Origin of the sequence: Nocardioides albidus, from assembly GCF_006335005.1 — a bacterium.
Classification (GTDB): Bacteria; Actinomycetota; Actinomycetes; order Propionibacteriales; family Nocardioidaceae; genus Nocardioides; species Nocardioides albidus.
The window spans coordinates 297,737-347,369 of the sequence record NZ_VDMP01000025.1; the positions used below are offsets into that span (position 1 = coordinate 297,737).

45 protein-coding genes are annotated in these 49,633 nt (G+C 70.7%); 31 read left to right on the top strand and 14 right to left on the bottom strand.

From position 1 onward, the window contains the following. The 11 genes from FHP29_RS14595 to FHP29_RS14645 form a co-directional block, all read left to right on the top strand. Positions 1-772 (top strand): CoA transferase subunit A (locus tag FHP29_RS14595; RefSeq protein WP_158296580.1); only part of this gene is annotated, 772 nt, incomplete at its 5' end. Between the two features lie 62 nt (positions 773-834). Next, positions 835-1,629: a hypothetical protein gene (locus FHP29_RS14600; RefSeq protein ID WP_139623585.1), complete on the top strand. Its 795-nt coding sequence runs from the start codon at positions 835-837 to the stop codon at positions 1,627-1,629. Further along, positions 1,626-2,420, top strand: a complete 795-nt coding sequence (locus FHP29_RS14605; protein ID WP_139623586.1) for an SDR family oxidoreductase — start codon at positions 1,626-1,628, stop codon at positions 2,418-2,420. Before FHP29_RS14600 ends, FHP29_RS14605 begins: the two co-directional genes overlap by 4 nt. Then, a complete protein-coding gene (locus tag FHP29_RS14610) occupies positions 2,417-3,472 on the top strand; it encodes a phosphotransferase family protein (protein WP_139623587.1) in 1,056 nt (351 codons plus the stop codon). Before FHP29_RS14605 ends, FHP29_RS14610 begins: the two co-directional genes overlap by 4 nt. Before the next feature lie 4 nt (positions 3,473-3,476). Beyond that, entirely contained in the window at positions 3,477-4,706 is a 1,230-nt protein-coding gene (locus tag FHP29_RS14615; RefSeq protein WP_139623588.1) for an acyl-CoA dehydrogenase family protein, read from the top strand. Positions 4,707-4,775: 69 nt separating this feature from the next. After that, positions 4,776-5,789 (top strand): sugar ABC transporter substrate-binding protein, encoded by a 1,014-nt coding sequence (locus FHP29_RS14620; RefSeq protein WP_139623589.1) that lies wholly within the window; start codon positions 4,776-4,778, stop codon positions 5,787-5,789. A gap of 4 nt (positions 5,790-5,793) precedes the next feature. Beyond that, on the top strand, positions 5,794-7,326 hold the full coding sequence (locus FHP29_RS14625) for a sugar ABC transporter ATP-binding protein (protein ID WP_158296581.1): 1,533 nt from the start codon (positions 5,794-5,796) through the stop codon (positions 7,324-7,326). A 1-nt stretch (position 7,327) separates the two neighbouring features. Then, the gene (locus FHP29_RS14630; protein WP_139623591.1) at positions 7,328-8,269 is read left to right on the top strand and encodes an ABC transporter permease; all 942 of its coding nucleotides are present in this window, start codon (positions 7,328-7,330) and stop codon (positions 8,267-8,269) included. A gap of 10 nt (positions 8,270-8,279) precedes the next feature. Then, positions 8,280-8,507, top strand: a complete 228-nt coding sequence (locus tag FHP29_RS14635; protein WP_139623592.1) for a hypothetical protein — start codon at positions 8,280-8,282, stop codon at positions 8,505-8,507. A 143-nt stretch (positions 8,508-8,650) separates the two neighbouring features. Next, positions 8,651-10,582, top strand: a complete 1,932-nt coding sequence (locus tag FHP29_RS14640; RefSeq protein ID WP_158296582.1) for a PHA/PHB synthase family protein — start codon at positions 8,651-8,653, stop codon at positions 10,580-10,582. A gap of 76 nt (positions 10,583-10,658) precedes the next feature. After that, a complete protein-coding gene (locus FHP29_RS14645) occupies positions 10,659-11,465 on the top strand; it encodes an alpha/beta fold hydrolase (RefSeq protein ID WP_205014133.1) in 807 nt (268 codons plus the stop codon). Between the two features lie 80 nt (positions 11,466-11,545). Here FHP29_RS14645 and FHP29_RS14650 read toward each other — a convergent pair whose 3' ends face one another. Then, positions 11,546-11,854 (bottom strand): hypothetical protein, encoded by a 309-nt coding sequence (locus FHP29_RS14650; RefSeq protein WP_139623595.1) that lies wholly within the window; start codon positions 11,852-11,854, stop codon positions 11,546-11,548. A gap of 641 nt (positions 11,855-12,495) precedes the next feature. Between FHP29_RS14650 and FHP29_RS14655 the strand changes: the two genes are divergently transcribed. Next, a complete protein-coding gene (locus FHP29_RS14655; RefSeq protein WP_139623596.1) occupies positions 12,496-13,065 on the top strand; it encodes an NADPH-dependent FMN reductase in 570 nt (189 codons plus the stop codon). Here the strand turns inward: FHP29_RS14655 and FHP29_RS14660 are convergent. Genes FHP29_RS14660 through FHP29_RS14670 form a run of 3 tightly spaced genes read right to left on the bottom strand, consistent with a single transcriptional unit; the run spans position 13,062 to position 17,025 of the window. Then, positions 13,062-14,432: a flavin monoamine oxidase family protein gene (locus FHP29_RS14660; RefSeq protein WP_139623597.1), complete on the bottom strand. Its 1,371-nt coding sequence runs from the start codon at positions 14,430-14,432 to the stop codon at positions 13,062-13,064. The two genes, FHP29_RS14655 and FHP29_RS14660, sit on opposite strands and share 4 nt — an antisense overlap. Before the next feature lie 5 nt (positions 14,433-14,437). Continuing rightward, on the bottom strand, positions 14,438-15,505 hold the full coding sequence (locus FHP29_RS14665) for an alpha/beta hydrolase (protein ID WP_139623598.1): 1,068 nt from the start codon (positions 15,503-15,505) through the stop codon (positions 14,438-14,440). Then, on the bottom strand, positions 15,502-17,025 hold the full coding sequence (locus tag FHP29_RS14670) for a flavin-containing monooxygenase (protein ID WP_139623599.1): 1,524 nt from the start codon (positions 17,023-17,025) through the stop codon (positions 15,502-15,504). Before FHP29_RS14670 ends, FHP29_RS14665 begins: the two co-directional genes overlap by 4 nt. Before the next feature lie 139 nt (positions 17,026-17,164). Between FHP29_RS14670 and FHP29_RS14675 the strand changes: the two genes are divergently transcribed. The 7 genes from FHP29_RS14675 to FHP29_RS14705 are packed head-to-tail and all read left to right on the top strand — an operon-like array spanning position 17,165 to position 25,036. Next, positions 17,165-17,917, top strand: coding sequence for a hypothetical protein (locus FHP29_RS14675; RefSeq protein WP_205014135.1), 753 nt, complete (start codon positions 17,165-17,167; stop codon positions 17,915-17,917). Further along, complete coding sequence (locus FHP29_RS14680; protein WP_139623600.1) at positions 17,910-19,289, top strand: glutamine synthetase family protein; 1,380 nt, start codon at positions 17,910-17,912, stop codon at positions 19,287-19,289. The genes FHP29_RS14675 and FHP29_RS14680 overlap by 8 nt, the downstream gene beginning before the upstream one ends. Further along, the gene (locus FHP29_RS14685) at positions 19,286-20,074 is read left to right on the top strand and encodes a gamma-glutamyl-gamma-aminobutyrate hydrolase family protein (protein ID WP_139623601.1); all 789 of its coding nucleotides are present in this window, start codon (positions 19,286-19,288) and stop codon (positions 20,072-20,074) included. Before FHP29_RS14680 ends, FHP29_RS14685 begins: the two co-directional genes overlap by 4 nt. Further along, positions 20,071-21,684, top strand: a complete 1,614-nt coding sequence (locus tag FHP29_RS14690; RefSeq protein WP_205014137.1) for a class I adenylate-forming enzyme family protein — start codon at positions 20,071-20,073, stop codon at positions 21,682-21,684. The genes FHP29_RS14685 and FHP29_RS14690 overlap by 4 nt, the downstream gene beginning before the upstream one ends. A 2-nt stretch (positions 21,685-21,686) precedes the next feature. Then, positions 21,687-22,460 carry an enoyl-CoA hydratase/isomerase family protein gene (locus FHP29_RS14695; protein ID WP_139623602.1) on the top strand — a complete coding sequence of 258 codons (774 nt, stop codon included), beginning with the start codon at positions 21,687-21,689 and terminating at the stop codon, positions 22,458-22,460. Next, a complete protein-coding gene (locus tag FHP29_RS14700) occupies positions 22,457-23,554 on the top strand; it encodes a Zn-dependent alcohol dehydrogenase (RefSeq protein WP_139623603.1) in 1,098 nt (365 codons plus the stop codon). The genes FHP29_RS14695 and FHP29_RS14700 overlap by 4 nt, the downstream gene beginning before the upstream one ends. A gap of 24 nt (positions 23,555-23,578) precedes the next feature. Further along, positions 23,579-25,036 carry an aldehyde dehydrogenase family protein gene (locus FHP29_RS14705; RefSeq protein WP_139623604.1) on the top strand — a complete coding sequence of 486 codons (1,458 nt, stop codon included), beginning with the start codon at positions 23,579-23,581 and terminating at the stop codon, positions 25,034-25,036. Between the two features lie 18 nt (positions 25,037-25,054). Here the strand turns inward: FHP29_RS14705 and FHP29_RS14710 are convergent, their stop codons facing one another. Further along, on the bottom strand, positions 25,055-25,690 hold the full coding sequence (locus FHP29_RS14710; RefSeq protein WP_139623605.1) for a TetR/AcrR family transcriptional regulator: 636 nt from the start codon (positions 25,688-25,690) through the stop codon (positions 25,055-25,057). 202 nt (positions 25,691-25,892) lie between these two features. Between FHP29_RS14710 and FHP29_RS14715 the strand changes: the two genes are divergently transcribed. From FHP29_RS14715 to FHP29_RS14725, 3 genes are read left to right on the top strand one after another with little or no spacing between them, the layout of a single operon-like run. Next, a complete protein-coding gene (locus FHP29_RS14715) occupies positions 25,893-27,359 on the top strand; it encodes an MFS transporter (RefSeq protein WP_139623606.1) in 1,467 nt (488 codons plus the stop codon). A gap of 29 nt (positions 27,360-27,388) precedes the next feature. Next, entirely contained in the window at positions 27,389-28,081 is a 693-nt protein-coding gene (locus FHP29_RS14720) for a transporter (protein WP_139623607.1), read from the top strand. Next, positions 28,078-29,412: an NAD(P)/FAD-dependent oxidoreductase gene (locus tag FHP29_RS14725; protein ID WP_139623608.1), complete on the top strand. Its 1,335-nt coding sequence runs from the start codon at positions 28,078-28,080 to the stop codon at positions 29,410-29,412. Before FHP29_RS14720 ends, FHP29_RS14725 begins: the two co-directional genes overlap by 4 nt. 2 nt (positions 29,413-29,414) lie before the next feature. Here the strand turns inward: FHP29_RS14725 and FHP29_RS14730 are convergent, their stop codons facing one another. Next, a complete protein-coding gene (locus tag FHP29_RS14730; protein WP_139623609.1) occupies positions 29,415-30,191 on the bottom strand; it encodes an IclR family transcriptional regulator in 777 nt (258 codons plus the stop codon). Positions 30,192-30,339: 148 nt separating this feature from the next. On the opposite strand from FHP29_RS14730, the gene aceB reads away from it, so the two are divergent. The 7 genes from aceB (at position 30,340) to FHP29_RS14765 (ending at position 37,246) form a co-directional block, all read left to right on the top strand. Next, positions 30,340-31,938, top strand: coding sequence for a malate synthase A (aceB, locus tag FHP29_RS14735; protein ID WP_240044539.1), 1,599 nt, complete (start codon positions 30,340-30,342; stop codon positions 31,936-31,938). Next, on the top strand, positions 31,935-33,188 hold the full coding sequence (locus FHP29_RS14740) for a DUF6986 family protein (protein WP_139623611.1): 1,254 nt from the start codon (positions 31,935-31,937) through the stop codon (positions 33,186-33,188). Before aceB ends, FHP29_RS14740 begins: the two co-directional genes overlap by 4 nt. Positions 33,189-33,223: 35 nt before the next feature. Further along, a complete protein-coding gene (locus tag FHP29_RS14745) occupies positions 33,224-33,688 on the top strand; it encodes a helix-turn-helix domain-containing protein (protein WP_139623612.1) in 465 nt (154 codons plus the stop codon). 337 nt (positions 33,689-34,025) lie between these two features. Continuing rightward, positions 34,026-34,544, top strand: coding sequence for a 2-oxo-4-hydroxy-4-carboxy-5-ureidoimidazoline decarboxylase (gene uraD, locus FHP29_RS14750; RefSeq protein ID WP_139623613.1), 519 nt, complete (start codon positions 34,026-34,028; stop codon positions 34,542-34,544). Then, complete coding sequence (uraH, locus tag FHP29_RS14755; RefSeq protein ID WP_139623614.1) at positions 34,541-34,921, top strand: hydroxyisourate hydrolase; 381 nt, start codon at positions 34,541-34,543, stop codon at positions 34,919-34,921. The genes uraD and uraH overlap by 4 nt, the downstream gene beginning before the upstream one ends. Position 34,922: 1 nt before the next feature. After that, a complete protein-coding gene (gene pucL / locus FHP29_RS14760) occupies positions 34,923-35,828 on the top strand; it encodes a factor-independent urate hydroxylase (protein ID WP_139623615.1) in 906 nt (301 codons plus the stop codon). Between the two features lie 8 nt (positions 35,829-35,836). Next, complete coding sequence (locus FHP29_RS14765; protein WP_139623616.1) at positions 35,837-37,246, top strand: nucleobase:cation symporter-2 family protein; 1,410 nt, start codon at positions 35,837-35,839, stop codon at positions 37,244-37,246. A gap of 162 nt (positions 37,247-37,408) precedes the next feature. On the opposite strand, the gene FHP29_RS14770 is transcribed toward FHP29_RS14765, so the two are convergent. From FHP29_RS14770 to FHP29_RS14805, 8 genes are read right to left on the bottom strand one after another with little or no spacing between them, the layout of a single operon-like run. Continuing rightward, entirely contained in the window at positions 37,409-38,143 is a 735-nt protein-coding gene (locus FHP29_RS14770) for an SDR family oxidoreductase (RefSeq protein ID WP_139623617.1), read from the bottom strand. 14 nt (positions 38,144-38,157) lie between these two features. Beyond that, positions 38,158-39,033, bottom strand: a complete 876-nt coding sequence (locus FHP29_RS14775; RefSeq protein ID WP_139623618.1) for a bifunctional allantoicase/(S)-ureidoglycine aminohydrolase — start codon at positions 39,031-39,033, stop codon at positions 38,158-38,160. A gap of 2 nt (positions 39,034-39,035) precedes the next feature. After that, positions 39,036-40,391 carry an allantoinase AllB gene (gene allB / locus FHP29_RS14780; RefSeq protein ID WP_139623619.1) on the bottom strand — a complete coding sequence of 452 codons (1,356 nt, stop codon included), beginning with the start codon at positions 40,389-40,391 and terminating at the stop codon, positions 39,036-39,038. Between the two features lie 32 nt (positions 40,392-40,423). Further along, on the bottom strand, positions 40,424-41,302 hold the full coding sequence (locus FHP29_RS14785; RefSeq protein WP_139623620.1) for a fumarylacetoacetate hydrolase family protein: 879 nt from the start codon (positions 41,300-41,302) through the stop codon (positions 40,424-40,426). Beyond that, the gene (locus tag FHP29_RS14790) at positions 41,299-42,447 is read right to left on the bottom strand and encodes a glycerate kinase (protein WP_205014139.1); all 1,149 of its coding nucleotides are present in this window, start codon (positions 42,445-42,447) and stop codon (positions 41,299-41,301) included. The genes FHP29_RS14785 and FHP29_RS14790 overlap by 4 nt, the downstream gene beginning before the upstream one ends. Before the next feature lie 16 nt (positions 42,448-42,463). After that, positions 42,464-44,269: a glyoxylate carboligase gene (gcl, locus tag FHP29_RS14795; protein WP_139623621.1), complete on the bottom strand. Its 1,806-nt coding sequence runs from the start codon at positions 44,267-44,269 to the stop codon at positions 42,464-42,466. A 1-nt stretch (position 44,270) separates the two neighbouring features. Further along, positions 44,271-45,182, bottom strand: a complete 912-nt coding sequence (locus tag FHP29_RS14800) for a 2-hydroxy-3-oxopropionate reductase (RefSeq protein ID WP_139623622.1) — start codon at positions 45,180-45,182, stop codon at positions 44,271-44,273. Between the two features lie 16 nt (positions 45,183-45,198). Next, a complete protein-coding gene (locus tag FHP29_RS14805; protein ID WP_139623623.1) occupies positions 45,199-46,020 on the bottom strand; it encodes a hydroxypyruvate isomerase family protein in 822 nt (273 codons plus the stop codon). A gap of 137 nt (positions 46,021-46,157) precedes the next feature. Here FHP29_RS14805 and FHP29_RS14810 point away from each other — a divergent pair, with 137 nt between their 5' ends. Together FHP29_RS14810 and FHP29_RS14815 are read left to right on the top strand one after the other, a co-directional pair. Then, the gene (locus tag FHP29_RS14810; protein WP_158296583.1) at positions 46,158-47,690 is read left to right on the top strand and encodes a PucR family transcriptional regulator; all 1,533 of its coding nucleotides are present in this window, start codon (positions 46,158-46,160) and stop codon (positions 47,688-47,690) included. 183 nt (positions 47,691-47,873) lie between these two features. Next, a partial coding sequence (locus FHP29_RS14815) for a solute carrier family 23 protein (protein WP_240044540.1) occupies positions 47,874-49,633 on the top strand: 1,760 nt, incomplete at its 3' end.

A 49,633-nucleotide genomic window follows, 5' to 3' on the forward strand; every position in this document is an offset into this window, starting at 1 on the left:
GCTGGTCCGACAGGGCATCGGCGACCTCACGGTGATCGGGCACGTCAACGGTCTCGAGGTCGACCTGCTCGCTGCCGCAGGCCTGCTGCGATCCGTCGAGACGTCGTACGTCGGCCTGGAACGGTTCGGCAGGGCTCCCAACTTCAGTGCTGCATGGGAATCGGGAGCCGTCGACTTCGTCACCTTCTCCGAGCAGGTCGGCTTTGACCGGTTCCGTGCCAGCCAGGCGGGACTCAGTTTCTGGCCGGTCATCGGCATCGCGGGGAGCGACCTGGTCGACGGAAATCCGCAGATCGTGGCGGCACAATGCCCGATCACCGGGCGGCCCTACTACGCGGTCACACCGGCAGCACCCGATGTTGTGGTCATCCATGCGGGGCGTGGTGACTGTCACGGCAACATCGCCCTGCCTGCCGAGCGACAGCTCTCGCATAGCCTGGACGTCATCCTGGCCCAGGCGTGCGACACCGTCATCGTCACCGTCGAGGAGATCGTCAGTCCGGAAGTCCTGCGTGCCCGGCCCGATCTGGTCGAGATCCCGGCCTTCCAGGTCACCGCGGTCGTGGAGGCTCCTCAAGGTGCCCATCCGACCTCTGTGCTGGGCTATTACCCGGCGGACGACCCCGGCATCCAGGAGTACCTGGACGCCACCAGCAGTGGCGCGACGGCGCGGGAGGTCTGTGGCTCGACCGAGGACGACTACCGCAAGCAGCGGCACTCCGCGTCGTGGCGGAGCCAGGCCGCAACCGGACGAACGCAGGGGGACGCATGATCACGCCATCCACGTCGCCGTCGGTGCTGGGACCACCCGCGACGCTCGAGGAGCAGTTGGCCGTGCTGATCGCGTCGGAGATGCGTGACGACGACGTCGTTTTCACAGGGCTGGTGACGGGCGACCGCACGGCGCTCTTCGCTGCTGGCATCCCGCTGGCCGCAGCGGTCCTCGCGCAGAAGACCCACGCTCCCAACCTGACGGTCCTGCTGGCCGGTTGGATCGTCAACCCCGACTTGCGAGAGATGCGTCGGCCACCGGTCAGCGAGTTCGACCCTGAGCTCCTGACGCTGCCCTGCGACGCCCGCGGTCAACGGTTCCCCGGCGTCATGAACGCCCAGCGAGGAGACGTGACCCTGGGCTTCTCCAGTGCCGCCCAGATCGACCGGACCGGCGCCCTCAACACCCATCGCATCAACCTCCCCGGTGGCGGCTTCCGCGCACTGGTGGGCCCGATCCTCATCCCCGAGCACATGACGCTGTTCGGGCGCGAGATCGTCATGATGCCCCGGCACGACAAGCGCAACTTCGTCGGTCAGGTCGACTACCGCTGCGGACCGCCCCTTCCACGACAGCGTGCCGGAGCCGCCGAGTACGGGTACGGCGGGGCGGGGCCCTCCTTGGTCGTCACGCCCCGGTGTGTTCTCGACTTCGACCAAGAAGGACTGATGAAACTGCGTTCCGTCCACGCAACCTCCTCGATCGATGACGTTCTCGCGCACACCGGATTCGACCTCCGAGTCGACTCGTCGGTACCGACCACGCCCAGGCCCGACCAGGAGTACCTCGATGTGCTGCGCACCGAAGTCGACCCGTTCGGTGTCATGCTCGGCACGCAGGATCGGGGAAGCCGATGAGCAGCAGCATCACGTCTCGGCTGCCCGTCGTGACCGCGGAGAGGTTCGTCGGCAAGACCGCCATCGTCACCGGTGGTAGCCGCGGAATCGGGCTGGCTGTGGCCGAGCGGCTGGTCGCCGAGGGCGCCAATGTCGTCATCACCGGTCGTCGACCGGAGTCCCTCGACGCGGCCCTTGCCTCGATCGACCACGGGGGGCGCCTGCACGGCGTCGCGGGCCACGCCGCCGACGCCGACCACCAGGCACAGACAGTCGCCGTGGCGATGACGCGGTTCGGAGCCGTCGACCTTCTCGTCAACAATGCGGCCGTCAACCCCGTGTACGGCGACCTCGTCGGGCTGGATGCCGCCGCAGCCCAGAAGACGTTCGACGTCAACTGCATGACGGTGTTGTCCTGGACGCAGCAGGCGTATCGGGCCCACATGGGGGAGTACGGCGGCGCGATCGTCAATGTCTCGGCTGTCGCCGCCTTCCGAGCGGCACGCGGTATCGCGTTCTACGGAGCAACGAAGGCGCTCATCAACTCGCTCACCGCGAGCCTCGCGGTCGAGCTCGGCCCGACAGTGCGGGTGAACGCCGTCGCGCCGGCGGTGGTCAAGACCGACTTCGCCCGCCTCCTCTACGAGGGCCAGGAGGAGCGGATCGCGGCGGCCTACCCGTTGCAACGGCTCGGTACGTCAGCGGACGTGGCCGGACCGGTCAGCTACTTGTTGTCCGAGGACGCGTCCTGGATCACGGGACAGACGCTGGTCGTCGACGGAGGGCTCACGCTCGAGGCAGCGGGACAATGAGCGACAGGCCTGGTCCCGAGCCTGAGTGCCGTGACGTACAGGGGGTCGACCATGCACGGCTCCACGCATGGTTGGTCGAGAACGGCCTGACCGACGGGCGGACCGACGCGTCCGGGCTGACCTCGAGACTCCTGGCCGGGGGTCGTTCGAATCTCACCTATGAGATCAGCGACGGGTCCCACACCTGGGTGCTACGTCGCCCACCTCTCGGCCATGTCCTGGAGACCGCACACGACATGGGTAGGGAGTACCGCGTCCTCGAAGCGCTCCGTGGCTCGGCTGTCCCGGTGCCGCAGGCGATCAGGCTGTGCAGCACCGCCGAAGTGCTGGGAGCCCCGTTCTACTTGATGAGCTTGGTCGACGGTGTGGCGCTGCGCACGGCCGCCGAGATGGAGGAGCGCGGACCAGAGCGGACGCGCGCCATCTCGCTGGGCGTCGTCGACACGCTGGTCGCGTTGCACGCTGTGGTGCCTTCGGAGGTCGGGCTGGGGGACTTCGGCCGGCCCGAAGGCTACCTGGAACGTCAGGTCCGTCGCTGGCAGAAGCAACTGGACTCCTCGCTCAGCCGCCCCCTTCCGGCGGCCGCCGTCCTCCATCAACGGCTGCTCCGCAGAGTCCCGGTCCAGTCCGCTCCCGGCATCGTGCACGGGGACTACCGCCTGGACAACGTGCTGGTCGATGACCAGGACCGCATCGCTGCCGTCCTGGATTGGGAGATGGCCACTCTCGGTGACCCGTTGATGGACCTGGCGGTGATGGCCGTGTACGGCCGGCTGGGGCAGGAGTACACCAGTCCGGTCATCTCGGATGTCGTCAACGCGCGGGGCCATGTCAGTGAGGCGGAGGCCCTCGAGCGCTATGCCGCCGGCAGTGGTCGCGACCTGACCAACCTGTCGTTCCATCTCGGGCTGGCGGCGTTCAAGCTCGCCGTGATCCTCGAGGGGATCCACTTCCGCTACGTGCACGGACAGACCGTCGGCGACGGCTTCGAGCACATCGGCGCGGCCGTCGAACCTCTGCTCCAACTCGGACTAGACGCTATGGAGGAATGAAGAAGTGGAATTCGGATTCGACGCACGCACCGAGGAACTGCGCCATGTGCTGCTCGACTTTATGGACACCCACGTGTACCCGGCCGAACCTGTGTTCGCCGAGCAGCACGCCGCCCTCGATGATCCGTGGGCCTGGGACTCGGTGCCCGTCATCGAGGAACTGCGGGCGGAGGCGAGGAAGCGGGGCCTGTGGAACCTCTTCCTGCCGGGTGAGCACGGTGGTGGGCTGACCAACCTGCAATACGCGCCCCTCGCTGAGATCTCCGGGCGCAGCCTCGCCCTGGCGCCGCCGGCGATGAACTGTGCGGCGCCGGACACCGGCAACATGGAGGTTCTCACCCTGTTCGGCAATGAGGAGCAGAAGAAGCGCTGGCTCACTCCTCTGCTCGACGGGAAGATCCGGTCCGCCTTCGCGATGACCGAGCCGGATGTCGCCTCCTCTGACGCGACCAACATTCAGCTGAGCATCGTTCGGGACGGTGACGAATACGTCATCAACGGACGCAAGTGGTGGATCTCCGGTGCGATGAACCCACGAGCCGAGATCCTCATCGTGATGGGGAAGACCGACCCGCAGGGCGAGCGTCACCGCCAGCAGTCGATGGTCCTCGTCCCGCGGGACACCCCGGGCCTGGAGGTGGTCCGTGGCATGCACGTGCTCGGCTACGGTGACTACGAGCACGGCGGGCACGCTGAACTGCGATTCACTGACGTGCGGGTCCCGGTCGGCAACCTGATCGCGAATGAGGGCGACGGCTTCGCCATCGCGCAGGCCCGACTCGGCCCGGGCCGGATCCACCACTGCATGCGCGCGATCGGCGCCGCCGAGCGGGCCGTCGAGCTGATGTGCGCCCGCGCCGACCAGCGCGTCGCCTTCGGCAAGCCGCTGTCAGAGCAGGGAGTGATCCGAGACTGGATCGCCGAGTCGCGAGTCCGCATCGAGCAGTTGCGACTGTTGGTCCTCAAGACTGCCTGGTTGATGGACACGGTCGGCAACAAGGGTGCACATTCCGAGATCCAGGCCATCAAGATCGCGACGCCGTCGACAGTCGAGTGGATTCTCGACAAGGCCGTCCAGGTCCACGGTGCCGCCGGCCTCTCGCAGGACACGGTCCTCGCGGCCGCCTTCGCCATGAACCGCACCTTGCGCTTCGCGGATGGTCCCGACGAGGTCCACAAGAACAGTCTGGCGCGTGCTGAGCTGCGTCGTCAGGCGGAGCGAAGCGGTCGCTGACCCGAGTTGTCGGCTCCGACGTGATCTCGGAACCCACTTAATCCTGACCAGGAAGAGAGAAGGACCCCAATGAAGAGGTTGACGACCGCGGTGCTCGGGATCGCACTCCTCGCCACGGCCACCACGGCGTGCAGTGAAGGCGCAGGCGGCAGCGGCGGTGGCGATGGCAAGAAGGTCATCGGTGTCATGAGCCTGATCTCCGCCGACCAGGCCGTCTCCCGGCTCGAGGCGGCCATCAAGCGAGAAGCCAAGGAGAAGGGCTTCGAGGTCAAGATCATCGACGCCAACTACGACCCGCAGAAGGAGTACGCGGCGATCCAGACATTCGTCAGCCAGAAGGTCGACGGGATCATCAACATCGCTGGCGACAACAGCGCGCTGGCCGGTGCGTTCCGGGCAGCGAAGGCCGCGGACATCCCGGTCGTCAGCATCAACGCGGGCGACAGCGTCGAAGGCGTGTCTGTCAATCGCGCCTATCCCGACACCGACCTGGGCAAGCAGATGGCCGAGGACTTCTTCACCGGTGTCAAGGCACTGGGTGTCGCCAACCCCGTCGTCGTCGAGCAGGTGCTGCCGGAAGCGTCGCCCTGCCGGCGGCGCGAAGCCGGTTTCGACGAGGCTGCCAAGGGCCACTCGGACGTGAAGATCGTGAAGTACCACATCAACGGCACCAACGCCGCTGCTGATGCGGACACCTGGACCAAGCAATACCTGGCCGGACATGACAACGTCGTCGGCATCCTCAGCTGCTGGGATGTTCCCGCAGTTGCTGCCGCCAAGGCTGCCCAGGGTGCGGGCCGAACCCCGAAGGACTTCATCGTCGCGGGGTTCAACGGCACGACTCCCGCGATCGAGCTGCTGAACGACGCGGAATCGGTGCTGACGATGACGGCAGGCTTCGCCGGCGCCGCGCCGGGCAAGGGGGCCGTCGATGACATCGCCGACATCCTCGACGGTGGCTCGCCCGACAAGGAGCCGGACATCGAGGTCGGGGTCTTCACCAAGTCCGAGCACCCCGAGGGCGACGCCATCGAGCTCGACGTTTGGCTGCCCGAGGGCTGGCCGACGAAGTACTGGGAGTGACTCGATGAGCGGTCACGCTGCCGAGGCATCCGCGCGCGGAGCCATCGCGGTCAATGTCACGGGCCTGCGCAAGGCCTTCGGCGGCGTGACCGCTGTCGAGGTGGACGCCTGGGACCTGCTGCCGGGCGAGATCCACGCGCTCGCCGGAGAGAACGGTGCGGGGAAGAGCACTCTGTGCAAGATCCTCGCCGGGGACATAGCTCCCGACGAGGGGACCATCGAGTTCGACGGGCACTCCTACGAGGCCATCACTCCATCCGTCGCCCGGTCCCAGGGCGTCGCCCTCGTGCACCAGGAGCTGGCACTGGCGCCGTTGGTGACGGTGGCCGAGGTGGTCGCGCTCACCGGGGGCTATCCGCGTCGCTTGGGGCTGGTGGACTGGCGAAGGCTGTATCGCGAGGTCCAGACACTTCTCGACGACTGGAACCTCGGCATCTCCGCCAAGGCTCAGATCCGCTCGCTGAGCACGGCTCAACAGGTGGTTGTCAACACCCTTGCCGCGACCGTACGACAACCGCGGTTGATCATCCTCGACGAGCCGACGGCATCACTGTCCGCCGCGGAAGTCGAGCACATGCACCAGCTCGTCCGACGTCTCCGTGACGCGGGGACGACGATCGTCTACATCACCCACCGCCTGGACGAGATCTTCGAGATCTGCGATCGCGTGACCGTGATGCGCAACAGCCGTTGGATCTCGACCACGCCGACCTCGGAGCTGACCAAGCCGCAGTTGATCGAGGCGATCGCAGGCCGCCCCATCGTCAAGCGACTCTCCGACGGCGTGGCCGCGAGTGGCGGCCAGACAGCGGTGCTCGCCACCCACGACCTCTGCGTCGGGCAGCTCGGCCCGCTCAGCCTGGAGGTCCGGGCGGGTGAGGTCGTCGCGTTGGCCGGCCTTGTCGGCTCTGGTCGCACCGAGTTCATCGAGGCCATCTACGGTCTGCGACATCCCACGTCGGGGTCGGTGGAGATCCGTGGGGACAAGACTGCGATCCGTACACCGCGGCAGGCGGTCCGAGCCGGTCTCGGGCTGGTTCCCGAAGAACGTCGGGCTGCCGGTCTGGCGATGGACATGGCTGTTCGGGAGAACATGCTGCTGGGATCCATGCAGCGCTATTCCCACAAGATCACCCGCATCGTGAGCCGACGACGCCAGAAGGACGCGGTGGCCGGCATGTCGGACCAGGTGAGGCTGAAGAGCGCCAGCCTCGAGCTGCCCGTGCGCTCCCTGAGTGGCGGCAACCAGCAGAAGGTCATCTTCGGGCGCTGGATGCTCCGCTCGCCCGACGTCCTGCTGCTCGACGAACCGACGCGTGGCGTCGACGTCGGTGCCCGCGAAGACATCTTCAACCTCATTCGCTCCCTGGCGTCCCAGGGCAAGGGAATCGTGCTCGTCTCCTCGGACCTCGAGGATCTCGAAGGTCTGGCATCCAGGGCAATCGTCCTCCAGGAAGGGAAGGTCGTCGGTGAACTCCACGGAAGCGACATCACGCAAGACCGAATCCTCGAGCTCTGCTTCGCAAAGTCGGCCTGACATGGTCAACCAGATCCGCACCGCGTTGAGCCGCTTCGGAACCGTCATCGCGCTCGTTCTGCTCGTCGCCTATTTCCAGGTCAATGCCTCGAGCTTCCTCACCTCCGGCAACATCGCTGCTGTCCTCAGTCAGGCAGCAGTCCTGGTGCTGCTCGCGGGCGGCTTGACGCTGGTCCTGGTGCTGGGACAGTTCGATCTCTCGGTGGGCTGGGTCGCGACGCTTGCCGGAATGGTCTGCACCGGGCTGATGTCCGAGCACGGCGTCTCCCTTGCTCTGGCGATAGCGGCGGCACTCGGCTCCGGAGCGCTCGTGGGACTCGTCAACGGGCTGCTCGTCACGCGCCTGCAGGTCAATGCACTGCTCGCGACCCTGGCAACCAGCTCGATCATCCAGGGTCTCCTGGTCTGGTACTCGATCACCCCGTTCTCGACCGGCCTCTCGCCGAAGTTCCTCGACTTCGGATTCAAGGCTTGGGGACCACTGCCCGCTCCCGCCTTGGCTGCGGGTGTGGTGACGTTCGTCGTGTGGGTCATCCTGCAGCACACTGCTGCCGGTCGGCACATGTACGCGGTCGGGGGCAGCCCCGAGGCTGCCCGGGTCGCCGGCATCGATGTCAAGCGCATCACGGTGGGAGCCTTCGTCGCCTGCTCGACGATGGCGGCGGCCGGAGGCGTCGTCCTGGCCGGTCAGCTCGGCAGCGGCCAACCACAGGGCGCCGTCGGACTGCTCCTCGGCACCTTCGCGGCGGCCTTCCTGGGTTCCGCCACCTGGCGTGAAGGGGAGTTCCACATCGCCGGCACGGTGATCGGGGTACTCATTCTCGGGGTCGTGTTCTCGGGCCTGGGCATCATGAACACCCCGGCCTACCTGAACAACATCGTGACCGGCGGCATCCTCATTGCGGCGGTCGGTATGGCCTCGCTCCTTCGGCCCCGTTCTTGAGGTCACCCGGGTGACCGTCGAAGTCAAAGAGTCAGACAAGCCTGCGTGCGCGATCGACACGATGTCGCTGCTGACGGAAGGAAGGAGACGGCCGATGCCCGTCGTTGAGGAGACATCGCTGCCCACATCGACCTTTCCAGGGTTCGCCCACGCCGGCACGATTCCGCACAGCCCAGCGAGTTCAGAAGCGGGATTCGGCGTGGCAGCGGAGGGATTCGACAGCGGTGGCGGGCGATGAGCGCCCCATCCGGCGACGTCCCTTGGGGCGGCTCCGAGTTCGGAGCAGTTCTTCACTCACGGGCCGGAGCCGACGGGACCGGACTGTTCGCGCCAGCCGACCTCCAGCGCTGGATCGACGCGCTTTCTACCGTGCCCGGTGTCGTGTCCGAGCGCATGCGAGACCTCGCGGCGCACCTGGCTGCTGTGGCGATGGACGACGCCGAGCCACTGCCACTGGACCGTAGGTTCGCGGACCCCGCATGGACGAACAACGCCTACTTCCGCCAATTGGCGCAGAGCTATCTGGCGACCTGCCGGGCCATCCAGGGACTCCTCGACTGCGTCGACCTGGACCACCGGACGCGTGCGCGGCTGCAGTTGGCTGTCGACAACCAGCTCGCGGCGTGGGCGCCGACCAACAACCCGTTCACGAACCCAGCGGCGTGGAAGGAAGCCATCGACACGGGTGGTCGCAGTCTGCTGCAGGGCTTCGCCAACTGGGTCGGCGACCTGGCCTCGCCGACCGGGCTTCCAACGACCGTCGACCACGAAGCGTTCGAGATCGGCGTCAATATCGCCGCCACCACTGGCAAGGTCGTATGGAGCAATCGGATCTGCGAACTCATCCAGTACGCACCTCGTGCCACAGATGTGTCTGTCACGCCGTCGCTGATCGTGCCGTCGACGATCAACAAGTTCTACTCGATCGACCTCAGCCCCGAGCAGTCCGTGGTCGCCGCCCAGCTCGAACGGGGCCACCAGGTCTTCGCTCTGTCGTGGGTGAACCCCGACGAGTCGCACGCGGACTGTGGGTTCGACACCTATGTGTCCGCGATCGCCGAGGCCGTCGAGGTCACCCGGGAGATCACGGACGCACCGCAGCTGCACCTGGTCGGGATGTGCGGAGGTGGGGTGCTCGCCGCGTTGGCAGCGGCATACCTCGCAGCCGTGGATCGACAGAGCGAGCTGGCCACCCTCACCATCGCGATCGCCGTCATCGACGACGACTTCGCCGCTGCCGGCACCTCCTTCCCCGACGATGAAGCGGCCGAGGCCGCCAAAGACCGTGCTCGTGAGCTGGGCTACTTCGACGGCAACGACTCAGCGCGTTCGTTCTCCTTCATGCGCCCGATCGAAGCGATCTGGATGCCGGTCGTGAACAGTTACGTCCTGGGGCGCCGTCCGCCCGCCATCCCGTTGCTGTACTGGGCCGCGGACCAGACGAATCTCGCGACCCGTTTCGGCGTCGACATGATCGAAGCCACGGCGACCAACGCCTTGGTGCGACCTGGTGCTACGACGGTGCTCGGCGTACCCCTCGACCTTCGCGACATCACCGTCGACACCTACGTTCTCGGCGCATCCACCGACCACGTCTCGCCCTGGCAGGGCTGCTTCCGCACGACCTGTCTCCTCGGCGGCGACGTCACCTTCGTCCGGGCCACGGGAGGACACGTCACCACCGTCTCGCGACCTCCCGGAACTCCGCGGGCCCGGTATCGAACGGGTCCCGTCTCCGGCTCGGACCCGGAGTCCTGGCTCGCCGGATCCACCGAGCACGATGGAACGTGGTGGGATCACTGGAACGAGTGGACCAGCGAACGAACCCCCGCGTATCGCCCCGCGCCCCAGACGTGCGGCAGCCAGAAGCATCCGCCCCTCGCGGACGCCCCCGGCGCCTATGTGCGCCGCCGGCTCTCCGCGACGCCGCGCAGGCAACCTGCCAAGACCGACAACGCATCCGAACCCACCCGAGAGGAACAAGTCATGGCCACCTATGAGGAGCTCACCCAGCAGATCGGCGACGCGTGGATCGCCGCCTTCAAGCAGACCGAGGAGCAGATGGCCGCATGGGCCGCGCAACCGCCCGTGTCACCCGTCGCGGCGACCTCCGCCGTGTTCGAATGGCCGTATCACGAGAAGCCGGAGGCCTGGCTCGACGCGCCGCCGAGCGTCCGCGAGGCGATCGAGGCGAACTTCGCCTTGAGCAGCCGCCTGCTGGCCGCCCAACACGAGCTCACTCTGAAGTGGCTGGACCTAGCGGAGCAAGCCAGCCGCGCCGCCGGCCCGTCTGACGAGTCGGCCCCGGCCTGAGTTGCCAGTGCGACACGCTCGGGCCGGAGACCTCGATCTCGCCTACGAATCGTTCGGGGACGACTCGGATCCGCCGTTGCTGCTGATCATGGGGTTGGGGACCCAGATGGTGGCCTGGGACGACGAGTTCTGCCGGCTCCTGGCCGCCGAGCACCTGCGAGTGATCAGGTTCGACAATCGCGACATCGGCCTCTCCAGCCACCTCACCGCCTTGGGTGTGCCTGACCTCGAGGCGGCCGCAGAGGGGAAGTCCTTCGAACCGCCCTACCGACTGGCGGACATGGCGGGCGATGTCGTCGGCCTGCTCGACGCGCTCGGTCTGCAGGCGGCACATGTTGTAGGGGCCTCGATGGGCGGAATGATCGCGCAGGAGCTGGTGATTGCCCACCCCTCACGAGTGCTCAGCCTCACCTCGATCATGTCCACCCCGGCACCAGAGATCGGCGTGCCGACCGAAGCGGCGATGGCGGCACTGTTCACACCACCCGGGACAGACCTGCCCTCAGCCGTCGCTCGAGCGATCAAGGTCCAGCGCGTGATCGGGTCACCGGGATACCCGCTCGACGAGGAGGCGCTCGCCGCGAGGGTAAAGGTGGCGTGGGAACGCAGCGAGGGCGATGCCGAGGGTGTCGTCCGGCAGATGGTGTGCATCATGGGCTCGCCCGATCGCCGGCCCGGCCTGTCGCGAACCACCGTACCCACTCTGGTGCTCCATGGGGAAGACGATCCGTTGGTCACCCTCGAAGGCGGCGAGGCCACGGCGGAGGTGGTACCCGGCGCTAGGCTCGTGGTCTTTGCCGGGATGGGCCACAACCTGCCGGTGCAACTGTGGCCGAGCATCATCGCGGAGATATCGGACCACGTTCGAGGCGTTGTGGTCTGAGGCTGCCGATCAGCTCGGCGTGCCCGTCGTGGGCCACATCCGGAGAACCCTCCAGTCGCGAGGTGAGACCCTTCCTCCCGCTAGCGCCGTCCCGTGACTGGAGTCCACGACACGTTCTCGCGAAGGATGCCCTTGAGCAGCTTGCCCCTGGGTTGCGGGGGAGTGGCCGCAGTGACGGCGACGAACTGCGGGACCTTGAAGTCGGCGAGCATCGTTCGACAGTGCGAGATCACGACATCAACGTCGAGGCTCTGGTCCCCGGCGAACAACACCGCTCCGACCTTCTCGCCCATGACGTCGTCGGCGTGATCGGACCCGAGCGGAGCGCCGAGGAAGGCGTGCTGGAAGCGGCGCAGTCCGCCCCGCTCACCAACGCGATCGTCCGCCAACTGGTCGACGCAACCCGAAGTCCGACGGATCGCGCCTCTGGGCCACCGTGGTCGGCAGCTGCGAGGCTGGATCAACTGAACACTGGCTGGTGCATCCCCGGGGGGAGCACACGCTCGAGGAAACGGGAGGCAACCGGGCGTCGGTGCTGATCAGCCGGCCGCTGCGAGGAAGGCGCGCAGGTGGGCGCCCACCTGGTCGGCGCACTGCTCCATGGCCGGGATCGTCGCGCCCTCGAGCCGGGCGGGCGTTACCGACGACGCACCGGTCAGCCCAGCGACGATCTGCGGGACGCGGGGGCGAACGGATCGTCGGTCGGCTCGAGCACCAGCGTGGGGCAGCGGACCCGCCCGATGCGCTCCTCCATCACGTAGCGCTCGCACGCTCGGTGAACCTCGGCCGGGTCTACCCCGGGCGCAAGGGCGTCGCGGATGAACCTGTTCAGCAGGTCCGGGCGGCCGTCAGGGTAGTAGGGCCGACGCTGCCGCCACAGCTCGACGAGGTGAGCGCCGCAACTACACGAGCTGCACCCTGCCGGGGGGCGTCTGAGCGTCGGGGGTCTTCCGCGCGGGGTCCGGGTGGTGCAAGTCTCAAGGCACGTCCGGCGACCCGCGCCGGCGCACCTTCGTGAGGAGCCGCATCCATGAGCACGTACCAGGTCGGTTACTTCGTCGGCAGCCTGTCCTCGACCTCGATCAACCGGGTCCTGGCCCAGGCCCTGATCAACCTGGCGCCGGCGGACCTCGAGTTCACCGAGATCCCGATCGGGACCCTGCCGCTCTACAGCCCGGACTTCGACGCCGACTACCCGCCCGAGGCCCGTGCCCTCAAGGACGCCATCGCCGCGTCGGACGCCGTCCTGTTCATCACACCGGAGTACAACCGGTCGATCCCCGGCGCGCTGAAGAACGCCATCGACTGGGCCTCGCGGCCGTGGGGCCAGAACTCCTTCGACCACGTGCCGGCCGGGGTCATCGGCGCCTCGGTCGGCCAGATCGGGACGGCCGTCGCCCAGCAGAGCCTGCGCGGTGTGCTCAGCTTCTGCAACGCGCGCCAGATGACCGCGCCCGAGGCCTACATCCACTTCGACCCCGACGCGTACGTCGACGGGCAGGTCACCGACGAGGGGACGGCCGACTTCCTGCGCGGCTACATCAGCGAGTTCCGCGACCACGTCGAGCGCGTGCTGACCGTGCTGCCCCGCAACGCCTAATTGGGCATCAGGCTGGCGAGAACCCGCTGCGCCGCCTGTTCGCCCGACGCGGCGGCGTCGGCGAGCGAGGGCATGTCGAGCTGGTAGTCGCCGGCGAGGTGCACGGGGCCGAGGTTGTGCTTGAGGGTCTCCAGGGAGGCGCGGCCACCCGGTCCCCAGAACGGCACCACCCGTGGGTGCCGGCGCAGGATGCCGGCGTCGACCTTGCCCTCGAGCTCCGGGTAGACGTCGAGCAGGTCGGCGGTGAACCGGGCGACGATCTCCTCGTCGGTGAGCTCGAAGAGCCGGTCGGCCTCGCCGCCGCCGGCGAAGCAGGCCAGCGCGCCGCCGGGCTTGCGGACGCCGCCGCGGCGTACGGCCGCCGCGTGGTTGAAGATCGCCTGGAAGGACCGGCCCGGCGTCGATACCGCGAGGTGGTCGTCCCAGCGCTGAGGCACGCCGTCCTCGTGGGTGAAGAAGCCGACCACGACGTACCGGCCGTAGCGGATGGCCTCGAGGGCCGTCCGGTACTCGGCCGGTAGGCCGGGCATGATCCGCACCGCGATGTCGGCCGGTACGGCGACGATCGCGCGGTAGGCCCGGATCCGGACCGGTCCGTCGGCGTCCCGGTAGTCGACGACGACGCCGTCGGCGGTCCACCGCACGGAGCTGACCGGAGAGCTGAGCCGGATCCGGTCGCCCAGGTCCTCGGCCAGGATGTCGGTGAGGGTCTGGTTGCCGCCCTGGGGAAGGGTCAGGTTCGGCACCTTCTCGGGGTCGGTCAGCAGGATGCCCATCGAGAAGACGAACTGCCGGGCGGCCGTCTCCTCCGGCTCGCAGCCCATCCACTGCCCGGACCAGGAGCGGACCATCTCGTGGGTGAGCTCGGAGCTGACGCCACGGAGCACGAAGTCGGCGCGGCGACGGTCGAGCTTCGCGCGGACGCGGTTCGCCCAGCGGTTGTCCTCGCTCATCTCCAGGAAGGGCACGTTGGCCAGGATCCGGGAGCCGACGAGGGCCAGGCCGAACCGGTCGCGCCAGGTCATCTTGGACTTGAACATCAGGGCGAACGGGTTCGACGTGTCGACCTGCTCGCCGCTGAGGTGGAGGGCCACCGACTTGCCTTCGAGGGTCCCCATCGGGACCTGGTGCCGGTGCAGCGCGTCGATCAGGGGGCCGGTGCCCTCGGTGAACTGCGTGCCGACGTTGATCCAGTAGTCGCCTCGGCGGACGGTGTCGACGCGCCCCCCGGCCCGGTCGCTGGCCTCGAGGACCACGACGTCGCGCTCGGCGAGCGTGGTCGCCGCCATCAGCCCGGCCATGCCGGCGCCGATGACGACGATCTCGTGGGTCTCCTCGCGGACGTCGGTGCGGTGTGAGGTGGGCATGGTGGTCAGCTCGCCTTGGTGACGGAGGGGGCGTGGTCGGTGCGGTCCAGGGCCTGGGCGACCGAGGCGACGAGCCGCTCGGTCGCCGCCCGGCAGCTCGGGCTGATCGCGGTGTAGGAGATGTAGCCGTGGACCAGGCCGGCCTCGAGGTCGACCTGTGCCGCGACGCCCGCCTCGAGGAGGGCCGTCGCGTAGGCGAGCCCGTCGTCGTGGAGGGGGTCGAAGCCGGCGAGGTTGACGATCGCGGGAGGCAGCCCGGCGAGCGACGACGCGCGGTAGGGGGAGACCCGCGGGTCCGCGACGTCGGTCCCGGAGGGGAGGTAGTTCTCGACGAACCAGGCGACCTGCTTGGCCGAGAGGGCGGGCGAGGAGACGAACTCGTCCTGCGAGGGGCGGTGCTCCACGAGGTCGGTGACCGGCTGGATCAGCACCTGGAGGATCGGCTGCACGGCCTCCCCCCGCACCTGCTGGCACAGCACGGCGGCGATGTTGCCGCCGGCACTCTCGCCGGACACGACGATCCGGTGCGGGTCCACGCCCCACGCAGCGGCGTGCTCGACGACGTACCGCCAGGCGGCGAGTGCGTCGTCCTGCGGCGCCGGGAAGGGGTGCTCCGGAGCGAGGCGGTACTCGACCGACACGACGTCGGCGCCGGTGCCGTGGGCGAGCATGCGCACGGGGGCGGTGTAGCTCGCGCGGCTGCCGATGACGAATCCGCCGCCGTGGAAGAAGAGGACCAGGCCACGCTCGGGCGTGCCGTTGCTGTAGCGGGTGGCGAGAACGCCGTCCCCGATCTCGATCTCCTCCTCGACCGCGCACGGTGCGACGCGGGCCGCGAAGAGGGCCAGATCCCGCTCCGTCGTCGCGCGCGCTTCCGCCGGCGTGAGGTCGCTGTAGTCCGGGCCGGACTCGCCGAGCTTCATCAGGAGCGCGACGTCGGGCGCCATCGTGTCGCCGGCCGTGTTGGTCGCGGGCCGGGCGAGCAGCCGCTGCAGTCCGGCGGGCAACCGGCTGAGCGCGACCAGGAGGGCGCGTTGGAGCCGCTGACCGAGGGTGAACTCCGCGGCGCTCATGACGCGGCCTCGACGCTGACCAGGTGCGGAGCCTCGACGGCCCGCTTCGAGAACTGCAGGTCGCGGTGGATCAGGCGTCCCTTGAAGAGTCGGTTGTCCTTCACGAAGGTCGTGTGCATCCGCCACGGCTTGCCCGCGCCCTGGCGCGGCAGCTCCGCCTGGGCACGCTGCATGTAGCCGGCAGAGAGGTCGAAGAGGCTCTGGGTGGCCATCCCCTCCGGCGCGACGGGCAGCGCGGTGTCGTAGCCCTTGCGGTCCATCTCGCGGATCACGTCGGCGACGAGGCGGGTGACGTTCCTGATCCGCAGGGTCCAGGTCGCCTTGGTGAAGCCGAGCATCATCGCCCAGTTGGGCACGCCGGACATGAGGGCGCCGTGGTACAGAACCGTGTCGGCCACGTCCACGGGCGTGCCGTCCACGGTCGGCTTGATGCCGCCGAGCATCTGCATGACGAGACCGGTCGCGGTGACGATGACATCGGCCTCGAGCGTCCGCCCGGACTTCAGCTGGATGCCGTCGGAGGTGAAGCGCTCGATCTGGTCGGTCACGACGTCCGCATTGCCCTCGCGGATCGCCTCGAAGAAGTCACCGTCGGGGGTGGCGCACAGGCGCTGGTCCCAGGGGCTGTACGGCGGCGCGAAGTGGGTGTCCACGTCGAAGCCGGCCGGCAGCTCCTTGGCGGTCATGCTGCGCAGGAGCTTGCGTCCGAAGTTCGGGAAGCGGCAGAGCACGGTGACGATGAAGTGGTCGCGCCAGATGTTCTTGAGCCGCGTGGCGGAGTAGCCGAGCTTGACGCCGAGGACCTTCATGAGGAGCTGGGCGACCTTGTCGACCCGGGGCATCGACGCGACATAGCTCGGGGTGCGCTGGAGCATGGTGACGTGCGCGGCCGCGCCCTCGCCGGCCAGCATCGCGGGGAGCAGCGTCACGGCGGTCGCGCCGCTGCCGATGATGACCACGCGCTTCCCGCTGTGGTCGTAGTCCTCGGGCCAGTGCTGCGGGTGGAGGATGTCGCCCTCGAAGTCGTCACGGCCCTCGAAGTAGGGCTCGAACCCCTCGTCGTACTTGTAGTAGCCGGTGCCGCTGAAGACGAACCTCGTCCGGATGGTCTTGCGGGTCTCGTTGCCCGCTTCGTCGGTCACGGCCACGTGCAGTGTCCACCGCGCGTCGTCGCTGGACCAGTCGGCCGCGGTGACGCGGTGGCGCAGCCGCAGGATTTCGTCGAGTCCGAAGTCGTTGACCGTCTCGACCATGTAGTCACGGATGTAGGCGCCGTCCGCGATGGCCTCCTTGTGCATCCACGGCTTGAACGCGTAGCCGTAGGTGTGCACGGAGTCGTCAGACCGGATGCCGGGGTAGCGGAACAGGTCCCACGTGCCGCCGACCGCGTCGCGGCCCTCGAGCAGGAGGACCTTCTTGTCGGGGAAGTCGGTCGTCAGGTACGTCGCCGCGCCGATGCCGGAGAGCCCGGCGCCGATGACGACGATGTCGGCCGTCTCCGTCGTGTGGTCGTGGTTCATGTCAGCCTCCGGAGTTGGTCATTTGATTGAGTCTGTTGGCTAAGTGTGTGGCAGGGATCACCTCCCGTCAAGGGGTCGCCTCGATCCGGATCTGGTTCGGTCGGGGTGGTTGACAACGTGACGTGGAGCACTCACCATCATGGTCAGACGATCTAGTCATCTGACTAACTCAGGTCGCAGACCGGAGAGAGGACCGAGCAATGAGCGCAACCACGACGATCGCCGCGCCGGCCACACGCCAAGAGCTGTCGCGCGTCGCGATCGAGGACGACGCGACCCCCTGGTCCGTCTGATCGGACGGACCCTGCGGGACGCGATCGAGGGTGGCCACGCCCTCGGCGTCCTCGCCGACCCGCAGGGCAACGACGGCTTCGACGGCGGGACCCGGGCAGGCGCGTCGGTCGCCGTCCGCTCCCACGACACCCCGCAGGCGGCGACCCTCACCTTCGGCGACGGGACCGTCGCGGTGAGTGGCGGGGTCCGCACCGCGGTGGACGCGACCGTGGTCGTCGACCTCCATGGCCGGTTCGCACCCGTACAGGAGCCCACCGGCGATGCCGCGCTCGCCGCGGCCGTCCTCCGCGTGCTGAGTCCGCCGGTCCCCCACTGGCGTGCGGCGGCTGCCCGGTTCTGGGAGGGGACCCGCACGATCACGGGCATCCCGGACGTTCTCGTCGTCGCCGCCGAGACCGAGGGCGGCGTCGAGCACGCCCGCTTCGGCGACGGCGAGAGCCACTACGTCGTCGCCGGCCCGGCCGACGTCCTCGCCGGCGTCTTCAGCGGCGCCGACGACTTCCTCGAGTCGCTGGCCGCCGGGGTGCGGGTCCAGGGCTCGCTGTCGCAACTGTCGGTCATGACGGCCGCCTCCTGGAAGGTCCGCTTCGATGTCTGAGACCGGCACCATCAGCAGCACCATCAGCAGCACCATCGGCAGCACCGCCCGCAGGGCCGTGCGCCTCGAGGCCACGAACCACGAGGGCAGTCTGCTGGGCAAGAACGTCTCGCCCGAGAAGTTTGCCTCCGGCAAGGAGTCGGGCTTCGCCTTCGCCGACATCCTGTTCGCGATCGACCTCAACAACGAGATCGTCCTGGGCGACGCCTTCCCCGAGTGGCGGGGCAACCTCTACGACATCGCGATGATCCCGGACCTGTCCACCCTCGTGGAGTGGAAGCCAGGCCTCGACTCAGTGATCGGCGACTATTGGCTCAAGGACGGCAGCCCCGTCCCGATCTGCCCGCGCAACCTCGTCAAGCGGCTCGTGGCCCGACTCGCTGAGCACGGCTACACGGCCACCACTGCCGTCGAGATCGAGGCCACGCTGTTCGAGGAGTCGGTCCAGGAGGCCCGCAGGAGGTGCTATCGCGACCTCACTCCGCTCGGTGGCAGCACCGGCTCGACGTACCATCTCGCCCGGTCCAGCGACTGGATCGACTACATGGAGGCCGTGGTCGAGCGACTCGAGCAGCTCGGCATCCCCTGGGAGGCGTGGACCGACGAGGCCGCCCCCGGCCAGACCGAGCTCAACCTGGCCCCGATCGATCCCGTCGCGCTCTGCGACAACTGGGCGCGCACCCGCCAGATCATGCGTGAGGTGGGCAACGCGCTGGGCCACACCGTCTCGTTCATGGCCAAGCCGACCGCCGGGTTCGGCCAGGGAGCCCACATCAACATCTCGCTCCAGCGCGACGGCGTGAACCAGTACTACGCCGAGGACGGCCTCTCCGAGCTGATGCGGCACAGCGTCGGCGGGCTGCTCGCCACCATGGCCGGCAACACGTCGATCGCGATGCCGCAGATCACGTCGTACCGGCGACTCGTCGACCTCACCGGGCCGCCGACCACCGTGAGCTGGGGCGTCAACAACAAGACGGCAGCGGTGCGCGCGATCACCGGCCACCCGAAGTACTCCCGGCTGGAGTACCGACTGCCCGGCGCCGACGTCAATCCCTACCTGGCGTTGGCGGGCGTCCTCGCCGGCGTGCTCGCGGGGATCGAGCGGCGGATCGAGCCGCCGGAGCAGGTCACCGACATGGCGTGGGGGCTGCCCGACAGCGCCGGCGTGCCCCGGATCCCCGACACGATGTCGAGGGCCTGGGTCGCGCTCGACGCCGACCCGCTGCTGCGCGAGTACCTCGGCGACGAGTTCGTCGACTTCTGGGTCGCGTCGCGTCGCTGGGAGTGGATGGAGTTCCACACCAAGGGTGGCGACCCGTTCGCCGAGCTCTCCGAGTGGGAGTCCACCCGCTACTTCGAGTTCCCGTGAGCGCGCGGAGTGAGGCCGGCGTCCGCCGGCCGCTGGTCGGCATCACCGGACGCCGCTTCCGGTTGTCCCTCGTCCATGGCTCCGACGAGAGGTACGGCGACCGGTGCATGGACACCGCGATGGCGGACTTCGCGACGCGGGTCGCCGAGGCTGGCGGACTGCCGGTGCACCTGTCCTACGACACCGACCCCGCCGATGTCTGCGCCTGGCTGTCGGGGGTCGTCATCACCGGCGGCCAGGACTTGCATCCCGCCTGCTGGGGCGGGGATCCGTCGGTGGTGCGGGGCATCGACCCGCGGACGGACCCGATGGTCCACGACCCCGAGCGCGACGCCTACGAGATCGCGCTCGTGCGGGCCGCGCTGGACCGGGGCATCCCGGTGCTCGGCGTGTGCCGCGGCATGCAGGTCCTCAACGTCGCCCTCGGCGGCAGCCTCGTCGCAGACCTGCCCGCCGGACCGGTGAGCCATCTGTCCGAGGAGTGTGCGCCCACCGACGGGACCGTCGACCACCTCGTGTCCTTCGAACCGGGGTCGATCGCTGCCGGCCTCTTCGACGGTGACGTGGTGACCAACTCCTGGCATCACCAGGCCGTCGACCGCTGCGGCGTGGGCGTCGTCGTGACCGGCCGCACCGCGGACGGCGTCGTCGAGGCGATCGAGGTGCCCGGTCGCCCCGTCCTCGGCGTCCAGTGGCACCCGGAGTGGATGAAGAGCACCGACCCGACGTTGACCTGGGTCGTCCGCGCGGCGGCCCGATTGCTCGAACAGAGGAGTGACTCGTGACCACCGACCTGACCCACCAGCCTGCCGTCGCCGCCGAGCGGATGGGCGACGAGCCCACCGTGCCGACCCTGACCGGACTGCTCGCGCAGCGGGCGCAGGACGCGGGCGACCGTGAGTTCCTGCGCTTCGGCGAGTGGTCCTGGACCTTCGCCGAGGTCGACGCGTGGACGTCTCGGCTGGCGCACCGGCTGATCGACGTCGACGGCGTCCGGCCGGGCGACCGGGTCGCCATCATGCTGCCCAACGTCGTGCACTGGCCGGTCGTCTGGCTCGCCGCGCTCAAGGCCGGTGCGGTCGTCGTACCGGTCAACTGCGGATATCGGCGGGCAGACCTGGCGTTCGTGCTCCGCGACTCCGGCGCCCGCGTCGTCGTGACCGACGCCGAGCGAGCCGGGCTCGTCGCCGAGGTGACGACCGAGGACGGGCTCGACGAGATCCAGATCGTCGACATCGCCGACGACGGCTCCGAGCCCTTCCCGGACACCGCTCCGGCGATCGCGTCCGCGGCCGGGACCGAGTCCCTGGCGAACCTGCAGTACACCTCCGGCACCACCGGGTTCCCGAAGGCGTGCATGCTCAGCCACGGCTACTGGACCCGGCTGGGCTGGACCTGTGCGGCGGCCACCGGCCTCGGCGACGACGACGTGCTGTTGACCACGCAGCCGTTCTCCTACATGGATCCCCAGTGGAACACCGCGCTGGCCCTGACGATCGGGGCTCCGCTGGTGGTCCTCCCGCGCTTCTCCGCCTCGACCTTCATGGCCGACGTACGGCGTCACCGGGCTACCTTCTTCTACGTGCTCGGCTCGATGCCGACCCTGCTGTTCAAGCAGCCGCCGAGCGACGACGACCGCGACAACGACGTCCGGATGGTGCTCTGCTCGGGCATCCCCGTCGCCCTCCACGCCCTGCTGGAGGAGCGCTGGGGCGCGCCGTGGCGCGAGGTCTACGGGATGACCGAGTCAGGCATCGACCTGATCAGCCCGTTCGAGGACACCACGGCCGTCGGGAGCGGCAGTCTCGGCCGACCGGTGCCGACCAAGCAGGTCCGCGTCGTCGACCCCGCCGACCCGGACCATGCCGAAGTGGCCCCCGGCGAGCCGGGCGAGCTGGTCACGTCGGGCGTGCCGATGATGGACGGCTACTGGAACCGCCCCGACGCCACCGACGAGACGCTGCGGGACGGCTGGCTGCACACCGGCGACCTCGTCGTACGACGCCCCGACGGGGGGATCCAGCTCGTCGGGCGGATCAAGGACATGGTCCGCCGCGGCGGCGAGAACGTCGCCTGCGTGGAGGTGGAGGCCGCTCTGGAGCGGGACGTCCGCGTCACCGCGTCCGCAGTCGTCGCCGAGCCGGACGAGGTCCTCGGCGAGGAGGTCAAGGCGTTCATCCAACTGGCGGCCGGTGTTCCGGCCGAGCGGGAGACGGCGCAGAGCATCCTCGAGCGGGCCGGCGCGCAGCTCGCGCGGTTCAAGGTGCCGCGCTACGTCGAGTTCGTCGCGGACCTGCCCCGCACCCCGTCCGAGCGGGTCGCCAAGCCCGCGCTCAAGGCCCGGGCTGCCGCCCAGCCCGGCATCACTCACGACTTCGCCCGACAGAGGAGCTGATCATGACCGTCCCGTCCGTCACCGAGGAGCGGATCGCCGTCGACGTCGTCCGCGACGTCGCTGTGCTCACCCTCGACCGGCCCGAGAAGCTCAACGCCCTCACCGTCGCCATGCGGCTGCGGCTCGCGGCCCTGGTGCGCGAGCTCGGCACGGGCGACGCCGTCCGCGGCATCGTCCTCACCGGGCGTGGCCGCGCCTTCTCCGCCGGCGAGGACCTGCAGCAGGCGCCGACCACCGACGAAGAGGTCGACCTGGCGTTCGAGAGCTTCCACGACGTCACCCGGGCGATCCTCGAGACCCGGGTCCCGGTGGTCGCGGCCGTCAACGGCCTCGCCGTGGGCGGCGCCTCCGAGATCACGCTGTGCTGCGACGCCCGCATCGGCACGCCGGCGGCCGAGTACTTCCAGCCGGAGAACGCCCGCGGCCTGACGATCTCCAATGCGACGAGCCTGCTGCTGCGGCGACTGGTCGGCAACCACGCCATGCGCATGGTGTTCGCTTCGCCGCGGGTCCCGGCCGAGGAGGCGCTGCGGATCGGCCTGCTGGACGAGGTCGTGCCGGCGGACGGGCTGTTGGAGCGCGCCGTCGAGACCGTGCACGCGTGGACGCCCTCCGGCAACACGACCGCGCTCCACCTCGCCCTGCTCCGCCCGCTCGCGGCGGAGGTCGAAGCGGCCTTCGTGCGGGAGGACGTCGCCGCACGCGAGGCGTGGACGAGCGGCCTGCTCACCGCCGGCGTCGCCGGCTTCTGGAACACGAAGGAGACCACCTCATGATCACGACCCGAGCCGCCGTCCTCAACGAGATCGGCACACCCCTGGAGCTGACCGACATCAGGGTCGACGACCCCGAGCCGCACGAGGTGCGGGTCTCGGTGACGCACGTAGGCCTGTGCCACAGCGACCTCCACTACAGGACCGGCACCGTCCCGACGGCGCTTCCGGTCGTCGTCGGGCACGAGGTCGCCGGGGTGGTCGAGGCCGTCGGCTCCGCCGTCACGTCGCTGAGCCCGGGCGACCGGGTCACGGGGGCGCTGACGCCGTCGTGCGGCCGGTGCGTCAACTGCGAGGCCGGGCACTCGACCCAGTGCACCCGGCTGGACGAGGTGCGCCTGCGTCAGCGGCCCGCCTTCGAGACCGTCGACGGGCGGCCGATCGAGCGCCTCGCCGCCATCGGCGCGTTCTCCCAGCACATCCTGCTGCGGGAGAACGCGCTGGTGCGGCTGCCCGACGACATCCCGCTCCACGTCGGCTGCCTGCTGTCCTGCTGCATCGTCACCGGCGTGGGCGCGGTGTTCCGCGGTGCACAGGTGCGGCCCGGCAGCACCGTCGCGGTCATCGGCTGCGGCGGCGTCGGCTCGGCAATCATCCAGGGCGCACGGCTGGCCGGCGCCTCGGCCGTCGTCGCGATCGACCTCGACGACGACCGGCTCAAGGCCGCCCGAGCCTATGGCGCCACCCATGTCATCAACGGCGGCGACGGTGACCCGGTCGCCGAGCTGCGACGCCAGCTCGGGGAGGGCGTCGACTACGCCTTCGAAGCCGTCGGGTCCGCCCGCACCGCCGAGACCGCGCTCGCTCTGCTGCGCCCCACCGGCACCGCCTGCCTGGTCGGGATCGCCCCGATGGGCACCGAGCTGACCGTCCCCGCACTGGACTTCTTCTTCGAGGAGAAGCGGCTGATCGGGTCCTACATGGGCTCCGGCCAGGCTCGGGAGGACATCGCCCAGTTCGCCCGGCTCTACCAGCAGGGGCGGTTGATGCTCGACGAGATGGTCACCCGCGTCATCCCCTTCGCCGAGGTCAACGAGGGCTTCGAGCTGATGTCGTCAGGCGACGTCACCCGCATCGTCGTCGACCTCCAGGCCTGACCCACCGACTCCCGAGGAGCCACGATGAGCACCGAGATCACCCTGCCCCAGCCGGTCAACTACATCGCCGACGACTGGAGCGAATGCACGACCGTCGACAGCTGGAACCTCGACCCCAACACGGGGGAGCCGGTCCACCAGAGCGTCACGACCACGACCGACGACGTCGAGCGGGCCCTGCGCCACGCGGAGGCGGCGTACGACGTGGGCCGCTGGGACGCGGAGGCGCGAGCGGAGCGGGCGGAGGTGCTTGACCGGGTCGCGGACCTCCTCGAGACCCGGCTCGAGGACATCGCCCGCGCGGACGCGCTGACGAGCGGCACGGCGATCAGCGCGACCCGCAAGGTGACGGCCTTCCTGCCCTACCGGATCCGATCGTCGGCTCAGGACCTGCGCGACATCCCGCGGGTCACGGCGCTGGAGGCCGGTGGGCGCGACGTCCGCCTCTACAAGGTGCCGTGGGGCCCGGCGGCCATCCTCACGCCCTGGAACGGGCCGAGCTTCATCCCCGCGGCGAAGGTCGTCAGCGCTGTCGCGGCCGGCTGCCCGGTCATCCTCAAGCCCTCCGAGCACGCGCCCTCCAGCGCTCAGATCGTCGTCGAGTGCTTCGTCGGCGCGGGTCTCCCGGCGGGCGCGCTCCAGCTCGTCCACGGCGCGGGCGAGGTGGGCGAGCAGCTGACCGGTGACCGGCGGATCAGGATCGTGTCCTTCACCGGTGGGCCGGGTGCCGGCCGCGCGATCGCCCGCGCCGCCGTCGACGACTTCAAGGTGCTGCAGCTCGAGCTGGGGGGCAACAACCCCGTCGTCGTCCTCGACGACGCCGACCTTGACGTGACGGCGGACGGGATCCTGGAGGGCATGACCAAGCTCAACGGCCAGTGGTGCGAGGGGCCCGGCAAGGTCCTCGCCCCGCGCCACCTCGTCGCCCCCCTCGTAGAGGCCCTGACCGAGCGGATCTCGAAGCTCGTCGTCGGCCACTCCCTCGACGAGGAGGCGCAGGTCGGACCGATCTCCAACGGTCCGCACTTCCAGACCCTGCAGAGCCGGATCACGGGTCTGCGTGCTCTGGGGGCGGAGATCCACCAGCCGGCGACGCTGCCCGACCTCGGCGGGTTCTTCCTCTCGCCGACCGTCGCCGTGGGCGCCGATCCCGCGCAGGCGACCGCCGAGCTGTTCGGGCCGGTCGTCGCGCTGCACGCGGTGGACTCGGCCGAGGAGGCGCTGCGCATCGCCAACGCGAACCCCTCGGGTCTGGACGCCTACGTGTTCGGCACCGACACCGACCGGGCGGTCGAGGTCGGCTCGCGGATCGTCGCGGGGGAGGTGCGGGTCAACGGCGCCAAGATCGCCGACCTCGGCGACGACTCCGCCCAGAGCTTCTGGGGACCGTCCGGCATCGGCGGCCACGGGCCGGCCGAGTCGGTGCGGGTCTTCTGCGGCGATCGGGTCGTCGGCGTGGACTCGCCCGACCTGCCGCTCTGACCGCGGGCGCGGCCGGGCTCAGGCCCTGGCCGCGCGCTTGCGCCGGGCCGGCTTCGCGGGGCCGGCCGCGAGCCGCGCGGTGAGCCAGCTGTCGAGCACGGCGCAGTTGACCTCCATCTGCTCGCGAGCGGCTGTGGTGTCGCCGTACGTCAGCCAGTTGACTCCGAACCCGTCGGCCAGGGTGGCCAGGACGTAGGCGATCTCGTCGATGACCTCGGGCGCGACCGGGTCGGCGGCGGCAGCCTCCTGGAGCGCCTTGCGCAGGCTGTCGAGCGCCTGGTCGTAGACGGCGATGCCGCGGTCGCCGTGCTGCCGCCGCGCCCAGCTGACCAGCTCGAAGGTCGTCGCCGTGAAGCTCCGTGAGTCGATGTAGCACTCCATGACGCCGCGCAGGATCGCCTGCGCGGCCCCCGGCAGCGTGGTGTGGGGGTCGCTGCCCTCGATCACCTCGCGGTACTTGCCGGAGACGTACTCGTAGACGTCGGCGAAGAGGTCCTCCTTCGAGTCGTAGCAGTAGTGCAGCATCGCCACGTTGGCCTGGGCCTGCTCCGCGATGCGCCGTGTGGTGGCGCCGTCGATGCCGTGGGAGGAGATGACCTCGACGGCGGCGTCGATGAAGTCACGGCGTCGCTGGGCGACGGGGATACGTGCCATGAGGTCCTCCTGCGGCCGCGCCCATGAAGTTGGGCATTTGTCTAAGTCACGAACAGCCTATCAGCGGACCCCTTCGCGGAGAGAGGGGCGAGGCGCGGCGGAAAATTGGCCAAACAACTTAGTCATTCATCTTGATCGGCTGACTAACTTGGACTTACCGTATGAGCCGGATCACACAGACCGCCCGAATCGGAGACCACTCATGACCCAGACCCACGACGCCGCCACGGGCGGCAGGACGACGGCAGGCCGCACGCCCGGCAGGAGGACGCTCGTCGGCATCGGCGCGCTGCTGGTCGTCCTGACCAACGCGGTGATCTTCATCCTCCCGCCGCTGCTGCCGGTCAGCCAGGCGCAGTACGGCCTCGCCACGGTCGCGGAGACGACCTGGCTCTACACGGTCCTCACCCTCGGCGGTGGCGCGGGCTTCATCCTCCTGCCGCGCCTGGCCGACCTCCACGGCGACCGGAACGCGAACGTCGCGGCCGCTGCCTTCCTCACGGTCGGCGCCCTCGTGCCGGCCGTGGGCGACTCCTACCCGACCCTGCTGGTCGGCTGCTCCCTCATGGGCTTCGGCGGGGCCGCCCAAGTGCTCCCGCTCGGGTTCCTGCGCCGGGGCCTGGGCGAGGGCGGCATCACCACCGCTGTCGCGATCCTGGTCATCGGCACGGGTGTCGGCATCGTCGCCGGCATGATCGGCGGTGGGCTGATCGTGCAGAACCTGTCGCTGCAGAGCTTCTTCGTGGTCCTCACCGCGATCGGAGCGGTGACCACGCTCGCGTCGTACCTGCTGATCCCGCACGCTCCGCCCGCCGTACGGACCGGCCGCATGGGTGTCGTCGGCACCGTGTGGATGATCGCGTGGGTCGCGGCGATCCTGCTGACGCTGACCCAGGGTCTCGTCTGGGGCAACGCCGCGTTGATCCCGCTGGCGCTCGGCGTCGTGGGTGGCATCGCCTGGATCCGGGTGGAGCGCAGGTCCTCCACGGCGGTCTTCGACGTCGCGCTGATGAAGGCGCCCCTCGTCACCGCCTCTTGCATCTGCATCGCGCTGTTCGCGGCCGTGAACTCGGCCTTCCTGCTCCTCGTCAGCACCTACGCCCAGATCATCCCCGAGGCGCTGCGCCCCGCCGACTCCTACGGCCTGGGCCTCAGCGCGCTCGAGACCGGCTGGCTCATGCTGCCCTTCGCGCTGACCTTCGTGGTGGGCGGAGCCATCGCCGACCGTCCGGTCAACAACGGCCGCGTGGTGCCCGTCTTCGTGAGTGGGGCGCTCATCAGCGCCGCCGGGCTGGCCTGGCTCGCCCTCGCGCACGACCAGCAGTGGCACTACCTCGTCGGCGCCGCGGTCATCGGCCTCGGCTGCAGCATCGGCTACGCGGCCGGCTTCACGCTGGTGCAGCTGGCCGTGCCGGAGGAGAAGGCGGGCATGGCGACCGGCGTCGCCGGCACCTTCCTGGCGGTCGGCTTCGCCTTCGGGACGGCGCTCGTCAGCGCCGACCTCAGCGCGTCCCTCGTGCCCGTGCCCGGCACTGCCCTGGAGGTCGCCGCCGAGGGCCTGTATGGCGTCGGCTACTGGCTCTCCGGCGTGCTCGCGATGGCCGTCGTGCTCACCGTCCTGGTCTCGAGCGCCCGTACCCGTCGTCGTACCGACCGCGTCGCGGCCTGACCGGCGTCCACCACCGAAGGAGATGTGACATGAAGGATCTGCTCTTCCTGATCGCCGACGTCTGGATGATCGTCGTCGGCTTCCGCTACGGCGCGCGGTTCATCCGCAACTACGGCAACTACCTGCTCGGCCTCGAGTGGATGATCGTCGCCACGTCCGGCTCGAACTTCCTGCTGTGGTCGCTGATCAGCGGGGACGAGGACCACCTCCTCTACGACGTCGCCTACTTCTTCGACGCCTTCTCGAGGTCCGTGGGCATCACTCTGATCGCCGTCCTCGGCCTGATGCGCGTGACCCACCGTTACAAGCCGAGCGTGACCGTCGACGTCGCCGCCTTCGGCCTCGCGATCGCAGCCGGGCTCTACCTGCAGCAGTTCCGCGGTCACGAGCTGCATGTCGGCCCCGCGTCGTTCTACCTCGCCGCCAACCTGCTCACGACCGTCTTCCTCGCCTACTTCGCGTGGCGTCTGTGGGCGATCGGCGCCCGCGGACACGCCATCGCCACCGGGCTGGCGAGCGTCGCCGCGACGGCGATCGCGGTGATGTACGACTTCCTCCCGTTCCCCGACGACGCGCACCGCACCGTCTTCTACGTGCTCGCCCTGACCACGTGGGGCGTCCAGATGTTCGTCTACTACCGCGCCTACGTCGCCCTGCACGACCACAACGTCGCCACCGGGCTCGAGAAGGCCGAGCCTGCTCGGAAGGCAGTGCGGGCATGAGGACCGACCGGGTCACCTACTCTGCGTTCAGCGGATGGGTGGACGCACCCACGGACCTGCGGCCCGCGCTCGACGGCGACGCCACGTGCCGAGTCGCCGTCATCGGCGGCGGCATCAACGGGATGTCCACCGCCCTGCGCTTGGCCGAGCGCGGCCAGGACGTCGTCCTCCTCGAGTCGGAGTTCTGCGGCCACGGCTCGAGCTCGCGCAACGCCGGCCAACTCGCCGGTGCGCCGGGTGGGGACCTCCAGCTCCTCAACCTGCTGGCACGCAAGAAGATGCCGGGGATGATGCGGCTCGCGGAGCACGCCGCGCGTCACGTGGAGGAGTTCATCGCGACGCACGACATCGACTGTGAGTACGAGGCCACCGGCAACGCGTTCGCCGCCGTCTCGCGCGGGCAGATGGGCCGGGTGCGCCGGGTGGCGAGAATCGTGACCCGGGCGGGCGGGCACGTGGAGGTCGGCACCGCTGCCGAGCTGGGCATCCCGCGCGGCTTCGTCGGCGGGATGCGGGAGGTGGTCGGCGGACGGATGAACCCGGGCCGGTTCAGCCTCGGCATGCGCCAGGTGCTGCTCGACTCGGCCGCCCGGGTCTTCGAGGGGACCAAGGTCAGCGACATCGTGCGAGAGGGCGGCCAGGTCGTCGTCACGACGCCCCGGGGCCGGGTGCGGGCGGACCATGTCGTGCTGGCGACGAACGCCTTCGCCGGCGAGTGGGACATCACGCCGAAGCACCTCTCGGTGCCGCTCTACGTCGTGGAGGTCGAGACCGAGCCGATCGCCCCCGAGCGGATCGCCGCACTCGGGTGGACCAGTGGCATGGGCCTGGTGACCCAGCACGCGATCATGGAGAACTACCGGCTCACCCCGCGCAACACCATCGTGTTCGGCGTCCGGCGCCTCGAGCGGGGTATGGGCCATCCGCTCCCCGAGAAGGTGCCGGACCGCGCTCTGGTCGAGGAGCTGGCCGGCGCGTTCGCGCTGCGGTTCCCGTCCCTGGCCGACGTGGCGATCGACCGCGCCTGGGGCGGCTGGATCGCGATCACGTCGTCGTGGCTGCCCGTCGCGGGCCGGATCGGCGACAACGTCCACTTCTCGATCGCCTGCAACGGGCACGGGCTCGCCCAGGCGCCGTACGTCGGCACGCTCATCGCCGACGCGATCGTCGACGGGCACCGGCACGAGGACCTGCAGACCCTGTGGCACGACGAGCCACGGTTCCCGCGCCCGGTGATGATGGGTCGCGTCGGGTTGCGGACAATCTGGGCGATCGACCGCTTCAACGACCGGGTCAACGGGAGCCGGCGCCGCGCGCGGAAGTTCGGCTGAGGTCAGCCGAGGTCGTCGGCCAGCTGCTTGCCCGCGTCGGTCAGCAGCGGCACGGCGCGGTCGATCAGCTCGTCGCTCATCCGCCCGGTCGGCCCGCTCACCGAGATCGCCAGCCGGGAGGCGAAGCCGGGGACGGTGACCGCGACACAACGCACGCCCTCCTCCTGCTCCCCCTCGTCGAGGGCGTAGCCGTGCTCGGCCGCCCAGTCGAGCTGGGCGAGGAAGGCGTCGGGCTCGGTGATGGTGGTGCTGGTGTGCCGGGGCATGCCGGTGCGCCGCAGCAGGTCGCGGACCTGCTGCGGCTCCATGTGGGCCATGATCGCCTTGCCCACCGCGGTGCAGTGCGGCGAGACCCGGCGGCCGACCTCGGTGAACATCCGCATCGACTGGCGCGACTGCGCCTGGGCGACGTACACGATCTGGTCGCCGTCGAGCATGGCGAGGTTGGCGGACTCGCCGAGCTCGTCCACGAGGCGCGCGAGATGGGGGCGCGCCCAGGTGCTGAGCATGTGCGAGGAGCTCTCGCCGAGCCGGATCAGCTTGGGGCCGAGGACGTACTGACGGCTGGGCTCCTGGCGCAGGTAGCCGAGGTCGACCAGGGTGCGGACCAGACGGTGGATCGTCGGCAGCGGCAGTCCGGACGCGGCGGCGAGCTGGGAGAGGCCCATCATGCCCCCGGCGTCGGCCATCGTCTCGAGGAGTCCGAAGGCCCGCTCGATCGACTGGACGCCGCCCGCGCGGCCCCGCACGGGACCCGACTCGGTCTGGTTCTCGCTCACCCTGCACTCCTCATCCCCGGAGCTGTCTTCCGGATGACGGAATCTTAGCGCCGAAGAGAGGAAATAGTGAGCGGTTGACGCTCCGCCGGAGGCCGGACTATTGTCCGCAATGCGAAAAGGTGCATCCGTAGAGAGGAAAGCCGTGGACATGCAGATCGCCGGTGACGAGGTCGAGCGAGGAGGCGAGATCCTCACCCCCGACGCCCTCGCCTTCGTGGCGGAGCTCCAGCGGCGCTTCGGCGCCCGGCGCGACGAGCTGCTCGCCGCCCGTCGTACCCGTCGCGAGGAGGTCTCCCGCACCGGTCGTCTCGACTTCCTGCCCGAGACCGCCGACGTCCGCGCCGGCGACTGGACGGTCGCCCCCGCCCCTGTGGACCTGCAGGACCGCCGCGTCGAGATCACCGGCCCGACGGACCGCAAGATGACGATCAACGCCCTCAACTCGGGGGCCCGCGTGTGGCTCGCCGACATGGAGGACGCGAGCACCCCGCACTGGGCCAACGTCGTCGGCGGCCAGGTCAACCTGTACGACGCGATCCGCCGCCGGATCTCGTTCACCTCGCCGCAGGGCAAGACCTACGAGCTCGCGCAGGACCAGCGCCTGGCGACGATCGTGATGCGCCCGCGCGGCTGGCACTTCGACGAGCAGCACCTCCTCCTCGACGGCCGGCCGACCGTCGGCGCCCTGGTCGACTTCGGCCTCTACCTCTTCCACAACGCCGCCGAGCTGATCGCCCGCGGCAGCGGCCCGTACTTCTACCTGCCGAAGATGGAGAGCCACCTCGAGGCCCGGCTGTGGAACGACGTCTTCACCTTCGCCCAGGAGCAGCTCGGCATCCCGCACGGCAGCGTCCGCGCGACCGTGCTCATCGAGACCATCCCGGCCGCCTTCGAGATGGACGAGATCCTCTACGAGCTGCGCGACCACGCCTCCGGCCTCAACGCCGGCCGCTGGGACTACCTGTTCAGCGTCATCAAGTACTTCCGCGACTCCGGGCCGTCGTTCGTCCTCCCCGACCGCTCCGCGGTCGGCATGACCTCGCCGTTCATGCGGGCCTACGCGCAGCTCCTGGTCAAGACCTGCCACCGACGCGGCGCCTTCGCCATCGGCGGCATGGCGGCCTTCATCCCCAGCCGCAAGGACGAGGAGGTCAACGCCCGCGCGTTCGCCAAGGTGCGCGAGGACAAAGAGCGCGAGGCCGGCGACGGCTTCGACGGGTCGTGGGTGGCCCACCCCGACCTCGTGCCCGTCTGCCGCGAGATCTTCGACGGCGTGCTCGGCGACCGCCCCCACCAGCTCGACCGTCAGCGCGACGACGTCGAGGTGAGCGCCGAGCAGCTCCTCGACGTCGCCTCCACCCCCGGCCAGATCACGGCCGAGGGCCTGCGCGACAACGTCGAGGTGGCGCTGCTCTATCTCGAGGCCTGGCTGCGCGGGCTCGGCGCCGTCGGCATCCACAATCTGATGGAGGACGCCGCGACCGCGGAGATCTCGCGCTCCCAGATCTGGCAGTGGGTGCACAACGAGTCGAAGCTCGACGACGGCACCGTGATCACCGAGGCCCTCGTGCGCCGCGTCCTCGACGAGGAGTACGCCGCGCTCGTCGACAACGTCGCGGGCGCCACCGAGGACACCGCCGGGCACCGGTTCGCCGACGCCCGCACGCTCTTCGAGCAGGTCGCGCTCGGCGAGGACTTCGTCGACTTCCTCACCCTGCCGGCCTATGACCTGGTGGCGGCGTCATGAGCCACCTCGACGAGCTGACCGGCCGTCTCGACGCCGCGCTCGCCGGCGCCGACGCGGCGCTGACCGCTCAGTTCCCGGGCGAGCGCGGCGTACGCCAGCCGGTGCACACCGTCTACGTCGTCGCCGACCGCTTCGGTCCCGACACGGTCAGCGAGTGGTCCCAGGACGCGCTCAGCGTGCTCGCCCTGCACGGACGCACGGGCATGGAGCTCGCGGAGGCCCTCGACCTCCGCCCGAGCCTGGCCGCGGAGGTCTACGACCGGGTGCGCGAGAAGCTCGAGCGCGAGCCGATCGAGGACCTGCGCATCGACTTCGAGGACGGGTACGGCGTGCGCCCCGACGCCGACGAGGACGCGGCCGTCACCGCGGCCGCGACCGCCCTGGCCGCGTCCGTCGCGGACGGCACGGCCACCCCGTTCCACGGCATCCGGATCAAGTCGTTCGAGGCCCCGACCCGGCACCGCGGACTGCGCACCCTCGACCTGTTCGTCGGCGAGCTCACCCGGCGCGGCGGGCTGACCGACCGGTTCGTGATCACCCTGCCCAAGGTCACCTCCGTCGACCAGGTCACCGCGATGGTGACCGCGCTGGAGACCCTCGAGGAGGTGCACGGGATCGCCGCGGGCTCGCTGCGCTTCGAGGTCCAGGTCGAGACGCCGCAGTCCATCCTCGGCCCCGACGGCACCGCGCTGGTCGCGCGGATGATCGCGGCCGGCGCCGGCCGGATCACCGGCCTGCACTACGGCACCTACGACTACTCCGCCTCCCTGGGCGTGGCCGCGGCGTACCAGGCCATGGACCATCCGGTGGCCGACCACGCCAAGGACGTGATGCAGGTCGCGGCCGCGGGCACCGGCGTGTTCGTCTCCGACGGCTCGACCAACGTGCTCCCGGTCGGCGACCGGCAGGCCGTGCATGCCGCCTGGCGCCTGCACACGCGGCTGGTCAGCCGCTCCCTGGCGCGCGGGATCTACCAGGGCTGGGACCTGCATCCCGCCCAGCTCCCGAGCCGGTACGTCGCGACGTACGCCTTCTTCCGCGAGGGACTCGACCAGGCCGCGGCCCGGCTGCGCGCCTACGTGCACGGCGGCGACTCCGGCTTCCTGGACGAGCCCGCGACCGCGACCGCTCTCGCGGCGTTCGTGCTCCGCGGCGTCGACTGCGGCGCCGTGACGGTCGACGAGCTCGACAAGCTGGCCGGCATCGACCAGCGCCGGCTGGCGGAGCTCGCCAAGCGCCCCGTCGCCTGAGCCTGGGCCACGGCGGGTCTTAGTACCCTGCCCGCATGCGCCTCGAAGCGGAGTTCACGACCGAGCCGTTCCGCGGCGAGGGTGAGCCGCCCGAGCACGCGACCGCCGCGCTCGACGCCGCCCGCGCCGCCGGCCTCGACTGCGACTTCGGGCCGCTCGGCACCTCGATGCGCGGCGAGCGGGACGCCGTCCTCGCCACCCTCGCGACCGTCGTCGCCGCCGGCCTGGACCACGGCGCGGACCGGGTGACCTTCCAGGTGCGCCTCGAGGGGCACGCACCCCCGCCGCCCGCCGCGACCGGCCTCGACGCCCTGCTCGCCCAGGTCGCCGCCGAGCTCGGCGGCGACCTCCGGGGACTGGCACGGCCCGAGAAGCAGCGCGCCGTCCGCCTGCTCGAGGAGCGCGGCGCCTTCGACTACCGCAAGAGCGCCGAGATCGTGGCCGAGGCGCTCGGCGTCACCCGGTTCACCGTCTACAACTACCTCAACCGCGACCGCTGAGCTGTCGCGTCTGGGCGGCGGCGGAGCGGGTCTGGGCGCGGGTTCGGGGCGGGTCCGGGGCGCGCTGTAACACGTTGTTCGCCGACCTACCAGCCGCAAGACCTCGGTGAAACGGGTCTGGGTGCGGCTGCTACAGCAGACATGCGGCTGCTACCTCGTCGAACAACGTGTTACAGCGCCGTCGCCGACTCGCTCCCACGCCGGCCCCCACGCCCGCCCCGCCACGCTGAACCCCACCAGATTTCCTTCAACAGACTGTTGACGGTGATCCGGGTCACATGTCACGCTCGTCGTCATACGGAATGACTATTCCGCGAAGCGAGAGAGAGCAGGGGACATGGACCTCGATCTGTTCAACGCCGCACCGCCCGACGACCTTCGCCCCGCGCTGAGCGCCTGCTGCGACGTGCCCCGCTGGGTGGACGCCATCCTCGATGCTCGCCCGTACGCCGACGGCGCGGCCGTGCTGCGGACCGCGGACGCGGCGGGCCGCGAGCTCACGCCGGCCGAGGTGGACCGGGCGCTGGCCGCTCATCCCCGCATCGGCGAGCGTGCCGAGGGCGAGAGCACCGAGGCGGCCTGGTCGCGCCGCGAGCAGGCCGGCGTCGGCACCGACCGGACCACGGCGCAGGCCCTCGCCGACGGCAACCGGGCCTACGAGGAGCGCTTCGGCCGGGTCTTCCTGATCTGCGCCTCGGGCCTCAGCGCCGAGCAGATCCTCGCCTCGCTGCGCGAGCGCCTCGACAACGACCCCGCGACGGAGAGCGCCGTCGTCGCCGACGAGCTGCGCAAGATCGCGCTGCTGCGCCTCGAGCGGGTCCTGAGCACCGAGAGCGCCGAGGAGGTCTCGGCATGAGCTCGCACCGCAGCGCCATCACCACGCACGTCCTCGACACCGCGCTCGGCCGGCCCGCGCGCGGCGTACCCGTCCGGCTGAGCCGCCTCGAGGCCGCTGCCGACGGTGCCGGCGGTGCCGGCGGTGCCGACCCCCAGACCACCGTCCTCGCCACGTCGATCACCGACGACGACGGCCGGGTCGCCGAGCTCGGGCCCGCACAGGTCCCGCCCGGCACCTACCAGCTCCTGTTCGACACGGCCGCCTACAGCGCCGCGAGCGGCCAGGACTGCTTCTTCCCGGAGGTGACCATCACCTTCGCGGTCACCGACGAGCGGCACCACCACGTGCCCCTCCTGCTGAGCCCGTTCGCCTACTCCACCTACCGAGGGAGCTGACATGTCCATCCGTCTTGGACCCAACCAGTACGGCAAGGCCGAGAACCGCGTCGTACGCATCGTGCGCGACACGGCGCGCCACCAGATCCGCGACCTGAACGTCTCCACCGCGCTGCGCGGCCGCTTCGACGACGCGCACATCAGCGGCGACCAGAAGGACGTCCTGCCGACAGACACCCAGAAGAACACCGTCTTCGCCTACGCCAAGAAGATCGGCGTCGCCTCGATCGAGGAGTTCGCGCTCGCCCTCGCCGACCGCTACCTCGAGGCCTGCCCGGCCGCCGAGGGCGCCCGCGTCGAGGTCGACGAGTACGCCTGGGACCGCATCCAGGTCGACGGCACCGGCCACGACCACTCCTTCGTCCGCTCCGGCGGCGGCGTGCGGACGACGATCGTCAACGTCGACGGCCGCGGCGCCGACCGGGTCGCCCACGTCGTGTCCGGCATCAAGGACCTCGTCGTGCTCAAGTCGACCGGATCGGAGTTCAAGGGCTTCCTCAAGGACGAGTACACGACGCTGCAGGAGACCACCGACCGGATCCTCTCCACCTCGCTGGTCGCCCGGTGGCGCTACGAGGGCACGGGCGTCGACTGGGACAAGTCCTACGAGTCGATCCGGGCGCTGCTGCTGCAGCGCTTCGCCGAGATCCACAGCCTGGCGCTCCAGCAGACGCTGCACGGGATGGGCACCTCCGTGCTCGAGCAGCACCCCGACGTGGCCGAGATCAAGTTCTCCGCGCCCAACAAGCACCACTTCCTCTCGGACCTCTCGCCCTTCGGTCTCGACAACCCGGGCGAGGTGTTCTTCGCAGCCGACCGCCCCTACGGCCTGATCGAGGCGTCCGTGGTCCGCGACGAGGCGGGTGACGCGGGCAACGCCTGGCACGCCATCCCGGGCTTCTGCTGAGGACCGGCATGCTCCGTCGCAGGAAGTCAGCCGCCCCGGTCTCGAACCGACCGGAGGACGAGCGGTATCCGGCCGGCCAGCTCCTCGCCTACGGCACGCAGCACATCCTGACGATGTACGGCGGCGTGATCGCGCCGCCCCTCATCGTCGGTGGCGCCGCGGGCCTCTCGCCGAGCGACCTGGCCCTGCTGGTCACCGCCGGGCTCTTCGTCTCGGGCGCCGCGACACTGCTCCAGACCCTCGGCATCGGACCCTTCGGGAGCCGGCTGCCGATCGTCCAGGGCATCTCGTTCGCCAGTGTCTCCACCATGGTCGCCATCGCCAGCGAGGACGGGCTGCGGCCGGTCTTCGGCGCGATCATCGTCGCCGGCCTCATCGGGCTGGTGCTCTCCTCCTTCTTCGCCCAGCTGGTCCGCCTGTTCCCGGCGGTCGTCACCGGCACGATCATCACCGTCATCGGCCTGTCCCTGATGCCGGTGGCCTTCCGGTGGGCGATGGGCAACAACGACGCCGCTCCCGACTTCGGCTCGATGGCCAACATCGGGTACGCCGGCCTGACGCTGCTGATCATCCTGGTGATCAGCCGGGTCTTCCAGGGTGCGATCTCGCGGCTGTCCATCCTGATCGGCCTCGTCGTCGGCACCGTGGTCGCCCTCGCCACCGGCAAGGCCGACTTCTCCTCGGTCGGCGAGGCCGACCTGGTCGCCGTACCCCCGGTGCTCCACTTCGGGAGCCCGACCTTCGAGCTCGGCGCCATCGTCTCGATGACGATCGTGATCTTGGTGATCATGACCGAGACCACGGCCGACATCCTCGCCATCGGCGAGATCGTGGAGACCGAGGTCGACGCCAAGCGGGTCGCCGACGGCCTCCGGGCCGACATGGCCGCCACGACCGCCGCGCCCCTGGTCGGCACCTTCCCGTGCAGCGCGTTCGCGCAGAACGTCGGCCTGGTCGCGCTCACCGGCGTGCGCAGCAGGTACGTCGTCGCGATGGGCGGCCTCGTCCTCCTGCTGCTCGGACTGCTGCCCGTGGTCGGCGCCGTCGTGGCCGCGATCCCCTATCCCGTGCTCGGCGGAGCCGGCATCGTGCTCTTCGGCTCCGTCGCGGCCAGCGGCATCCGCACCCTGTCGCGGGTCGACTACCAGGACAACCTCAACATGGTGATCGTCTCCGTCGCGATCGCCGTGGGGATCATCCCGATCGCCGCTCCGACCTTCTGGGACGCCTTCCCGGACTCGTTCGCCGTGGTCATGCACTCCGGCATCAGCGCGACCGCCCTGGTCGCGGTCGTCCTCAACGTGCTCTTCAACGAGATCACCCTCGGCAACCGGTCCGGCGCCTCGGTGTTCGCCGCCTCCCAGGACCGGCGCGACCCGCTCGGCGAGCGCCTCGACGACGACATCCGCAGGCGCTGAGCGCGGGCTCGACCCTCCTGCGCTCGGGCGTGGGTGTGGGACGTCATACGGATCGTGGGCTCAAGCCCTCGGTCCGTATGACGTCCGCGGCGTCGCCGGGCCCCCCGCCGCCGACACCAGCCGCCGACACCAGCCACCCCGCCGACACCCGCCGGCGTGCGGTCAACCCCGTCCGGCGTACGGCATCCCGGTCGCGAGGAGGGTCATGGTGGGGACGCTGACGCCGAGGGGCAGGCGGGCCATGGCCACGACGGCGTCGGCGACGTGACGCGGGTCGAAGGTGGGCTCGGGGCGGATCGAGCCGTCGGCCTGACGGGCGCCGACGGCGATGCCGGCGGTCATCTCGGTCGCGGCGTTGCCGATGTCGATCTGGCCGACGGCGATGTCGTGGGGGCGGCCGTCGAGGGCGAGTGCCTTCGTGAGCCCGGTGATCGCGTGCTTGGTGGCGGTGTACGCCGCGCTTCCGGGCCTCGGGGTGTGCGCGGAGATCGAGCCGTTGTTGATGATCCGGCCGCCGCGCGGGTCCTGTCGCTTCATCAGGCCGAAGGCGGCGCGGGCGCAGAGGAAGGCGCCGGTGAGGTTCACCGCCACGGTGGCGGACCAGTCGTCGACGGAGATCTCGTCGACGTCGCCGGAGGGGCCGAAGGTGCCGGCGTTGTTGACCAGGACGTCCACGCGGCCCCACCGCTGCACCACGGCCGCGAAGGCGGCGTCCACCTGGGCGGCGTCGGCGACGTCGGTGGGCAGAACGAGGGCGTCGGGCAGGCCGGACGCGGTCTCCGCCAGGGACGCGGCCGTCCGGCCGAGCAGGGCGACGGAGAATCCCGCGTCGGCGAGACCGCGCGCGATGACCCGGCCCAGGCCGGAGCCCGCGCCGGTGACGACCGCGACCCTCATCCTGGAAACCGGGATCAGAGGAACTGCCGGCTCAGCTTGGCGTGCCGGTTGACGTCCTTGTAGAGCAGGTAGCGGAAGCGTCCGGGACCGCCGGCGTAGCAGGCCTGCGGGCAGAAGGCGCGCAGCCACATGAAGTCGCCCTCCTGCACCTCGACCCAGTCCTTGTTGAGGAGGTAGACCGCCTTGCCCTCGAGGACGTAGAGGCCGTGCTCCATGACGTGGGTCTCCGGGAACGGGATCGCCCCGCCGGGCTCGAAGCTGACGATGTTGACGTGCATGTCGTGGCGCACGTCGAGCGGGTCGGTGAAGCGCTGGGTGCGCCAGCGGCCCTCGGTGCCGGGCATCTCGCCGCCCTCGACGTCGGCCTCGTTGGTCACGAACGGCTCGGGTACGTCGACGCCGTCGACCCGCTCGTAGGCTTTGCGGATCCAGTGGAAGCGCGCGGGCGCGTCGCTGGTGTTGTGCAGGGTCCACGTGCAGCCGGGCGGCAGGAACGCGTACCCGCCGGGGGCGAGGTCGTGCTTCTCGCCCTCGACCACGAGCGTGAGCGCGCCGTCGACGACGAAGAGGACGCCCTCGGCGCCCGGGTCGAGCTCGGGGCGGTCGGAGCCGCCGCCGGGGGAGACCTCGACGATGTACTGCGAGAAGGTCTCCGCGAAGCCGGACAGCGGGCGGGCGATCACCCACAGCCGGGTGCCCTCCCAGAAGGGCAGCTGGGAGGTGACGATGTCGCGCATGGTCCCGCGGGGGAGCACGGCGTAGGCCTCGGTGAAGACCGCCCGGTCGGTGGTCAGCTCGGTCTGGGCCGGGTGCCCGCCGGTGGGGAACCAGTACCTGTTGGGCTGGCCGGCCTGGCTGGACTGGCCGGACTGGCCGAGTCGATCGGGCATGGTCATGCTCCTTCACGGGTGAGCAGCCGGCCCTGCGGGGCGGCGTCGATGTCGATCATCTCGCCGCGCAGCCAGGTCGAGCGGACGACGCCCGCCAGCGGCCGGCCGTGGTACGGCGTGACGGCGTTCTTGTGGTGCAGCCGGGCCACGTCGACCACGAAGGCGTCGTCGGGGGCGAACACGGCGAAGTCGGCGTCGTACCCGACCTCGATGCGGCCCTTGCGCCGCAGGCCGGTCTGCGCGGCCGGGGCGTGGCACATCCAGCGCACGACGTCGTGGAGCGTGAAGCCGCGGCGCCGGGCCTCGGTCCACACCGCCGACAGGCCGAGCTGGAGGGAGGAGATGCCGCCCCACGCGACGCCGAAGTCGCCGGTGTCGAAGCACTTGAGGTCGGGGGTGGACGGCGAGTGGTCGGAGACGACGAGGTCGATGACGCCGTCGCGCAGGCCCTCCCAGAGCAGCTCGCGGTTGGCGGCCTCGCGGATCGGCGGGCAGCACTTGTACTGCGTGGCGCCGTCGGGGATCTCCTCGGAGGAGAAGGTCAGGTAGTGCGGGCAGGTCTCCGCCGTGACCCGGACGCCGTCGCGGCGGGCGGAGGCGAGCAGGGCGAGCACGTCGGAGCTGGAGACGTGCAGGATGTGGACCCGGCAGCCGGTTCGGCGGGCGAGCTCGACGACCTGGGCGACCGCGAGGTTCTCGGCGCCCCGCGGGCGGCTGTGCAGGAAGTCGTCGTACGCCGCGCCGTGCGGGGTCGGCGCGTGCTCGATGGCGTGGGCGTCCTCGGCGTGCACGATCAGCAGCCCGTCGAACGAGGCGATCTCGACCATCGCCTCCTCGAGCTGGGCGGGGTCGAGGTGGGGGAACTCGTCGACCCCGGAGTGCAGCAGGAAGCACTTGAAGCCGAACACGCCGGCGTCGTGGAGCGGGCGCAGGTCCGCGACGTTGCCCGGGATGGCGCCGCCCCAGAAGCCGACGTCGACGAACGCCTGGCTCTCGGCGGCCCCTTCCCCTCCCGCGACCCGTCGCTTGAGCTCGAGCGCGGGCACGTCGCAGGTCGGCGGGATGGAGTTGAGCGGCATGTCGACGATGGTGGTGACGCCGCCGGCGGCCGCGGCGCGGGTGGCCGAGCCGAAGCCCTCCCACTCCGTGCGTCCGGGGTCGTTGACGTGCACGTGCGAGTCCACGACACCGGGGAGCAGGACCTCGTCCTCGCCGAGCTCGACCACCCGTCGCGCGTCGAGGTCGGACGGGAGCGGCTCGACGGCGACGATCGACCCGTCGCGTACGCCGACCGCCCGCGCGACCTCGCCCGCGGGGGTCACCACCCGGGGTGCGCGGATCAGCAGGTCGAGCTCCATTACGGACCTCCTTGCTTCCACATCGCGGAAAGTCACTTCTGACCTGGGAAAGTTTCTCGGGTCCTCGCCGGAGGGTCAAGTACCGGGGTCCGCTGCCTGCCCAGCCCCCGGACCTCGGCCTCGACCACCTGACCGGCCCGCAGGAACGGGCGCGGCTCGGGACGGCCCGCCGCGACGCCGCCGGGCGTGCCGGTCAGGACCAGGTCGCCGGGCTCGAGGGTCATCAGGGTGCTGGCGTAGGCGAGGAGCTCGCCCACGCCGTACGCCATCAGGGACGTCGTGCCGGACTGGCGGAGATCGCCGTCGACCCGGAGCTCCAGGGTCAGGCCCTGCGGATCGCCCACCTCGTCGGGGGTCACCAGCCACGGCCCGATGGGGGTGAAGGTGTCGGCGCACTTGCCCTTCGCCCAGGTCGGTCCCTTGGCGACCTGCGAGCGCTCGGTGACGTCGTCGGCGACGAGGTAGCCCCCGACCGCCTCGAGCGCGGCCCGCGGGTCGGTGCAGTGCGCGAGCCTGCGGCCGATCACGACGCCGAGCTCGACCTCGTGGTCGGTCGTCGTGCTGCCCGGCGGCAGCAGGATCGGGTCCTCGGGACCGGAGACCGAGGAGGACGGCTTGAGGAAGACGACCGGCTCGTCGGGGATCGACGCGCCGGCCTCCTCGGCGTGGTCCTTGTAGTTCAGGCCGATGCCGACCACCTTGCCGGGGCGCGCGATCGGCGGCCCGATGCGCGGCCTGCCGGTCACGACGGGCAGGTCCCACAGGTCGGGCAGATGGGCGAGCCTCGTGGGGTCGCCGAGCAGCGACCCGTCGATGTCGGCCACCACGGACGAGAGGTCGCGCAGCACGCCTGCGGCGTCGAGCAGGGCGGGACGCTCGCGGCCCGGCGGGCCCACTCTCAGCAGTCTCATGCGGTCTCCTTGGTCAGGGCGAGGTGCTCGGCGGCGATCCGCTCGCCGAGTCGCTCGAGCAGGGCGGCGCCGCCGGTCAGGCAGCGGTGGAGGTCGGGTTCGAGGTCGAGGAGGGCGTACGCCGTGCCGATCCCGGCGCGCCGGAGGCGACCGTCGTCGAGGCGGTTGACGCCGCAGACCGCGACGACCGGGATCCCGGCTCGGGCGGCCGCGGCGGCGACTCCGGCCGGCGCCTTGCCGTGGAGGGTCTGCTCGTCGAGCGCGCCCTCGCCGGTCACCACGAGGTCGGCCCCGTCGAGGCGGCGCTCGAAGTCCACGAGCTCGAGGACCAGCTCGATCCCGGAGCGGAGCTCGGCGCCGAGCAGGGCGAGGGCGGCGAAGCCGACCCCGCCGGCTGCCCCGGCGCCCGGATTGTCGCGTACGTCGGCGCCGGTGCTCGCGGCGACCACGTCGGCCCAGTGGGAGAGTGCGCCGTCGAGCAGCCGGACCTGGACGTCGTCGGCGCCCTTCTGCGGCCCGTAGACCGCGGCGGCCCCGCGAGGCCCGGTGAGCGGGTTGTCGACATCGCAGGCGACGATCAGCTCCACCCCGGCCAGCCGGGACCGCAGGCCGGTGAGATCGAGCCGGGCGACGCGCGCCAGGCCGGCGCCTCCGTCGGCGATCTCCTCGCCGTCGGCGGCGAGCAGCCGCGCGCCGAGGCCGCGCAGCAGACCGGCTCCGCCATCGGTGCTGGCGCTGCCGCCGATGCCGAGCACGAGACGACGGCAGCCGGCGTCGACCGCCGCGGCGAGCGCCTCGCCCGCGCCCCTGCTGGAGGCGCGCATCGGGTCGGGGCCGCCGGGCAGCCGGACCAGTCCCGACGTGTCGGCGAGCTCGACCACGGCCACGTTCCCGCGCCGCGCGTACGACGTCCGGACCGGCGCGCCGGTCGGCCCGGTCACCGTGACGGGCGCGAGGACGAAGCCGGCCGCCTCGGCCGCGGCCAGGGTGCCGTCGCCGCCGTCGGCCACGGGAGCCGACTCGACGACGGCGTCGGGGCGGATGCGTCGTACGCCGGCGCCCACCGCCGCCGCGACCTCGGCGGCGGTGAGCGATCCCTTGAACTTGTCGGAGGCGACCAGGACGCGAGGGGTCGTGCGGGACACGGTGGCCGGTCCCGACTCAGTCGAGCGGGACGAGTGCGGTCGGGGCGTGCTCGCCGCGCTCGGCCAGCTCCTCGAACTCGACGACGCTGTCGATCTCGACGCCCATCGAGACGTTGGTGACGCGCTCGAGGATCACCTCGACGACCACCGGGACGCGGTACTCCGCCATCAGCGCCTTGGCCTTCTCGAACGCCGCACGGAGGTCGGCCGGGTCGGTGACGCGGATCGCCTTGCAGCCCAGGCCCTCGGCCACCTTGACGTGGTCCACGCCGTAGCCGGCGACCTCGGGGCTGTTGACGTTGTCGAAGGCCAGCTGCACGCAGTAGTCCATCTCGAACCCGCGCTGGGCCTGCCGGATCAGGCCGAGGTAGGAGTTGTTCACCACGACGTGGACGTAGGGGATGTTGAACTGGGCGCCGACGGCGAGCTCCTCGATGAGGAACTGGAAGTCGTAGTCGCCGGAGAGCGCGACGACCTGGCTGTCGGGGTCGGCGGTGGCGACGCCGAGGGCGGCCGGCAGGGTCCAGCCCAGCGGACCCGCCTGGCCGGCGTTGATCCAGTGGCGCGGCTTGTAGACGTGCAGCAGCTGCGCGGCCTGGATCTGCGAGAGCCCGATCGTGGTGACGTAGCGGGTGTCGGTGCCGAACGCCAGGTTCATCTCCTCGTAGACGCGCTGCGGCTTGATCGGGATGTCGTCGAAGTGCGTCTTGCGCTGCAGGGTCCGCTTGCGCTCCGCGCACTCCTCGGCCCACGCGGCCCGGTCGGCAGCCAGGTCCGTGCTGCCGGCGGTGCTGCTGGCGGTGCTGCCGGAGGCCTGCTCCCGGGCGACCTCGACCATCGCCTCGAGCGCGGCCCGCGCGTCGGAGACGATGCTGTAGTCCGGCGCGAAGACGCGGCCGATCTGGGTCGGCTCGATGTCGACGTGCACGAACGTGCGGCCCGCGGTGTAGGTCTCGACCGATCCCGTGTGGCGGTTGGCCCAGCGGTTGCCGATGCCGAGCACGAAGTCGCTGGCGAGCATCGTGGCGTTGCCGTAGCGGTGGGAGGTCTGCAGCCCGACCATGCCCGCGTTGAGCGGGTGGTCGTCGGGGATGGTGCCCCAACCCATCAGGGTCGGCACGACCGGGACGCCGGTCAGCTCGGCGAGCTCGACCAGCAGGTCGGCCGCGTCGGCGTTGACGACGCCGCCGCCGGAGACGATCAGCGGACGCTCGGCGGCGGCCATCATCGCCAGCGCCTTCTCGGCCTGGGCGCGGGTGGCGGCGGGCCTCGCCACGTGCAGCGGCTCGTAGGTGTCGATGTCGAAGTCGATCTCGGCCTGCTGGACGTCGATCGGGACATCGATCAGCACCGGGCCGGGCCGCCCCTCGCGCATCAGCCAGAAGGCCTTCTGGAAGGTCCCGGGGACCTGGGCCGGCTCCATCACGGTGACCGCCATCTTGGTCAGCGGGCGGGCGATGGCCGCGATGTCGACGGCCTGGAAGTCCTCCTTGTGCAGCTTCGAGACCGGCGCCTGACCGGTGATGCACAGGGTCGGGATGGAGTCGGCGGACGCGGCGTACAGGCCGGTGACCATGTCGGTGCCGGCCGGGCCGGACGTGCCGATGCAGACGCCGATGTTGCCGGCCCGGGCCCGGGTGTAGCCCTCGGCCATGTGGGAGGCGGCCTCGACGTGGCGGGCCAGCACGTGCTTGATACCGCCGTGCTTGCGCATCGCGCTGTAGAAGGGGTTGATCGCCGCGCCGGGCAGGCCGAAGAGCTGGGTGGCGCCCTCCTTCTCCAAGATCAGCACGGCGGCGTCGACTGCGCGCATCTTCGTCATGTCAGCTGTCCTCGTTCGTGGTGGTGCTCGTGTCGGTGGCGCGGCCGCTGAGGCGCTCGACGCCTCGCAGCAGGCCGGAGTGGTCGAGGCCGCCGTCGCCGTGGGCGCGGGCGCTGGCCATCAGTTGGGCGACGAGGCCGCCGAGCGGCGCGACCACGCCCGCCTCGCGGGCCGCCGCGGTGACGATGCCGAGGTCCTTGTGGTGCAGCTCGATGCGGAAGCCGGGCTCGAAGGAGCGGGTGAGCATGTTCTCCTTCTTCTGGTTCAGCACGGCCGAGCCGGCCAGGCCGCCGCCGAGCACTTCGAGCGCGGCCTTGGTGTCGACGCCGTACGCCTCGAGGAAGACGACGGCCTCAGCGAGCGCCTGGATGTTGGCGGCGACGATGAGCTGGTTGGCGGCCTTCACCGTCTGGCCGGAGCCGCTCGGGCCGACGTGGACGACGGTCCTGCCGACGACGTCGAACACCGGGCGCGCGGCCTCGAAGTCGTCGGCCGAGCCGCCGACCATGATCGAGAGGGCGGCGTCGCGGGCGCCGGCCTCCCCGCCGGAGACCGGGGCGTCCAGCAGGCGCAGGCCGCGGGCCGCGGCCTGCTCGGCGAGGGCGGTGGTGACGTCGGGCCGGATGCTGGAGAAGTCGACGATCAGCGTCCCCGCGGCGGCGCTCTCGAAGACCCCGCCCTCGCCGGCCAGGACGGCCTCGACGTCGGGGGAGTCGGGCACCATCACGCAGACGACCTCGGCGTCCTCGACGGCGTCGGCGATCGAGGTGGCGGCGCGCCCGCCCGCGGCGACGAGGGGCTGCGCCTTGTCGGGGGTGCGGTTGTAGCCGGAGACGGTGTGGCCGGCCTCGGCGAGGTGGACGGCCATCGGGCTGCCCATGATGCCGAGGCCGATGAAGGCGATGCGGGTCATTGGAGGTCCTCTCGGGTCAGTGGGTGGCCGCGGCGGAGGCGCGGCGCTCGCGGGGGAGCCACGCGAAGCTGTCGGTGGAGGTCGTGGCGGGCTTGTACTCGAGCCCGACCCAGCCGGCGTACCCGGCGGCCTCGAGCGCGGCGAGCTGGCGCTCGAGAGGGAGGGCGCCGGTACCGGGCTCGTTGCGGCCCGGGGCGTCGGCGATCTGCACGTGCGCGATCCGCGCGGTGTGTCGGGCGATGACGGCGTCGACGTCGTCCCCGTTGACCGCGAGGTGGTAGAGGTCGGCCAGCAGGCCGATGTTGGCCTCGCCCGCCCGGTCGATGACGGCCAGCGCGTCCGCGGCGGTGAGCAGCGGGTAGCGGTCGGCGCCGCTGACCGGCTCGACGAGGACGGTGCCGCCGATCCGGGCGGCCGCGCGGGCGGCGAGCGCGAGGTTCTCGGCGCCGAGCTCGTCCTGCTCCTCGGCGCGGACGCCGTCGACCCGGTTGCCGTAGAGCGCGTTGAAGGCCGTGCAGCCGAGTCGTTCGCCGATGCCGACGGTGACGTCGATGTTGTCGCGGAACTCGGCCGACCGGGCGGGCCACGAGACCAGGCCCCGGTCGCCGCCGGGCATGTCGCCGGCGAAGAAGTTGAGGCCGACCAGGCGCACGCCGGCGTCCTCGACCGCGGCGACGAACGCGTCGACGTCCCTGTCGGCGGGGACCGCCTCGGCGAACGGCCACCAGAGCTCGACGGCGTCGAAGCCGGCGGCCCGCGCCGCCGCGGGGCGCTCGAGCAGGGGGAGCTCGGTGAACAGGATCGAGCAGTTCACCTCGTACCGGAGCTGGTGGCTCATGGGTTCATCCTTCCGTAATGCGGAAACTATTTTCTGATGACCGGAACCGTACGTTCGCGACGGCGATCACGTCAACCCCCGCGCCACCTGCGGCCGACCCGGCCGGCGCTGTACCTTCCTCCAAGAGGAGGTGGGCCGTGCTGCTGGCAGAGCTGCTCGCGACGCCCGGCCTGGGCCTGCGCGTGCTGCACGCCCCGCCCGGCTCGCTCGAGCGCCCGGTGGGCCGACCGATCACCATCGACCTCCTCGAGCCCGGGCGCTACCTGACCGGCGGGGAGCTGCTGCTGAGCGGACTCGTGTGGCGGCGTACGCCGGCGGACAGCGAGACGTTCGTCGCCTCGATCGCGAGCCGCGGCGCGGGCGCGCTGCTCGCCGGGGCGGCGCTGCTCGGCCGGGTGCCCGACGACCTGGTCGAGGCCTGCCGCCGCCACGACCTGGCGCTCGTGGAGGTGCCCGGCGACGTGCCCTTCGCCGACGTGACCGAGCTGGTGACGGCCGCCGGCGTGGTCGGGTCGGGCGCCCGGCTGTCGGCCAGCCTGGTCCGCCAGCGCCAGCTGCTCTCGGCCGTCGCCTCCGGGCGCAGCCTCGACGAGCTCGCCGCCCGGGTGTCCGCCGAGACCGGCCACGTGTGCCGGGTGCTGACCGCCACCGGTCGGCACGTCGTCCCCGGTCCCGAGAGCCTGCCGGCCGACGTCGTCGACGCCGTGACCGCACGCTTCCTCGCGGCCGGGCCGGTGCCCGCGGCGCTCACGGTCGGGGAGGCGGCGTACTCGCTGTTCACGGTCGGCTCCGGGTTGGTGGACCGGCTCACCGGCTGGGTGCTCGTCGCCGAGGGCGACCACCGCGACTGGCCCCAGGACGACCTCGACGCCGTCCACGAGTTCGCCGCGATCGCCGCTCTCGACCGCTCCCGACGCGAGGAGGGCCTGCGGGTGCTGCGCCCGCTCGCCGCCGAGATCGTGGCCAGGATCGAGCACGGCGCCGCCCCTGCCGAGATCGCCACCCGGCTGCGTCAGGCCGGGCTCGACCCCGAGCGCCCCCTCGTCCTGGCGGTGGCGGAGCTCGCCGGCTCCGGGTCGGCGGAGCTGACGGCCGCGGTGCTCGAGGACGCGGCGCTCGGGGTCGGGCCGTCCCTGGCGGCCGCTGCCCGGGACGGCCTCCTCGTGGCCGTCCTGCCGGGCGTGCCCGGGGTCACCGAGCAGCTGCGTACGGCGCTCACCCGCCTCATGCCCGGCCTCCACCGCACCTCCCTCTCGGTGGGACTGAGCGGCGAGACCGGCGTCGAGGCGCTCGCCGGCGCGCTGGAGGAGGCCCGCTTCGCGCACCGGGTGGCGCGCTCGGGCGGCGGCCCGGTCGCCCTCGTCGGCGCGGACGAGGTCACCTCCCACGTGCTGCTCCTCGCGACCGTCCCCGACGACGTACGCCGGACCTACGCGCAGCGGGTGCTCGGACAGGTGCTCGACAGCGACGCCCGCACCGGCGGCGAGCTGATCGCGACCCTCACCGCCTTCCTCGACTGCTCCGGCTCGTGGACGCGCACCGCGGAGACGCTGCACCTGCACGTCAACACGGTGCGCTACCGGATCGGGCGGGTGGAGGAGCTGACCGGTCGCGACCTGGCGCGGCTGGAGGACCGGGTCGACGTCTTCCTCGCCCTCAAGTCGCTCTGATCGCCTAGGCCGCCGAAGGAGGGCGGCGTTTTTGGAGGATCGCACAACGGACGCGCCTCGGATCGGGTCCATCTTCGGAGGATCGGCGGGTGCCGGACCGCCGCCCCGGCGACGATGCTGTGTCGTGGGTCACAGACGCGGCCCGCCGAGTGCCCGGACGGGGTCCCGGAGAGAGGTGTGACGATGAAGCCAGTCCTGAGAGCCGGACGACGCGAGCCGAGCGAGCGCAGGGCACCGGTGCACCCGGTCGACGAGGTGCTGCCCGCGGGCAAGCTCGCCGTCTACGGCATGCAGCACGTCCTGGCGTTCTACGCCGGAGCGGTGATCGTCCCGATCCTGCTCGCCAACTCGATCGGGCTCAGCACCGAGCAGCTGATCCACCTGATCAACGCCGACCTCTTCACCTGCGGCATCGCCTCCATCATCCAGTCGGTGGGCTTCTGGAAGGTCGGCGTGCGGCTCCCGCTGCTGCAGGGCGTCACCTTCACCGCCGTCTCGCCCATGATCGCCATCGGCCTGGCGGCCGGAGGCGGCACCGACGGTCTGCTCGTGATCTACGGCGCGGTCATCGTCGCCGGCATCGCGACCTTCCTGATCGCCCCCTACTTCAGCCGGCTGATCCGGTTCTTCCCCCCGGTCGTCACCGGCTCGGTCATCACCATCATCGGCCTCGCGCTGCTGCCGGTCGCCGCCGCGGACGCGACCGGCGGAGCCGGCCCGACGTCGGACCCGACCAACGGCCGCAACCTCGCCTACGCGGTGGGCACCCTGGCGCTGATCGTCGTCATCCAGCGCGTATTCAAGGGCTTCATGGCGACGGTCGCGGTCCTGGTCGGACTGGTCGTCGGCACCCTCGTCGCCTGGTCGCTCGGCGACGCGCACTTCGACTCGGTCAGCGGCTCGGACTGGGTCGGCGTGACCACGCCCTTCCACTTCGGCTGGCCGCAGTTCTCGGCCGCCGCCATCGTGTCGATGATCGTGGTCATGCTCATCACGGCCGTCGAGACGACCGGTGACGTCTTCGCCACGGGCGAGATCGTGGAGAAGCGGATCGGCCGCGAGGACATCGCCCGCGCCCTGCGCGCCGACGGTCTCGCCACCACCATCGGCGGCACGTTCAACTCCTTCCCCTACACCTGCTTCGCCGAGAACGTCGGACTGGTGCGGCTGACCCGGGTCAAGAGCCGCTGGGTCGTCGCGTCGGCCGGCCTGATCATGGTGCTGATCGGCCTGGTCCCGAAGGCGGGCGCCGTCGTCGCCGGGATCCCCCACCCGGTCCTCGGCGGCGCCGCCCTGGCCATGTTCGCCACGGTCGCCGTGGTCGGCTTCCAGACCCTCGGCAAGGTCGACTTCCACGACCACCGCAACGTCGTCATCGTCGCCACCAGCGTCGGCCTCGCGATGTACGTCACCGCCCAGCCGCAGGTGTCGCAGGCGGTCCCCGACTGGGCCGAGATCATCTTCGGCAGCGGCATCACCCTGGGCAGCCTGACCGCGATCGTGCTCAACATCGTCTTCCACCACGTCGGCAAGGACTTCGGCCCCGCCGTCGCCGGTCTCCCGGGCGACACGGTCCGCCTCGACCAGGTCAACCAGATGTCCCGCGCCGAGTTCGTCGACACCTTCGCGAGCCTGTTCCAGGGTCCCTCGTGGATGGTCGAGCGGGCCTGGGAGCAGCGGCCCTTCGCCGACACCCACGCGCTGCGCCGCGCCTTCCAGGAGACGCTGTTCGGCGGGTCCGAGGAGGAGCAGCGCCAGCTCATCGAGGCCTACCCCGAGCTCGGGTCCCGCCTGGTCGCCGCCGGCATCACCGGCGAGGCCTCCCTGCGCGACCAGTCCACCCGCGGGCTCACCCACCTCTCCGAGCCCGACGAGCAGGCGCTGGCCGAGCTGACCGAGGCCTACCACCAGCGGTTCGGCTTCCCCCTCGTCATCTCGGTGCG

Excerpts from the sequence above, each read along its gene's own strand:
- FHP29_RS14700 (WP_139623603.1), top strand. The coding sequence starts at position 22,457 with ATGATCACGACCCGAGCCGCCGTCCTCAACGAGATCGGCACACCCCTG.
- FHP29_RS14660 (WP_139623597.1), bottom strand. The coding sequence starts at position 14,432 with ATGCCCACCTCACACCGCACCGACGTCCGCGAGGAGACCCACGAGATC.
- FHP29_RS14805 (WP_139623623.1), bottom strand. The coding sequence starts at position 46,020 with ATGAGCCACCAGCTCCGGTACGAGGTGAACTGCTCGATCCTGTTCACC.
- FHP29_RS14675 (WP_205014135.1), top strand. The coding sequence starts at position 17,165 with ATGGTCAGACGATCTAGTCATCTGACTAACTCAGGTCGCAGACCGGAG.
- FHP29_RS14625 (WP_158296581.1), top strand. The coding sequence starts at position 5,794 with ATGAGCGGTCACGCTGCCGAGGCATCCGCGCGCGGAGCCATCGCGGTC.
- FHP29_RS14785 (WP_139623620.1), bottom strand. The coding sequence starts at position 41,302 with ATGAGACTGCTGAGAGTGGGCCCGCCGGGCCGCGAGCGTCCCGCCCTG.
- FHP29_RS14775 (WP_139623618.1), bottom strand. The coding sequence starts at position 39,033 with ATGCCCGATCGACTCGGCCAGTCCGGCCAGTCCAGCCAGGCCGGCCAG.
- aceB (WP_240044539.1), top strand. The coding sequence starts at position 30,340 with ATGCAGATCGCCGGTGACGAGGTCGAGCGAGGAGGCGAGATCCTCACC.
- pucL (WP_139623615.1), top strand. The coding sequence starts at position 34,923 with ATGTCCATCCGTCTTGGACCCAACCAGTACGGCAAGGCCGAGAACCGC.
- FHP29_RS14745 (WP_139623612.1), top strand. The coding sequence starts at position 33,224 with ATGCGCCTCGAAGCGGAGTTCACGACCGAGCCGTTCCGCGGCGAGGGT.
- FHP29_RS14770 (WP_139623617.1), bottom strand. The coding sequence starts at position 38,143 with ATGAGGGTCGCGGTCGTCACCGGCGCGGGCTCCGGCCTGGGCCGGGTC.
- FHP29_RS14710 (WP_139623605.1), bottom strand. The coding sequence starts at position 25,690 with ATGGCACGTATCCCCGTCGCCCAGCGACGCCGTGACTTCATCGACGCC.
- FHP29_RS14765 (WP_139623616.1), top strand. The coding sequence starts at position 35,837 with ATGCTCCGTCGCAGGAAGTCAGCCGCCCCGGTCTCGAACCGACCGGAG.
- FHP29_RS14695 (WP_139623602.1), top strand. The coding sequence starts at position 21,687 with ATGACCGTCCCGTCCGTCACCGAGGAGCGGATCGCCGTCGACGTCGTC.
- FHP29_RS14680 (WP_139623600.1), top strand. The coding sequence starts at position 17,910 with ATGTCTGAGACCGGCACCATCAGCAGCACCATCAGCAGCACCATCGGC.
- FHP29_RS14610 (WP_139623587.1), top strand. The coding sequence starts at position 2,417 with ATGAGCGACAGGCCTGGTCCCGAGCCTGAGTGCCGTGACGTACAGGGG.
- FHP29_RS14630 (WP_139623591.1), top strand. The coding sequence starts at position 7,328 with ATGGTCAACCAGATCCGCACCGCGTTGAGCCGCTTCGGAACCGTCATC.
- FHP29_RS14655 (WP_139623596.1), top strand. The coding sequence starts at position 12,496 with ATGAGCACGTACCAGGTCGGTTACTTCGTCGGCAGCCTGTCCTCGACC.
- gcl (WP_139623621.1), bottom strand. The coding sequence starts at position 44,269 with ATGACGAAGATGCGCGCAGTCGACGCCGCCGTGCTGATCTTGGAGAAG.
- uraH (WP_139623614.1), top strand. The coding sequence starts at position 34,541 with ATGAGCTCGCACCGCAGCGCCATCACCACGCACGTCCTCGACACCGCG.
- FHP29_RS14620 (WP_139623589.1), top strand. The coding sequence starts at position 4,776 with ATGAAGAGGTTGACGACCGCGGTGCTCGGGATCGCACTCCTCGCCACG.
- uraD (WP_139623613.1), top strand. The coding sequence starts at position 34,026 with ATGGACCTCGATCTGTTCAACGCCGCACCGCCCGACGACCTTCGCCCC.
- FHP29_RS14725 (WP_139623608.1), top strand. The coding sequence starts at position 28,078 with ATGAGGACCGACCGGGTCACCTACTCTGCGTTCAGCGGATGGGTGGAC.
- FHP29_RS14715 (WP_139623606.1), top strand. The coding sequence starts at position 25,893 with ATGACCCAGACCCACGACGCCGCCACGGGCGGCAGGACGACGGCAGGC.
- FHP29_RS14705 (WP_139623604.1), top strand. The coding sequence starts at position 23,579 with ATGAGCACCGAGATCACCCTGCCCCAGCCGGTCAACTACATCGCCGAC.
- FHP29_RS14740 (WP_139623611.1), top strand. The coding sequence starts at position 31,935 with ATGAGCCACCTCGACGAGCTGACCGGCCGTCTCGACGCCGCGCTCGCC.
- FHP29_RS14665 (WP_139623598.1), bottom strand. The coding sequence starts at position 15,505 with ATGAGCGCCGCGGAGTTCACCCTCGGTCAGCGGCTCCAACGCGCCCTC.
- allB (WP_139623619.1), bottom strand. The coding sequence starts at position 40,391 with ATGGAGCTCGACCTGCTGATCCGCGCACCCCGGGTGGTGACCCCCGCG.
- FHP29_RS14605 (WP_139623586.1), top strand. The coding sequence starts at position 1,626 with ATGAGCAGCAGCATCACGTCTCGGCTGCCCGTCGTGACCGCGGAGAGG.
- FHP29_RS14720 (WP_139623607.1), top strand. The coding sequence starts at position 27,389 with ATGAAGGATCTGCTCTTCCTGATCGCCGACGTCTGGATGATCGTCGTC.
- FHP29_RS14670 (WP_139623599.1), bottom strand. The coding sequence starts at position 17,025 with ATGAACCACGACCACACGACGGAGACGGCCGACATCGTCGTCATCGGC.
- FHP29_RS14800 (WP_139623622.1), bottom strand. The coding sequence starts at position 45,182 with ATGACCCGCATCGCCTTCATCGGCCTCGGCATCATGGGCAGCCCGATG.